The organism is Gemmatimonadota bacterium, from assembly GCA_009841265.1.
In the GTDB taxonomy this organism is placed as follows: domain Bacteria; phylum JAAXHH01; class JAAXHH01; order JAAXHH01; family JAAXHH01; genus JAAXHH01.
On the sequence record VXMB01000007.1, the window covers coordinates 57,672 to 115,342 of the forward strand.

50 protein-coding genes, 6 tRNA genes and 1 other RNA gene (2 of these 57 cut by a window edge) are annotated in these 57,671 nt (G+C 63.1%); 30 read left to right on the forward strand and 27 right to left on the reverse strand.

All coding sequences use genetic code 11. The features are described 5' to 3' along the window. From dnaX to F4X08_01985, 14 genes are all read right to left on the reverse strand, one after another. On the reverse strand, nt 1-1,140 hold the 5' portion of the coding sequence (dnaX, locus tag F4X08_01920; GenBank protein MYD24557.1) for a DNA polymerase III subunit gamma/tau. The gene continues 999 nt to the left of window position 1, outside the view; the window shows 1,140 of its 2,139 coding nt (coding positions 1-1,140); its start codon is at nt 1,138-1,140; the stop codon falls past the left edge of the window. A gap of 55 nt (nt 1,141-1,195) precedes the next feature. Continuing rightward, nucleotides 1,196-1,463: signal recognition particle sRNA large type (gene ffs / locus F4X08_01925), an RNA gene on the reverse strand. Nucleotides 1,464-1,547: 84 nt separating this feature from the next. Then, nucleotides 1,548-1,620: transfer RNA gene (locus tag F4X08_01930), tRNA-Ala, on the reverse strand. Nucleotides 1,621-1,755: 135 nt separating this feature from the next. Next, a tRNA-Ser gene (locus tag F4X08_01935) sits at nt 1,756-1,841 on the reverse strand. Between the two features lie 71 nt (nt 1,842-1,912). Next, nucleotides 1,913-1,997 (reverse strand) — tRNA-Ser (locus F4X08_01940). Then, on the reverse strand, nt 1,976-2,491 hold the full coding sequence (tadA, locus tag F4X08_01945; GenBank protein MYD24558.1) for a tRNA adenosine(34) deaminase TadA: 516 nt from the start codon (nt 2,489-2,491) through the stop codon (nt 1,976-1,978). Before tadA ends, F4X08_01940 begins: the two co-directional genes overlap by 22 nt. Before the next feature lie 21 nt (nt 2,492-2,512). Beyond that, a tRNA-Arg gene (locus tag F4X08_01950) sits at nt 2,513-2,586 on the reverse strand. A 104-nt stretch (nt 2,587-2,690) separates the two neighbouring features. After that, nucleotides 2,691-3,218, reverse strand: coding sequence for a gamma carbonic anhydrase family protein (locus tag F4X08_01955; protein MYD24559.1), 528 nt, complete (start codon nt 3,216-3,218; stop codon nt 2,691-2,693). Between the two features lie 66 nt (nt 3,219-3,284). Then, a complete protein-coding gene (larA, locus tag F4X08_01960) occupies nt 3,285-4,577 on the reverse strand; it encodes a nickel-dependent lactate racemase (protein ID MYD24560.1) in 1,293 nt (430 codons plus the stop codon). 9 nt (nt 4,578-4,586) lie between these two features. Beyond that, on the reverse strand, nt 4,587-5,669 hold the full coding sequence (locus tag F4X08_01965) for a hypothetical protein (GenBank protein MYD24561.1): 1,083 nt from the start codon (nt 5,667-5,669) through the stop codon (nt 4,587-4,589). Nucleotides 5,670-5,676: 7 nt separating this feature from the next. Further along, nucleotides 5,677-6,645 (reverse strand): NTP transferase domain-containing protein, encoded by a 969-nt coding sequence (locus F4X08_01970; GenBank protein ID MYD24562.1) that lies wholly within the window; start codon nt 6,643-6,645, stop codon nt 5,677-5,679. Further along, complete coding sequence (gene eda, locus F4X08_01975) at nt 6,570-7,229, reverse strand: bifunctional 4-hydroxy-2-oxoglutarate aldolase/2-dehydro-3-deoxy-phosphogluconate aldolase (GenBank protein ID MYD24563.1); 660 nt, start codon at nt 7,227-7,229, stop codon at nt 6,570-6,572. Before eda ends, F4X08_01970 begins: the two co-directional genes overlap by 76 nt. A 19-nt stretch (nt 7,230-7,248) precedes the next feature. Beyond that, the gene (locus F4X08_01980; GenBank protein MYD24564.1) at nt 7,249-7,650 is read right to left on the reverse strand and encodes a cupin domain-containing protein; all 402 of its coding nucleotides are present in this window, start codon (nt 7,648-7,650) and stop codon (nt 7,249-7,251) included. 26 nt (nt 7,651-7,676) lie between these two features. Further along, nucleotides 7,677-8,792: a mandelate racemase/muconate lactonizing enzyme family protein gene (locus F4X08_01985; protein MYD24565.1), complete on the reverse strand. Its 1,116-nt coding sequence runs from the start codon at nt 8,790-8,792 to the stop codon at nt 7,677-7,679. Between the two features lie 417 nt (nt 8,793-9,209). Between F4X08_01985 and F4X08_01990 the strand changes: the two genes are divergently transcribed. The 5 genes from F4X08_01990 to F4X08_02010 all read left to right on the forward strand — a co-directional run bounded on the left by F4X08_01990 (nt 9,210) and on the right by F4X08_02010 (nt 15,208). After that, on the forward strand, nt 9,210-10,142 hold the full coding sequence (locus F4X08_01990; protein MYD24566.1) for an ABC transporter permease: 933 nt from the start codon (nt 9,210-9,212) through the stop codon (nt 10,140-10,142). A gap of 50 nt (nt 10,143-10,192) precedes the next feature. Then, nucleotides 10,193-11,050, forward strand: a complete 858-nt coding sequence (locus tag F4X08_01995) for a DUF368 domain-containing protein (protein MYD24567.1) — start codon at nt 10,193-10,195, stop codon at nt 11,048-11,050. A gap of 52 nt (nt 11,051-11,102) precedes the next feature. Beyond that, entirely contained in the window at nt 11,103-11,978 is an 876-nt protein-coding gene (locus F4X08_02000) for an ABC transporter permease (protein MYD24568.1), read from the forward strand. Between the two features lie 27 nt (nt 11,979-12,005). Next, complete coding sequence (locus F4X08_02005; GenBank protein ID MYD24569.1) at nt 12,006-13,745, forward strand: peptide ABC transporter substrate-binding protein; 1,740 nt, start codon at nt 12,006-12,008, stop codon at nt 13,743-13,745. A 68-nt stretch (nt 13,746-13,813) separates the two neighbouring features. Further along, the gene (locus F4X08_02010; protein MYD24570.1) at nt 13,814-15,208 is read left to right on the forward strand and encodes an MBL fold metallo-hydrolase; all 1,395 of its coding nucleotides are present in this window, start codon (nt 13,814-13,816) and stop codon (nt 15,206-15,208) included. A gap of 57 nt (nt 15,209-15,265) precedes the next feature. Here F4X08_02010 and rnz read toward each other — a convergent pair whose 3' ends face one another. From rnz to F4X08_02040, 6 genes are all read right to left on the reverse strand, one after another. Beyond that, nucleotides 15,266-16,183: a ribonuclease Z gene (gene rnz, locus F4X08_02015; GenBank protein ID MYD24571.1), complete on the reverse strand. Its 918-nt coding sequence runs from the start codon at nt 16,181-16,183 to the stop codon at nt 15,266-15,268. A 35-nt stretch (nt 16,184-16,218) separates the two neighbouring features. Next, nucleotides 16,219-17,007, reverse strand: coding sequence for a dihydropteroate synthase (folP, locus tag F4X08_02020; protein ID MYD24572.1), 789 nt, complete (start codon nt 17,005-17,007; stop codon nt 16,219-16,221). A gap of 68 nt (nt 17,008-17,075) precedes the next feature. Continuing rightward, nucleotides 17,076-19,121: an ATP-dependent zinc metalloprotease FtsH gene (hflB, locus tag F4X08_02025; GenBank protein MYD24573.1), complete on the reverse strand. Its 2,046-nt coding sequence runs from the start codon at nt 19,119-19,121 to the stop codon at nt 17,076-17,078. A gap of 92 nt (nt 19,122-19,213) precedes the next feature. Further along, complete coding sequence (gene hpt, locus F4X08_02030) at nt 19,214-19,729, reverse strand: hypoxanthine phosphoribosyltransferase (GenBank protein ID MYD24574.1); 516 nt, start codon at nt 19,727-19,729, stop codon at nt 19,214-19,216. Beyond that, nucleotides 19,729-21,159, reverse strand: coding sequence for a tRNA lysidine(34) synthetase TilS (gene tilS, locus F4X08_02035; GenBank protein MYD24575.1), 1,431 nt, complete (start codon nt 21,157-21,159; stop codon nt 19,729-19,731). The genes hpt and tilS overlap by 1 nt, the downstream gene beginning before the upstream one ends. A gap of 40 nt (nt 21,160-21,199) precedes the next feature. Further along, nucleotides 21,200-21,273, reverse strand: a tRNA-Met gene (locus tag F4X08_02040). 158 nt (nt 21,274-21,431) lie between these two features. Between F4X08_02040 and F4X08_02045 the strand changes: the two genes are divergently transcribed. The 13 genes from F4X08_02045 to F4X08_02105 all read left to right on the forward strand — a co-directional run bounded on the left by F4X08_02045 (nt 21,432) and on the right by F4X08_02105 (nt 37,262). Next, complete coding sequence (locus tag F4X08_02045) at nt 21,432-22,856, forward strand: amino acid permease (protein ID MYD24576.1); 1,425 nt, start codon at nt 21,432-21,434, stop codon at nt 22,854-22,856. Between the two features lie 8 nt (nt 22,857-22,864). Continuing rightward, the gene (locus F4X08_02050; GenBank protein MYD24577.1) at nt 22,865-23,797 is read left to right on the forward strand and encodes a hypothetical protein; all 933 of its coding nucleotides are present in this window, start codon (nt 22,865-22,867) and stop codon (nt 23,795-23,797) included. 25 nt (nt 23,798-23,822) lie between these two features. Then, nucleotides 23,823-25,271 carry an extracellular solute-binding protein gene (locus F4X08_02055; GenBank protein ID MYD24578.1) on the forward strand — a complete coding sequence of 483 codons (1,449 nt, stop codon included), beginning with the start codon at nt 23,823-23,825 and terminating at the stop codon, nt 25,269-25,271. 34 nt (nt 25,272-25,305) lie between these two features. Continuing rightward, complete coding sequence (locus F4X08_02060) at nt 25,306-26,451, forward strand: ABC transporter ATP-binding protein (protein MYD24579.1); 1,146 nt, start codon at nt 25,306-25,308, stop codon at nt 26,449-26,451. Nucleotides 26,452-26,473: 22 nt separating this feature from the next. Next, the gene (locus F4X08_02065) at nt 26,474-28,174 is read left to right on the forward strand and encodes an iron ABC transporter permease (GenBank protein ID MYD24580.1); all 1,701 of its coding nucleotides are present in this window, start codon (nt 26,474-26,476) and stop codon (nt 28,172-28,174) included. A 176-nt stretch (nt 28,175-28,350) separates the two neighbouring features. Next, nucleotides 28,351-29,187, forward strand: coding sequence for a DUF502 domain-containing protein (locus F4X08_02070; protein MYD24581.1), 837 nt, complete (start codon nt 28,351-28,353; stop codon nt 29,185-29,187). 126 nt (nt 29,188-29,313) lie between these two features. Next, nucleotides 29,314-30,867 carry a TIGR00159 family protein gene (locus F4X08_02075; GenBank protein MYD24582.1) on the forward strand — a complete coding sequence of 518 codons (1,554 nt, stop codon included), beginning with the start codon at nt 29,314-29,316 and terminating at the stop codon, nt 30,865-30,867. A 34-nt stretch (nt 30,868-30,901) separates the two neighbouring features. Next, on the forward strand, nt 30,902-31,903 hold the full coding sequence (locus F4X08_02080; GenBank protein ID MYD24583.1) for a D-alanyl-D-alanine carboxypeptidase: 1,002 nt from the start codon (nt 30,902-30,904) through the stop codon (nt 31,901-31,903). Between the two features lie 278 nt (nt 31,904-32,181). After that, nucleotides 32,182-32,871, forward strand: coding sequence for a DUF4159 domain-containing protein (locus tag F4X08_02085; GenBank protein MYD24584.1), 690 nt, complete (start codon nt 32,182-32,184; stop codon nt 32,869-32,871). A 127-nt stretch (nt 32,872-32,998) separates the two neighbouring features. Further along, nucleotides 32,999-33,337 (forward strand): hypothetical protein, encoded by a 339-nt coding sequence (locus F4X08_02090; GenBank protein MYD24585.1) that lies wholly within the window; start codon nt 32,999-33,001, stop codon nt 33,335-33,337. Between the two features lie 154 nt (nt 33,338-33,491). Continuing rightward, complete coding sequence (locus F4X08_02095) at nt 33,492-34,556, forward strand: ABC transporter permease (protein ID MYD24586.1); 1,065 nt, start codon at nt 33,492-33,494, stop codon at nt 34,554-34,556. Between the two features lie 16 nt (nt 34,557-34,572). Next, complete coding sequence (locus F4X08_02100) at nt 34,573-35,682, forward strand: sugar ABC transporter substrate-binding protein (GenBank protein ID MYD24587.1); 1,110 nt, start codon at nt 34,573-34,575, stop codon at nt 35,680-35,682. Nucleotides 35,683-35,750: 68 nt separating this feature from the next. Continuing rightward, a complete protein-coding gene (locus F4X08_02105; GenBank protein MYD24588.1) occupies nt 35,751-37,262 on the forward strand; it encodes a sugar ABC transporter ATP-binding protein in 1,512 nt (503 codons plus the stop codon). Between the two features lie 16 nt (nt 37,263-37,278). Here the strand turns inward: F4X08_02105 and F4X08_02110 are convergent, their stop codons facing one another. From F4X08_02110 to F4X08_02120, 3 genes are read right to left on the reverse strand one after another with little or no spacing between them, the layout of a single operon-like run. After that, on the reverse strand, nt 37,279-38,103 hold the full coding sequence (locus F4X08_02110) for an SDR family oxidoreductase (protein MYD24589.1): 825 nt from the start codon (nt 38,101-38,103) through the stop codon (nt 37,279-37,281). Nucleotides 38,104-38,116: 13 nt separating this feature from the next. Further along, complete coding sequence (locus F4X08_02115; protein MYD24590.1) at nt 38,117-39,871, reverse strand: peptide ABC transporter substrate-binding protein; 1,755 nt, start codon at nt 39,869-39,871, stop codon at nt 38,117-38,119. Between the two features lie 33 nt (nt 39,872-39,904). Then, nucleotides 39,905-41,557 (reverse strand): SulP family inorganic anion transporter, encoded by a 1,653-nt coding sequence (locus F4X08_02120; GenBank protein ID MYD24591.1) that lies wholly within the window; start codon nt 41,555-41,557, stop codon nt 39,905-39,907. A 210-nt stretch (nt 41,558-41,767) separates the two neighbouring features. Here F4X08_02120 and F4X08_02125 point away from each other — a divergent pair, with 210 nt between their 5' ends. From F4X08_02125 to F4X08_02135, 3 genes are all read left to right on the forward strand, one after another. Next, nucleotides 41,768-42,463 (forward strand): SOS response-associated peptidase, encoded by a 696-nt coding sequence (locus F4X08_02125; protein ID MYD24592.1) that lies wholly within the window; start codon nt 41,768-41,770, stop codon nt 42,461-42,463. A 92-nt stretch (nt 42,464-42,555) separates the two neighbouring features. Then, the gene (locus F4X08_02130) at nt 42,556-42,996 is read left to right on the forward strand and encodes a hypothetical protein (GenBank protein MYD24593.1); all 441 of its coding nucleotides are present in this window, start codon (nt 42,556-42,558) and stop codon (nt 42,994-42,996) included. Beyond that, nucleotides 42,993-43,709, forward strand: coding sequence for a helix-hairpin-helix domain-containing protein (locus tag F4X08_02135; protein ID MYD24594.1), 717 nt, complete (start codon nt 42,993-42,995; stop codon nt 43,707-43,709). Before F4X08_02130 ends, F4X08_02135 begins: the two co-directional genes overlap by 4 nt. Nucleotides 43,710-43,740: 31 nt before the next feature. Here F4X08_02135 and F4X08_02140 read toward each other — a convergent pair. After that, nucleotides 43,741-43,815 (reverse strand) — tRNA-Pro (locus tag F4X08_02140). A 106-nt stretch (nt 43,816-43,921) separates the two neighbouring features. Between F4X08_02140 and F4X08_02145 the strand changes: the two genes are divergently transcribed. Genes F4X08_02145 through F4X08_02165 form a run of 5 tightly spaced genes read left to right on the forward strand, consistent with a single transcriptional unit; the run spans nt 43,922 to nt 49,838 of the window. Next, nucleotides 43,922-44,926, forward strand: a complete 1,005-nt coding sequence (locus F4X08_02145) for a TIM barrel protein (GenBank protein ID MYD24595.1) — start codon at nt 43,922-43,924, stop codon at nt 44,924-44,926. Next, a complete protein-coding gene (locus F4X08_02150) occupies nt 44,923-46,170 on the forward strand; it encodes a phytanoyl-CoA dioxygenase family protein (protein MYD24596.1) in 1,248 nt (415 codons plus the stop codon). Before F4X08_02145 ends, F4X08_02150 begins: the two co-directional genes overlap by 4 nt. Then, nucleotides 46,167-48,209: a YjhG/YagF family D-xylonate dehydratase gene (locus F4X08_02155; GenBank protein MYD24597.1), complete on the forward strand. Its 2,043-nt coding sequence runs from the start codon at nt 46,167-46,169 to the stop codon at nt 48,207-48,209. Before F4X08_02150 ends, F4X08_02155 begins: the two co-directional genes overlap by 4 nt. Further along, complete coding sequence (locus F4X08_02160; GenBank protein MYD24598.1) at nt 48,040-49,008, forward strand: cysteine hydrolase; 969 nt, start codon at nt 48,040-48,042, stop codon at nt 49,006-49,008. Before F4X08_02155 ends, F4X08_02160 begins: the two co-directional genes overlap by 170 nt. Then, complete coding sequence (locus F4X08_02165) at nt 48,780-49,838, forward strand: amidohydrolase family protein (protein MYD24599.1); 1,059 nt, start codon at nt 48,780-48,782, stop codon at nt 49,836-49,838. The genes F4X08_02160 and F4X08_02165 overlap by 229 nt, the downstream gene beginning before the upstream one ends. Before the next feature lie 61 nt (nt 49,839-49,899). Here F4X08_02165 and F4X08_02170 read toward each other — a convergent pair whose 3' ends face one another. Beyond that, nucleotides 49,900-51,201: a citrate synthase gene (locus tag F4X08_02170; protein ID MYD24600.1), complete on the reverse strand. Its 1,302-nt coding sequence runs from the start codon at nt 51,199-51,201 to the stop codon at nt 49,900-49,902. Nucleotides 51,202-51,380: 179 nt separating this feature from the next. On the opposite strand from F4X08_02170, the gene F4X08_02175 reads away from it, so the two are divergent. Both F4X08_02175 and F4X08_02180 read left to right on the forward strand, forming a co-directional pair. Continuing rightward, on the forward strand, nt 51,381-51,650 hold the full coding sequence (locus F4X08_02175) for a hypothetical protein (protein ID MYD24601.1): 270 nt from the start codon (nt 51,381-51,383) through the stop codon (nt 51,648-51,650). 13 nt (nt 51,651-51,663) lie between these two features. Continuing rightward, on the forward strand, nt 51,664-51,987 hold the full coding sequence (locus F4X08_02180; GenBank protein MYD24602.1) for a hypothetical protein: 324 nt from the start codon (nt 51,664-51,666) through the stop codon (nt 51,985-51,987). A 15-nt stretch (nt 51,988-52,002) separates the two neighbouring features. Here the strand turns inward: F4X08_02180 and ispG are convergent, their stop codons facing one another. Further along, nucleotides 52,003-53,175 (reverse strand): (E)-4-hydroxy-3-methylbut-2-enyl-diphosphate synthase, encoded by a 1,173-nt coding sequence (ispG, locus tag F4X08_02185; protein ID MYD24603.1) that lies wholly within the window; start codon nt 53,173-53,175, stop codon nt 52,003-52,005. 371 nt (nt 53,176-53,546) lie between these two features. Further along, nucleotides 53,547-54,329 carry a sigma-70 family RNA polymerase sigma factor gene (locus F4X08_02190; GenBank protein ID MYD24604.1) on the reverse strand — a complete coding sequence of 261 codons (783 nt, stop codon included), beginning with the start codon at nt 54,327-54,329 and terminating at the stop codon, nt 53,547-53,549. Nucleotides 54,330-54,967: 638 nt separating this feature from the next. On the opposite strand from F4X08_02190, the gene F4X08_02195 reads away from it, so the two are divergent. Together F4X08_02195 and F4X08_02200 are read left to right on the forward strand one after the other, a co-directional pair. Next, a complete protein-coding gene (locus tag F4X08_02195) occupies nt 54,968-56,149 on the forward strand; it encodes a DUF2236 domain-containing protein (protein ID MYD24605.1) in 1,182 nt (393 codons plus the stop codon). 9 nt (nt 56,150-56,158) lie between these two features. Next, nucleotides 56,159-57,671: the 5' portion of an MMPL family transporter gene (locus F4X08_02200; GenBank protein ID MYD24606.1), read on the forward strand. 773 nt of this gene lie beyond the right edge of the window; only the first 1,513 of its 2,286 coding nucleotides appear in the window; it begins with the start codon at nt 56,159-56,161; the stop codon falls past the right edge of the window.

The window sequence follows — 57,671 nt, forward strand, 5'->3', positions numbered from 1 at the left end:
CAACCGGGACATGACGTCCGTCAGTTGAACCGAGCGGGCCATGCGTATCATGCGGACGACGCCCGTCTCGAGCTGCACCCGGGGAAGCGCGCTGTTCTTAACCGCCTGTTCCATCTGCGTGGCCAGCTGGGAGAGCCGGAGCAGGTCTTCCGTCTCGAATCGTCCAGCCTGTTCCCGGAAGCGGTCCAACGCGAGGGCGGCGTCGCCGATCAGCACTTCCGCTTCGGGCGCCGCCTTGACGACGAGCAGGTTGCGCAGGTGTTCCAGGATGCCCAGGACAATCTCTTCGAGATCGTGGCCCTGACCAAAGATCCGGTCGACCAGGTCCAGCCCTTTGGGTACATCCTGCTCCGCCACGATGTCCAGTAACTCGAAATAGACGTCCTGGTCCACGATGCCCAGGACTTCCGCCGCCTCGCGGGCGGTCAGCGCGGTGCCGCCGAAGGCGACGACCTGGTCCAGCAGGCTTTCGGCGTCCCGCATGCTGCCGTCCACCCGGCGTGCGATGAGGGCGAGGGCCTCACGCTGGACGTCGTATCCGCTCTTCTCGCTGATCATGGCCAGGTGATCCACGATGGTGGGCCCCGATATGCGCCGGAAGTCGAAGCGCTGGCACCGGGAGAGCACGGTGGGGATCACCTTCCGGGGGTCCGTCGTAGCGAAGATGAAGTACACGTGGGCAGGCGGTTCTTCGAGCGTTTTCAACAGGGCGTTGAAGGCCTCCTTGGTCAGCATGTGCACTTCGTCGATGATGTAGATCTTGTGCTTGCCCTGGCTGGGTGTGTACTTGACGCTCTCGAGCAGATGCGTCCGGACCTGTTCGACCCGGTTGTTGGACGCGCCGTCGATCTCCAATACGTCGACGCTGCGTCCTTCCGAGATTTCCTGGCAGAACGTGCAGGCGTTGCAGGGCGTCACCGTGGGGCCGTCGACGCAGTTCAGGGCCTTGGCCAGGATGCGGGCCGTGGTCGTCTTGCCCACGCCGCGGGGTCCGGCGAAGAGGTAGGCATGGGCGATCTGGCTCGCCTGAATGGCGTTTTTCAGTGTGGTGGTGACGTGTTCCTGCCCGATCACGCCGTCAAATTCCTGGGGGCGCCATTTTCGGGCGGTGACTTCGTAGGCCAATGCCCAACCCTCCATGCCTGGTTTACTCGGGACAAGAGGCAGGCGGAACGAAGGGGAAACGATAAAGCGGTCGTGCACCCACCCTCGAATCTACTCGTATCGAGGCATCCGTGCCGCCGGCTCCGGCCAGGCGCTCCCACGGCACACGCTTCAGGCGCTTACCGCTGCTACCTTCCGGTCCTGACGGGATTGGGCGTTGTCACGTTGCGCGGGACCTGACTTTCAATACCGGATGCAGCGCATACCGGCGACGCAAGTGCGATCCTCGGGATGGGAATTCGATCCCGCTGTAGCGGGTTGCGGGTTACAGGGCACCGCTAACTCCCCATCTAGCACGACCGTAATCGATCCAAGCCTGTAATACGGGATGGCGGGACACCGGCTGACTTGAACACCGACTGCCAGTCGCCCGGCCTTCCGAGTGGAGCAGAGCGGAATCGAACCGCCGACCTCCAGATTGCGATTCTGGCGCTCTCCCAACTGAGCTACTGCCCCAAAACTATGGTGGAACGACAGGGCCGGGTCGGGACATAGGTTCCAGGCCTGGACATAAGGTCCGGGCGGGACCATACAATGCCAGGCAAGGGCCACCACCCCTTCGTTCCCTGTCCGGGTCTCCCCGGAGTTCAACGGAGAGGGTGGGATTCGAACCCACGGTCCACATGGTGAACACACGCTCTCCAGGCGTGCCGATTCAACCGCTCTCGCACCTCTCCCAGGTCAATGTTTGAAGCCATTACCGTGGCCGGTAGCCATCCTCCGGGATTCCGTTCAGCGGGCTGTAGAACGGAGAGGGTGGGATTCGAACCCACGGTGCCCGAAGGCACAACGGTTTTCGAGACCGTCCGATTCAACCACTCTCGCACCTCTCCGGCAACCTCGGTTCGTCAGCTGTATCGCCCGCTCCCCTTTTCGCCCAGAAGAAGTCCTTCAGCAGCCTTGAACAGGTTTCCGCCAGCACACCTCGCGTTACAGCCACCTGGTGATTCAGCCGGGTATCCCGCACGATATCGCGCAGGGATCCGCAGGCCCCGGTCTTGGGATCGTCTGCCCCGTACACCAGGCGCTCCAGACGGGCCAGGACGATCGCTCCCGCGCACATGGCGCAGGGTTCCAGCGTTACGTAAAGCGTGGCTCCGGCCAGCCGTTCATAGCCCAGCGCGCCGCTGGCCTCGCGGATCGCGAGCATCTCGGCATGGGCGGTGGGATCGCGCAAACGCTCCACGCGATTCTGGCCCCGGCCGATAATCACGCCATCGTGAACAATCACGGCCCCGACGGGCACATCACCGGCGGCTCCCGCTGACCTTGCTTCTTCAAGCGCCAGCCTGAGCCAATTCTCGTGTTCGCCGTCGTTGCTTCTCATGCTACCGCGTCCCACGAAAAATACGCCCGGAGGGAGTCGAACCCCCAACCTCCTGATCCGTAGTCAGGTGCTCTATCCAATTGAGCTACAGGCGCTCAGGACCAGCATAACAGAGCACCGCAAACTACAGAACAGGCCCGTCAAAGTCAAGTGGATTCTGACGCCTGAATCGGCGGCCGGAGCGTCCAGAATCAGGCGGTCAGGAGGAATCGTGAGCCCGCCGTTCCAGATAGATTCCGCGCCGCTCAACGTACCCCTCGGCGGTCCGATGTATGCGTTCGATCTGCTCGTTCGTGACGGAACGTACCACCCGTCCGGGAACGCCCACGACCAGGGAACCCGGAGGCACTTCCATGTTTTCGAATACCAGTGCGCCGGCGCCGATGATGCTGTGCCTGCCGATGCGCGCACCGCTGAGGATCACGGCGCCCATGGAGATCAGCACGTGGTCCTCCACCACCGCGCCGTGGACTATGGCGCGGTGCCCCACGGTGACGCCCTTGCCAAGTTCGGTGGGCATGCCGGCGTCGATGTGGAGGACGCTGCCGTCCTGCACGTTGGTCCCCTCGCCGATGGTGACCGGTTCGTCGTCCGCCCGGATCACCACCTGGAACCAGACACTCGCGTCCTTGCCGATGTCGACCGCGCCGATCAAGTCGGCGCTTTCTGCCACGAAGGCGGACGGATGGATGCGGGGAGCATGGTGGACGTACTGGTTGGAGGCCATGTAAGGCTCGTTTTCAGGTCGCGACGGCGAATCCGGCTGGGGGGCTTCCGCCTCGCCCCCATCGAACTACCCGGCCGCGTCCTGTCCTGGAAACACCCGTGGAATCACGTAGGGTCCTCTGGGAACGACCGCGATGGTGGCGTCGGCGCCGTGACGTTTCAGCGCCCGCGCGATGCCGGCCTCGACGGACGGAATGGGCTGGACCAGGCAGTCCCGGGCGTCTTCATCACTCAGTCCGTCCGTGTAAAGATAAACCTGGCCCTTCTTCAGCGCCTTGACCAGTTCCTCGATCTCCCACTGGTCGATGGTGAACACGTCCGGTTGCTGAATCCAGTGGATGAAGGCGTCGATGTCCTCCGTCCGCCGGAGCAGTCCTTCGAACTCCGCGCTTCCGATCCCGTCGGCGCATCCCGCGGCGATGACGATGGATCCACCTTCCTTCAGGATGTCCAGCACGCCGACCATGCCCTTCACGGCCTGGTAGAAGGTGGTGTCCAGGGGATAGCCCGCCGACGAGGTCACGACGATGTCCACCGGTTCTTCGACGGAGGCCACGACCATGCCGTCCACGTGGCGGACGCCGTACCGGTGCGCCCGGTCCAGCTCGCCGGCGAACACCCCGGTGACGCGGCGGTCCTCGTCCATGGCCACGTTAAGGATGAAATCGACCCCGGCCCGCCGGGCGATTTCCAGCGCGGCCTCGTGGAGGGGGTTGCCGTCGAGCACGCCCGTTGTGGCGTTGGGATGCTCCAGGATACCGGGTCCGTGAAGATGCTCGATCGTCTCCACGCCCACGAGTCCGGGCGCGACCAGCTTGCGTCCGCCCGAGTACCCGGCCATGAAGTGCGCCTCGATCAGCCCGGTCAGTACCTTGAGATCGCTCTCCACGTACCTGCGGTCCACGCGGATTGGGATCCCCGTGCTGGTGGCGCCCAGGTCGGCCTGTTCGTTGCCGTTGCGGGCGACGTGGTTGACGACCGGATACCGGTCCACCACGTCGCCGGTCAGGGTCTCGCGGAGCTGTTCCTCGTCCATGGGGGCGTGCAGGCCCGTGGCGACCAGCAGGGTGATGTCCGCCGGCCTGATACCGCTTCGCTCCAGGCATTCAAGGAGGGGCGGCAGGATTATGTCGTGGGGGACGGGCCGGGTGATGTCGGAAACGACCACGCATGCGTTGTGGCGGCTCCGGGCGATTTCCGCAAGGGGCGGACCGGCCACGGGACGTTGCAGGGCCGCCCGGGTCGCGGCCACGGGGTCATCCAGCGGCGGCGTTTCCCGCATATTGAGGACAGCGGCCAGGTTTTCGTCCGGGACGCTTACCTCGAGGCCGGATTTATGGTAGTCGAGGGTGATGTTCACGGCGGCTCCCTACGGCTCTTCCCGCTCGATTTCGAGCCCGGGTCCCGGCGAAGGTTCGAGTATGCCCGCGGCGCCGGCATCCATCATGACCCGCGCCAGTTCGCCGGGGGAGTCGTGGAGCGCCACGATGGCTCCGCTGCTGCCCGCCAGCTTGGCGCCGGACGCGCCTGCACGCCGGGCGAGTTCGATGAACCGGTCGTCCTCGGGATTGGATCCGCCGAGTGACTGCGTCAGCGCCTGGTTTTCGTTCATCAGCTCCCCCAGCGCGTCGATCCGGTTATCGAGGATCACTTTCTTGCCTTCCCGGGCCAGGGCCGCGATGGCGCTATATGCTTCGACCACTTCGGTTTCCCCGGCGAGCCAGCGTTCCCGCAAGGGGGTGTGCACGCCTCCGGAGACGCTCTGGCCTCCCGTGATGACTACGACAAGCGGCAGGACCGGGTCGGGAGCCATCGGTTCCATGGTGGCGAAAGGATCGGTCCCGTATTCCAAATGGAATTCCTTTCCTCTGAAATCCATGTAATGAAGCCCGCCGAAGGTGCACATGTAGGCGTCCTGGTACCCGCAGAAAGTCAGGTTCTGGTACTCGATTCCGCGGACGAGCTCCGCCTGGTGGTACGGATTGTGGCGGATACCGCGGTAGGCGAGCAGCCCGGCGACCATCGATACGAGTAGCGCGGTCGATCCCGACAGGCCGGCGCGGAAGGGGATACCGGTCGACCACGAGATCCTGGCGAGCAGGTCCGTGGATTCGGTCCCGGTCAACGCGACCCGGGCGATATCGAAAATGTCCTCACATGGGACCAGGCCGTGTGGCGACGCGATTACGCGCTGCTCGGTACCGGCGTCCAGGACCAGGCGGTCCGCCGGCTGGATCCTGACCCGTGCCCTCTCTTTCGTCGAGCACGAGATCACGCTGCCGCCGTACATATCGGTCGGGTTGCCCACGATGCCCACTCGGCCGGGGGCGGATGCGGTTAAGGTCCCGTTCAATTGGACTCCACTCGTCGCATACCTTGCAGACCACGCAGCCCGTGCGGACCATGCGGACCACCTGATCGACAATCGCGTCGAATCTTGGGAGGTATGCACTCGGTAATCATGATTCGTTCAACCGCCCTCGGAGAAGATCGCGGAAAGCCGGTCCGTCGACCTCGTCCTCCACGGCGTAATCGGCAAAGGCTTCCCAGTAGCTCAAAGGCGTACCGATGTCGTAGCGCCGGTCGGCGTACCCCAGGGGTACGCACCAGACATTTCCACCGGGGCCGGCCGGTCCGCGCGCGCCGACGTCGCCCCCCGGATCGCCCGAGCCACCTGGGTTGCTCGCCCTGAGCAAGCCGCGGATGGCGTCGGCGAGCCAGAGTTCGCCGTTTCTACCGCGCGGCGTCGCCTCGAGTGCCGGGAAGATGCCGGGGCCGCATATGTATCGGGCCGAAACGGCGTATCGGCTTGGTGCGCTTTCCGTGGATGGTTTCTCCACGATATCGTCGATGGGGAAGGCCGCGTCCGATTCGTACCTGGGCTTCACGATACCGTACCGCGACACCTTGTCTTCGGGCACGTGCTCCACTGCGATGGTGCACGCGGCGTTTTCCTTCCCGTGGGTAGTCATCATGCGTCGCAGGACACAGACTTTTCCTGTAGACCGGATGACGGCGTCGCCCCAGGCCACGACGAAAGGATCCGATCCTGCAAAGGCTTCACCCAGGCGAACGGCGTCGCCGTTTCCCCCCGGAACTTCTTGGCGGACAAAAGAATAATCCAGTGCGGGCGGACCATCGGACGTTCCGCCGGGCACGAAGTATTCCTCGATCGCCTTTTTACGGTTGGAGGTCACGAAGAGGATGCGTTCGATCCCCGCGGCCGCCAGTTCATCCACGACATGGTGTATGGCCGGTTTTCGCCCGAGGGGCAGCATTTCCTTTGGGACAGACCGTGTGAGCGGAAGCATCCGCGTGCCAAGGCCCGCGACGGGCACGACGGCCTTGCGGATCATCCCCCACCTTCCTGTCTCGCGTTCCTGACTGTATCGACGTATTTCCGGGCCGTGTCGGTGAGCACCTGCCATTCGCCTGCGGCCACGGCGGCCTTGTCGATCAGGTTCCCTCCCACGGCGACGGCACAGGCGCCCGCCCGGATGAAGTCGCCCGCGTTGTCCAGGTCCACTCCGCCCGTGGGTATGAGATCGATCTGGGGGAGCGGCGCCTTGAGGTCCTTGAAATACCTGGGGCCCACCGCCGTCGCGGGAAACACCTTCACGATGTCCGCGCCGCATTCCCAGGCCGTCAGGATCTCGGTAGGCGTCAATGCACCGGGAATGATGACCTTGTCGTACCGCCGGCAAAGGGTGATGACGTCCGGGCTCAGCGTCGGCGTCACGATGTATTCGGCGCCGGCCAGGATCGCCGCCCGGGCCGATTCGGGGTCCAGCACGGTGCCCGCGCCGAGGAGGATCTCGTCCCCCAGCCGGTTCGCGCATTCGCCGATGGCGTTCAGGGCCCCGGGCGTCGTCATGGTGATCTCGACGGCCCCGATGCCGCCCCGGCCGATGGCCTGGGCGACCTGGACCAGCGCGTCGGGCCGGTCCGCCCTGAGCACTGCAACCACGCCGCAGGCCTTGATGGAAGCGAGGTTTTCAGATCTCGAAGACATGGATATACTCCAACGGATGTTACTCCAGGGTGACCTTCACCTGGCGCTCCGGCCGCTCGTGCAGGTGCCCGTGTCCCGTCAGCGCCACGCCGAGACGGATGGACGGCTTGCCGCCCACGGGGAAAATGTGATGGAACGTCAGGGCCGGCACGAAGATGAAATCTCCCGCCTTCGCGTGGACGGTCTCTTCACGGCCCTCGATCACCCAGTCGATCTCGCCTTCAAGCACCAGCCACCACTCGTCGTAATCATGGCAGTGATTGTCGTTGATCGTGCCCGATTCCTGCCAGATGAACGCCGCGGTCACGTGGTCCGCCGCCACGACGGCGCAGGAGGCGGGCGGCGGACCGATCCTTTCCTTGATCTCGTCTATATTGATGCGGTTGAGCGCGGCGTGCATGATCGGGTTCGGCGGGGCCATCGAGATGCTCCTTTGGTGAACCGGGCCTACGCGACCCGGTACTTCGATACGGTTTCCTCGTTTACCGTGACGCCCAGCCCGGGTCCCTCGGGCACCGCCACGAAACCATCATCATCGATGGCGAAGCGTTCATGGGTCAGTTCGAGCCGCAACGGCGAATCGGACATGCAGAACTCGAAGACGGAAGCGTTGGGCAGGGCGGCCAGGGCGTGCAGCGACGCCGCCATGGTAATGCCGCTCTTGTAACTGTGGTTGACGACCTTGCGGCCGTGCCGGTGGGCGGTCCGGCCGGCTGCCGCCATGGTCGTAATGCCGCAACGTCCCGGGTCCGGCTGGATCCAGTCCAGCCCGCCCTCGGTGACCAGGCGTTCGAAGTCCTCGAGCCGGGACTCCGCTTCCCCGGTGGCGATGGGCACCGGACTCTCCGCGGTCAGCGCGGCATATCCTTCGATGTCGTCCGGATGCAGCGGCTCTTCGATCCAGAAGGGCCGGTACTCGGCGAACTGCCGGGACCGGGTGAGCGCGGTCTTCCAGTCCCATACCTGGCCGGCGTCGATGAGCACGTCCACCTCGTCGCCCGTGCCTCGCCGGGCCTCCCGCACCAGGGCAACGTCCTGCCTTTCGTCTTTCCCCATGGGGCCCCAGCCGAACTTCACCGCCGTGAATCCCTGGTCGGCGAATTTCCGGCCGATCGCCCGGGTCTGCTCCGGCGTGTCTCCGAACAGTACGGAGGCATAGGCCCGGAACCTGAGCCGGTGCGCGCCGCCAAGGAGTTCGTAGATGGGCTGTCCGCTCGCTTTCCCCGCGATGTCCCAGAGCGCCAGGTTGATCCCCGCCATGGCGTGCCGCCCCACGCCGACCCGGCCATAGTAGTTGGCCGACGCCATCATCCGGTCCGTGCAGGTGTCGATGTCCAGTGGATCGGCTCCGTCCAGCGCGTTGGCCAGGCCGTTGCAGATCTGGTGCGACCGCGGCGCGTCGATGACGGCCTTGACCACGGTGGGACACGAATCGACTTCGCCCCAACCCGTGATCCCTTCGTTCGTTTCGATTTTGATCAGGCAGGTATCCTGCGTCCCGTCACAGGCCTCCGTCACCTGGGGCAGTCGCAGAACCAGGGCGGAAACCTCAACGATCCGCACGCGAACGACCTCCTTGACCCTCATCCCGGGAATGTAGAATCACGTCGGTAATGTGTGGGTCGACACGGGGGGTGTCAAGGGGAGATGCCCCTGGATAGGCGGCGGGACGCAAGCCCACGGACAACCTGCCAGAACGCAGGTTTTGCGCGGTCTGAATCCGCCGGGGAGACGTCACCGGAACCGCACCGGCTAACACCCCGTAACCGGGAAATAAACCTTGACACCTCCGAGCGTCCGCTTGCACTTTGGAGGCTGGATTGACGGCATTCCCGCTCGTTGCACAGAACGGCGGATTCGCCCGGATTCGCTCCCATTTGCCTGGATTCGCCTGGCCTCAAACGGACTCGCCCGGTCACGCCTGGATCGGCCCGGACTCGCCCCGTTTTGCCGCCGCGGCGCATCAGAAAACCCGAACCTATGTTCCGATACATCGTATACCGCATCGTAGGCCTGGTCGGCGTCCTGTTCCTGGTCACGGTCATCACCTTCAGCCTGATGCACGCGGTACCGGGCGGCCCCTTCGACGAGGAGAAGATGCCCCTGTCGGCCGAGGCCAAGGCGAATATCCTGCGCAAGTACGGACTGGACCGCCCCCTCTACGAGCAGTACGGAAGATACATGTGGAACGCGCTCCAATTCGATTTCGGCATCCCCTTCCAGAGTCCCGGCGAGACGGTGACGGACCTCATCGCGCGGACCTGGCCCATCAGCATGCAACTGGGCGGCATGGGCCTCGCCCTGGCCTTCTCCTGCGGCATCCTCCTGGGCATCCTTTCCGCCATACGCCAGAACACGTGGGTGGATTACGGGACCACGGTCATCGCCACCCTGGGGATCACTGTGCCCAGTTTCGCCATTTCCATACTGTTCATCGTCCTTTTCGCGACCATATGGAGGGTCCTGCCCACGGGCGGATGGGGCGGGCCGGAGACCTGGATCATGCCGGTGATCGTTTATGCCCTGGGTCCCATGGCCATCGTCGCACGGTACACCCGATCGAGCATCCTCGAGAACCTCCGCATGGACTACGTGCGCACGGCGCGGGCAAAGGGACTGAAGGAGCGCAGCGTCCTGTTCATCCACGTGCTGAAGAACTCCCTGATCCCGCTGCTCACCATCATGGGGCCCATGCTGCCCGGGGTGATGACCGGGTCGCTCTTCGTCGAAGGCATCTTCCGCATCCCGGGTCTGGGACAGTTCTTCGTCACGAGCATCTTCGAACGGGACTACCCCATGATCATGGCCCTGACCCTGCTCGTCGCGGTGCTGATCGGGATCGTCTACCTGATAACGGATATCCTGTACGCGCTCGTGGATCCCCGGGTCAGATACGTGCGCGGGAGCAAGTAATGGACAACGGTTCTCCGCGCACGAAACGGACGTTCCGGGATTACCTGGGCATCTCGGCCCGCGGTTTCTGCATGGGGGTGGCCGATGTTGTGCCCGGCGTGTCCGGAGGGACGATGGCCTTCATACTGGGCGTATACGAAGAGTTGCTCGACGCCGTGCACGCCGTCAACGCCAGGTTTCTGCGTTCGCTGGTGACCTTCCGGTTCGGCGATGCCTTCGACGGTTTCCCCCACCGGTTCCTGATCGCCCTCGTCACCGGCATCTTCGTGGCCATATTCAGCCTGGCCCAGTTCTTCGCGTGGGCCCTCGAACACCATCCCGTCCACGTCTGGGCCTTTTTCTTCGGACTGGTGCTGGCGTCAATCATCACGGTGCGGGTGAAGGTGTCTCGCTGGACCGCGAAGGAAGCACTCGCCTTGCTGCTGGCGGCCGTGGCCGCATTCGTCCTGGTGGGCGCCGTTCCGGTCGAGACGCCCTCCGCCGCCTGGTTCGTCTTCCTGAGCGGGGCGATCGCGATCTGCGCGATGATCCTGCCCGGCATATCGGGCTCGTTCATCCTGGTCATCCTGGGGAAATACCAGTACATGCTCACCGCCGTGGTCGAGCGTAATTTCCTGCCCATCCTCATCTTCGGGTGCGGCGGGATCCTGGGACTGGTCTTCTTCGCGCGGGTGCTCAGGTGGCTGTTGCGCCGCTGCCATGACGTGACCGTGGCGGCCCTCATCGGCCTCATGGCCGGTTCATTGCGCAAGATCTGGCCGTGGAAGGAAGTCGACGAGAACGTCCTGCCCGCTTCGCTGTCGGGAGATGTCCTGCTGTCCATCGGCCTGGGTATCGCGGGCTGCGCGATCGTAGTGATCATCGAGCGGATCGCGGCCAGGCGACCCGCAGGAGACACGGTAGACTAGCAAACGGTAGACCAGCACACGGAAGGCCAGCACACGGAAGGCCAGCACACGAATGACCAGCACCTTGACCGAAATCACCTCACCTGCCGGCGGCCTCTGGCGCGACGCCCTGCGCCGCTATATGAAGAACAAGCTGTCCGTCGCCGCGGGGATCATCATCATCGTCATCACCTTCATGGCCGTCTTCGCGCCCTGGGTCTCGCCGTCCCACTATTCCGAGGCCAATTTCGACGAAGCGTGGCAGTTTCCGTCCTGGACTCACCCCATGGGCACGGACAGCATCGGCCGGGACTACTTCAGCCGGATCGTGTACGGCGCCCGGATCTCGCTCATCGTGGGGTTCGTCGCGCAGATGATCTCCCTGCTGATCGGCGTGCCGCTGGGCGCCATCGCCGGGTTCAAGGGGGGCAAGGCCGATTACATCGTCATGCGCCTGGTGGACGTCATGTCGGTCTTCCCCAGCCTGCTTTTCGCCATACTGATCATGGCCTGGCTGGGCAGCGGGTTGAGCAACGTGCTGTTCGCCATCGGCGTGACCGGCTGGGTGGGCGTATGCCGCCTGGTCCGCGCGCAGTTCCTGTCGCTGCGGGCTTCCGACTTCGTCCGTGCCGCCCGGTCCATGGGCGCCTCCAACGTGCATACCATCGTGCGCCACATGCTGCCCAACGCCCTCAGTCCCATCATCGTCGGCCTGGCCATGGGCATCCCCCAGGCCATCTTCGCCGAGGCAGGACTGAGTTTCCTTGGACTGGGCATCAACCCGCCTACGCCGAGCTGGGGACAGATGGTCAGCAGCCACCTGCCCAACGTGATCTACTACTGGCACCTCGCCCTCTTTCCGGTATTCATGATCGCCCTGGTCATGCTTGGATTCTCGCTCATCGGCGACGGCCTGCGCGACGCCCTCGACCCGAGGATGAACGAGTAGGGCTTCCCGCCCTATGGCAGGTGCAACATGCGAATCAAGACCGGCATTTCGATGTTAAGGCGTTCGAGATTACTGATCCTCGTCGCGGGTATGGCCTGGTCGGCCTACGGCCTGATAGATACCCTCTTCGCCGAAACCGAACCGCGTCACGTCAATTCCATCGGCGTGCCGCTCCCCGGGGACGCCCTTCCTCCCGAACAACAGGTCATCCGCGTTTTCTCCGAGTCACGGCCCTATAACGAGTGGTTCCGGACGGTTTACAAGGGCGCCGCGGGGAAGTACATCATCGCCGAACCCCTGACCCGCACCAACCGTAATTTCGAGTTGCGGGGCGGCGCGGCGGAACGATGGGAGGTGTCGGACGACGGGCTGGACTGGACCTTCTACCTGCGGCCGGGGCTGCAGTGGAGCGACGGCCGGCCGTTGACGGCGCACGACTACGTCTTCTCCCTGCGCCGCGGCGCCGATCCGGAAAACGCCTACGACTTCGGGTGGTACTACCAGCCGATCCGGAACTGGCAGGCCGTCGTCGCCCGCACGGTGCCGGTGGACTCCCTTGGGGTGTGGGCATCCAACGATCTGACCCTCCACATCGCGACCGAAGAGACCACGCCCCACCTGCCTCTGCTGTTGACCTACTCGTGGGTATCGCCCGAACACACGGTGCGCAAGTATGGCGACACGTGGTCCACCCGGCCGGAAACCTGCGTGTCTTCCGGTCCTTTCATCATGGTGGAATGGATAAAAGGCGAGCGGATGGTCTACGAGGCCAATCCCATGTACCGCGGGGTCGACAAGCCCTATCTGGAAAGGTTGATCTACAAGATGTTCAACCTGACCACGCCGCCTCCGAGGATACCGGCATACGAAGCCGGAGAGATCGATTTCACCGAGGTGGAGAACCAGGCGGAATTGGCTCGCCTCCTTTCCGACGACGCACTGAGCGACCAGGTCCATACCTGGCCCAATTTCTGGACCCATTACCTGTTTTTCGACGTGACGCAGCCGCCGTTCAACGACCGGAGGGTCCGGCTCGCGCTGAGCCTCGCCATCGACCGGGACGCCATATGCCGTTCCGCGCTGAAGGGGTTCGCCATTCCCGGCTACGCCATGCTGCCGCCCGGATTCCCGGCCTACTCCGACGATGCTTACGCGGAAAGCCAGGGTTATGACCCGGAACGCGCCCGACAGCTGCTTGCGGATGCGGGGTATCCGGATGGTCGCGGCATTCCCGAACTGGACATGTGGCTGCGGAACGAGATCGTCATGCACCGTGACGCGGCGGAGGGGATCCAGGCGATGCTGCAGCGGAACCTGAACATAGAGGTCGAAGTACGCAACGTGGAGAACAAGGTCTTCATGGACGGCCTGAACAACCACACCCTGGCCTTCGGAATGGTACCCTACGAATTTGATTTCGTGGATCCCAGCAATCTCCTGGGACTTTGGCGGTCGAACGGGCGGCACAACTGGAACAACGCCGCTTTCGACGAACTGATGACCGAGGCCGAGGCCGAGGTCAGGGACCCGCGCCGTCGGATTTCACTGTACAAGGAAGCCGAGAGGCTGCTGGTGGAAGACGTGGCCGGCGTGTTCCTCTGGCACCGGCAGCGCGCGCAGGTGTGGAAGCCCTACCTTAAAGGTTCGGCGCTTGAACCGAACGCGGCAGGTTACCGGACGTGGCGGGGCGACCAGGTGATGAGTTCCTCCATCACCTTTTACCTGGCGGAAGACGAACCGGGACTTGCCCTGCCTGCTCGGAGATAGTGAGGCCAGGACCGGAGCGCTGAAGGCGCGGCGAATCGCGGCAAGCCGGAGCGCGGAAGGAGTCCGACATGATACTCAACCAGTACTACCTGGGCTGTCTCGCCCATGCGTCCTATTTCCTCGGGGACGAATCATCCGGCGTCGCGGCCGTCGTGGACCCGCAGCGCGACATCGGCCAGTACATCGAAGAGGCCGAAGCCCGGAACATGACCATCGACCATGTCTTCCTGACGCACTTCCACGCGGACTTCGCCGCGGGCCACCTGGAACTGAGAGACCGCACCGGCGCCATGATCCATCTCGGCGCGCGCGCCGAGGCGGACTACCCCTTCGAGGCGATGAGGGACGGCGGCGGCATGGGGCTGGGCGCGATTCGGCTCGCGTTTCTCGAGACGCCCGGGCATTCTCCCGAGTCCGTCTGCATCCTGGTCTTCGATCCCAATGAGGCGGCCTCGCCTTACGCCGTGCTGACCGGGGACACCCTGTTCATCGGCGACGTGGGCCGACCGGACCTGCGGGCCGCGCTCGGCTGGAAGGCCGAGGACCTCGCCAACCTGCTCTACGACTCCCTCCACGGGAAGCTGATCCCGGCGACTGTCGACGAGACGCTCGTCTATCCTGCGCACGGCGCCGGTTCGTTGTGCGGCAAGAACCTGAGTACGGACACGGTGTCCACCATGGGCGATCAGAAGAAGTACAACTACGCCCTGCAGCCCATGGACCGGGAGACCTTTACCCGCCTCATCACGACGGACCAGCCCGAGGCGCCTTCGTACTTCACCTACGACGCCGCGTTCAACGCGCAGGAACACGAAACGCTGGACCATCTGCTGAAGCGCAACCTGAACCCCCTTTCATTGGAGGAGGTGTTGCGCAAGGCGGAGGACGGCGCCCAGTTGCTCGACACGCGAGACGCCGCGGACTATGAGGGTGCGCACCTGAAGGGGAGCGTCAACATCGGCCTCGGGGGCCAGTACGCCAGCTGGGCGGGCACCCTGCTGCGGCGGGACCGGCCGATCGTGCTGGTCACGGAGTCGGGCGCCGAGGAGGAATCCGCCCTGCGGCTGGGCCGCATCGGCTTCGACCACATCGCGGGATACCTGAAGGGCGGCATGCACGCGCTGGATGAACGGCCCGACCTGCTTGGCCGGACCGACCGCATCACCGCGGCGGCGCTCAGGGACCGGCTGGACACGGAACGCCCGCCCCTGGTGCTCGACATCCGATCCGGCCAGGAACGCGCCGGCAAATCCATCCTGGGCAGCCTCCACGTTCCCCTGAACCACCTGGAAGAACGGCTGGGCGAGATCCCCACCGGCACTACGGTGGTCGTCCAGTGCGCCGGCGGTTATCGTTCCGCCATGGCGGCCAGCATCCTGAAGCGGAACGGTATCGCGGACGTGATGGACCTGGTCGGGGGCCTGGCGGCCTGGGAGGCCGTCCAGCATGAGACCGCGGAGTGATCCGGGGGATGGGCCCGTGGAGCGCAGACCGGGTCGGCTACGCAGACCGGGCCGGCCTCATTTATACATGGGTACGTTGAATTCCATGAGATCCCGCGCGACGCGGGTGGCGGGGAAGACCTTGCGCGCCTCGGCGGCCAGCGGCCCGTCCTGCATGTAGCGTGAACTGATATGGGTCAGCACGAGGCTGCCGACCTTCGCGCGCCGGGCGATGCGGGCGGCCTGCACGACCGTCGAGTGGTGCTTCTGCCGGGCCTGCGCCCGCAGGTCGTCGCTGAACATGCCGTCGTGGATCAGCACGTCCGCCTCGAGGGCGAGCGACACCACCTGGTCGCACGGCCGGGTATCCGTGGCGTACACGATCTTCCGGCCCCGCCGGGCGGGGCCCAGGACCTGGTCGGGCTCGATCACCCGTCCATCCCGCAGCGTCACGGCTTCACCGGCCTGCAGCCGCCCGTAGAGCGGTCCCGGCGGTATGCCCAGCTGCCGCGCTTCCTCGACCTGAAACTGACCGGGCCGCTCCCTTTCCTGGAAGGCGAACGCCAGCGTAAAGCAGCTGTGGTCCACGGGTACGGCCTCGACGAAGACCGTGTCGTCCTCGGCGACCAGGCCGCCTTTGGTCTCCGTGACGATCACGGGGAAGGGGCACTGGTGGCCCAGAAAGCGCCGGTTGCCTTCCACGAACTCTGAGATGCCCGGAGGTCCGTGAATGTGCAGAGCCCGTTCCCGCGGTATCTGCCCCATGGTCATCAGCAGGCCGGGCAATCCCATCACGTGGTCGCCGTGCAGATGGGAGATATAGATCCGTTCGATCTTGCTCAGGGGCAACTTCGCCCGGACCATCTGCGTCTGCGTGCCTTCCCCGCAGTCGAAGAGGAACACGCGGCCGTCGCACTGGACGGCCACGGACGGCAGGTTTCGCGTCAGGGTCGGAATGGCGCCTCCGGAGCCCAGGATAACGATGTCTATGGTCATGATGGAAGATGGATGGCCTTGTTTTCGGTAGGCACCTACGCCTGCCGCGCCTTGCAGATCGCGTCGGTCATGCGGACCACGCGGCTCATTTCCCTGACGTCGTGGACCCTGACGATGCTGGCGCCGTTGGCGACGCTTAGTGCGACCGCGGCCGCCGTGCCCTCCATCCGGTCGTCTTTCTCCGCGTCGAGCACACGGCCGATGAAGGACTTCCGCGACGGGCCGATCAGAATGGGACGATTCAGTCGCTGGAATGACGCCAGGGACCGGATCAGGAGCAGGTTGTCGCTGAGCCGTTTGCCGAAACCGATGCCGGGATCGATAATGATCCGCGATCTCCGGATGCCGTGCGCCACGGCATGGGCTATGCGGGCGTCCAGCCACTCGACGATTTCGCCCACGGTATCCTGGTAGCCGGGATTTCGCTGCATGTCCCGTGGTGTTCCCGCCGTATGCATGATTACCACGGGAACTCCTTCAGCGGCGACCGTCCCGGTCATATCCGGATCGGCGGTCAAGCCGCTGACGTCGTTCACCAACCGGGCCCCGGCGCCTATGGCCCTGCGGGCGACTTCCGCCTTCCGTGTATCGATGGACACCGGTTGTTCGATCCGGTCTTTCAATCTCTCAATGACGGGAATGACCCGCCGAAGTTCCTCCTCCGGATCGACCGGTTCCGCGCCCGGCCGGGTGGATTCTCCGCCCACGTCGATGACGTCCGCGCCTTCTTCGGCCAATCGCTGACCGTGCCGTACGGCAGCCAAAGGATCCCAGTACCGGCCGCCGTCATAGAAGGAATCCGGCGTGACGTTGAGGACGCCCATGACTCGTGTACGTTGCGAACAATCCCAGAGGAACCCGTCACCCTCGATGACCCGTTCATCATCCACGATCAGACTCCGGGTGCGGCCAGGGGAGGCTCCTTGAAAGGCGTGGGGGCCGGCGCCTTTTCATCGTCCGTACGGGCCTCCTCCGCCTGCCCCGCTTCATTCTTCGCGTCCTGCACCGATGCGGCTTCAGGCTTTACGGCCGGTTCCAGCGTTTTCCCCGCCAGCAACTGTTCCATCTGGGCCCTGTCCAGCGTTTCATGTTCGAGAAGGGCCTCGGCCATCCGGTGCAGGGCGTCTTCCCGCTTCGAAATGATGGTTTCCGCATGCTGCCGGCAGGTATCCAGGATGCTTCTCATGTCCTCGTCGACCTTCACGGCCGTCTTGTTGCTGTAATCCCGCTTCCGGGTGAGTTCCCGGCCCAGGAAAACTTCACCGTCCTGGTTGCCGAGGGCCAGGGGACCGAGTTCGCCCATCCCCCAGCCGCAGACCATGTGTCGCGCCAGTTCCGTGGCGCGCTTGATGTCGTCGCCGGCCCCGTTGAACGTGTCGCCGACCCCGATGCGTTCCGCCACCTGTCCGGCCAGCAGGCACGCGATCTGGCCCCGGCACCAGGCTTCCGAATACAGGTACTGGTCTTCCTCCGGAATGGAGTAGGTGATCCCGAGGGCCTGTCCGCGGGGAATGATGGTGACGCTGTGCGGAGAGTCGATCTCGGGGATCAGGGCGGCGGTCAGGGCGTGGCCGCTTTCGTGGTAGGCGACGGTCCTGCGCTCTTCTTCCGAGATGACCAGTTGGTGTTCCGAGCCCATGACGATGCGGTCCCTGGCGCGTTCGAGGTGCGACATGGCGATCCGCTTGTGATCTTCCCGCGCGGCGAGGAGGGCCGCCTCGTTCATGATGTTCTCCAGGTCCGCGCCCGACATGCCCGGCGTGAGCCTGGCCATGGTCTTCAGGTTCACGCACTCCGCCATCGGCTTGCCCTTTGCCTTGATTTCCAGGATCTGCTCGCGTCCCCGGACGTCCGGGCGGTCCACGGTGACGTGCCGGTCGAACCGTCCGGGCCGGAGCAGCGCCGGGTCCAGCACGTCGGGGCGGTTCGTGGCGGCGATGAGGACGACCCCGCTGTTCGGTTCGAAACCGTCCATTTCCACGAGCAACTGGTTCAGCGTCTGTTCCCGTTCATCGTGCCCGCCGCCCAGGCCCGCACCCCGGTGACGGCCCACCGCGTCCAGCTCGTCGATGAAGATGATGCACGGCGCGTTCTCCTTGCCCTGTTTGAACAGGTCCCGCACCCTGGACGCGCCGACTCCCACGAACATCTCCATGAAATCCGCGCCGCTCATGGTGAAGAAAGGAACGCCCGCTTCACCGGAAACCGCGCGGGCCAGGAGGGTCTTTCCCGTGCCGGGCGGACCCAGCAGGAGCACGCCTTTCGGAATGCGCGCGCCGAACCGACTGAACTTTTCCGGATGCTTGAGAAACGCCACGACCTCCTGCAGATCGCGCTTCGCCTCTTCGACGCCGGCCACTTCGCTGAATTTCACGCCTTCGCGCTCTCCCGTAAGCCTGGCCTGGCTCTTCCCCATGGAGAAGAGCCCCTTCTGGCCGCCCTGCATCTGGCGGAAGATGAGGATCCCCAGGCCGATGATGAGGAGCAGCGGCAGCCAGGTGACCAGGTGCGCATACCAGGGGCTCGACTTCGGCCGCGCGGTGATGGTTACGTCTCTTCGCACCAGTTCATCGATCAGTTCCGTGTCTTCGAAAGGAATCTCGACCTTGAATCGGGTCTCCATGGATTCCCGGCCGCCGGGCACGGGTGTACTGACCCCGTTTCTGAATTCGCCGACGATGGTCTTTTCGAGTATCGTAACGCTCAGGATGTTCCCGTTGGCCAGGTGGTCCCGGAAAGTGGAGTATCCGATTTCCATCCCGTCGGACCGGTTCCGGCTGAAGAACTGTACCAGCACCACCGACAGCAGGGCAAGGAGTACCCACATGACGATGGTGCGCGTACGGCGCGGTGCTTGCTGCCGGCCGCCTCGGTCCTGGCGCGGTGGGACGGGGCGTCGTCCCCGCGGCCCTTCCTTGTGCTGCCTGGAGTTCGTCATTTGAACTTGCTCGTCCCGAGTGCTTGTGTGTTGCGCCAATAAATAAGCGTGAGGATATGCGAGGCCGTATTCACGCCCGCATGCCCCCACGCTCAGGCATCCTGTTCATCGACCACGGCGATGTACGGCAGGTCCCGATACCGCTCGCCCCAGTCGAGGCCGTACCCTACGACGAAATCGCCCGGTATGTCGAAACCCCGGTAATCGATCGTCACGGGCGCACGGTGCGCCCCCGGTTTGACCAGCAGGGCGCATACCTTCAGGGACAACGGTTCCTGCTTCGTCAACACTTCCGTAAGATAGCCCAGTGTCAGCCCCGTGTCAACGATGTCCTCCACGATCACGGCGTGCCGTCCGCGGATGTTCACATCGAAGATTTCGGCCTTCACGACACCGGCGGAAACCTGCCCCGTCCCATAGGTTGAAGCGCGTACGAAGTCGATGGTGTGAGGTATCGTGATTTCCCGCATAAGGTCGGCGAGGAAGACCACGCACCCTTTGAGACATCCGATGAGTACCGGGTGCTTCTCCCGGTAGTCCGTGGAAAGCCGCGCACCGAGGCTTTTTACCTTCTCCGCGATCTGTTCTTCGGTGAGCAGGATTCTCATCACTTCGGATCTTTCACCATAAGCTCGGCGACCATCACCCGCCGGGTCTTCCCGGTGACCAAGCCCTCGTTGCTCTGCCGGTAGCCCGCCACCCAAAGGATCTGCGTACCGTCCGTGACGACCGGCACGCGGTCGCGCAAGAGCCGGGGCACGTCCCACTCGTTGAACAGCTTCTTCAGGGACTTGTGTCCCGCCAGGCCGAAGGGCGTCATGCGGTCACCCCGTTCGCGAGAACGCACGGTCCACGGCCGGCGCACGGCCGCCGCATCGAAAACGGCCCGATGGGCCGTCGCGTCGGGCGCGGTTTTCGCGGCCCCCTCCTCGACGTGGATCGACAGGTTCGTGCCCGGCACCTCCACCTTCCCGGGAACTTCCAGATTCAGTCGGAAAGGCGTTAACACACCTCGACACAAAACCAGTTCGGACTTGCGGCATTCCATGCGGATCCCGCAGGGCAGTTCATGGATCCGGCCGACCGGCCCCCTGCCGATCCATGCACGGGCATCCTCCACCTGGTCGAAACGCAGTCGCTCCTCGTTGCCGCCCAGGGTCCGGACCAGGCGCCGGACCAGGACCCGCTGAAGGGCGGGCGCCGCGTTCCCCCAGGCATCGAGGTCCACCCGAAGGATCTTCCCGTCCTCGTGCCGGGCATGATCGGCGAGGAACGTCGTCGCCTCTGCGTCCAGGTACTCCGCCTCGCCGCGCGTCACGTCGGCGAGGCGCGCCAGACCCTGCACGATGTGGGGATTGTACTCCCTTTGCAGCAAGGGTACCAGGTGGTGCCGGATCCTGTTACGGAGAACGTCCTGGTCCTCATTGGTGCGGTCGGTACGGTAGGTCAAGCCGTGCTTCCGCGCATATTCGGCGATCTCGCCGGCAGTGACGTCCAGCAGAGGCCGGATGACCCATCCGTCCCTGACCGGCCGGATGGCGGACAGCCCCGAACTGCCGCTGCCACGCAAGAGCCGCATCAATACCGTCTCGGCCTGATCGTCCGCCGTATGGCCGGTTGCCACGGCATCCGCATCCTGGTCCAGAAGCACCCTTCTCAGGAATCCGTATCGCACCTCGCGCGCGCCCTGCTCGACGGAACAGCCGTTTTCCCGGCAGTAGGCGGCGACGTCCGCCCGTTCCGCGACGCAGGGCAGGCCCAGTGACGCCGCGTAGTCCTTGACGAAGGCGGCGTCTTCCCGTCCTTCCCCGCCGCGGAGACCGTGGTCGAGATGCGCCGCCCCCAGTTCCATGTCCATCTTGCCGCGGAGGCCGTGCAGGACGTGCAGGAGGACCACCGAGTCCGCGCCGCCCGAAACCGCGGCGATCACCCGGTCGCCCGCCTTGACCATCCCGTGGCGCCGGACCGTATACTCGACTTTATGTTCCAAGTCTTTCGGCATGGGAAATCCCGGCATGAGGAATAGCGGGGGAGACATAATGAAAATGGCCTTCCGAGTGCAGAAAGGCCATGGAACATAGCGGCGCAGGGATTCGAACCCCGGACACTCGGATTATGATTCCGATGCTCTGACCAACTGAGCTACGCCGCCTCGAATCGAACATCCCAATATAGACCCGGACGGGTAGAGTGTCAAGGCAATTACCGGTACGTACAGCCGGCTCTATTGTGATTGTTATTGACCTGCGAATAGGGATGCATTACACATGTTTGTGCTAGATTTCACAGGCATTTCCGTCGAGGTGAGGATTGGCTGAAATCGATTCGAATACCGCCGCTGATCCGGTAGTCGATACCGAAGACGAAGGTCTCGTTCGGGGGCTCGGTCCCCTCGAAGCCACCACCATCATCGTGGGCGGCGTCATCGGTTCCGGCATCTTCCAGGCGCCGAGCGCCATCGCCTCCAACGTAGGCTCGCCGGGCATGAGCCTGCTCGTCTGGCTGGTCTGCGGTCTCCTCGCCCTGTGCGGCGGGCTCTGCATCGCCGAACTCGGCGCCATGCTGCCCCGGACCGGCGGCCAGTACGTCTACGTCCGCGAAGCCTACCGCAGGCGCTGGGTTACCTTCATCTACGGCTGGTCCGCCTTCTGGCTCGTGTGGCCGGTTTCCATCGCCGCCGTCGCCAACGTATTCGCCAATTACCTGGCCAGCGTGGTCAACATCATCACCGCCGACACGGGCGGCCAGGGCATCGTCCTGAGCGACGGCGCCCAGGCGGTGATCGCCTCGGCGTGCGTGTTGATCCTGATGATGATCAACGTGGTCGGCGTCCGATGGAGCGGCCGGGTCACCAACCTGTTTACCTTCATCAAGGTTGCCGCGCTTGGCGGACTCATCCTGCTGGGTCTGTTCATGGCCGAGAAGGGATCGATGGCCCATTTCTCGCCGCTGTTCGGCGGTGGCGGGACGGCCGTCGGCGGATTCGCACTGGGCGCTTTCGGCGCGGCCATGGTGACCGGCCTGTTCTCGTACGAAGGATGGACCTTCTCCAGTTACGTCGCCGGGGAGATGCGCGACCCGCGCCGCAATCTCCCGCTGTCGATCATCGTCGGCACGCTCTTCGTAATCGTGATCTACCTGGCGGCGAACTTCGTGTACATGCTGGTCCTGCCCTTCGAGCAGGTCCAGACCTCGCAGTGGATCGCGGCGGACGTGATGAAGGTCCTGCTGGGCGACGGGGGTGCCCTCTTCATCTCGATCGGCGTGATGTGTTCCACCTTCGGCGGGGTTAACGTCCACATGCTGGTGGCTCCCCGCCTGTTTTTCGCCCAAAGCAGGGACGGTCTTTTCTTCAAGGGGCTCAGCCGCGCACACCCGAGATTCCGCACACCGGCGGCATCCATTCTCGCCCAGGGCATTCTGGCCGCCCTGTTCGCGCTGACGCCGAGATTCGAGGATATCATCTCCTACGGTTCCTTCACTTCTTACTTTTTTTCCATCCTCGCGATCGCCGCGGTCATCGTGCTGCGCTTCAGCCGGCCCGACGCGAATCGACCTTACAGGACCTGGGGCTATCCGGTTACGCCCCTCCTCTTCCTCGCCGTCATATCCGGTTACCTTGTGTCTCTGCTGACTAACGTGGCGTTCATCTACAATACGCTCATCGGCCTGGCCATCGTCGCCGCCGGCTTTCCCTTCTACTTCTACTGGGAAAAGAAAAACAAAGGAAACTGAGGGATTTCATGCGGGATTTGCTGATCGTGGAACAGAATAACGTCATTCGCTACGATGACGTGTCACTCTCCCATCTCCAGGAGACCCTCGACGGCTCGAGGGGCCTGTTCTGGCTGGACATCGAGCAGATCACGGACGAAGACGCGGCGTTCCTGAGCGATTTCAAGGAGTTCGGCGTCCACCCCCTGTCGGTGAAAGCCTGCCGGGAGGTCTCCACCCGTCCCTATTCGGCGGTGTTTCCGGGACACCTGTTCATCGTCTTGCACGTGCAGGAGGGTCCGGACGCGCCGCTGGCCAAGTTGGGGTTCTTCCTGGCGCCCGACTACCTGGTTACCGTTCATGCCACCCCGCTGGCCTTTTTGCAGGAAGTCAAGGACCGGATCCAGCGGGATGCCCAGCTGATGCGGTCCACGGACCAGGCGGTCGGCCTGATCATGCAGACCATTGCTGACTGCCAGGACCCGCTGGTTGCCGAGCTTGTCGTGGAAACGATTCCACCGGATCAGGACCTGGAAGCCCAATGGATCTACGACAGGCAGCGCCGCCTGAACGACATGATCCATCTCGTAAAACCACAATGCGACATCGTCCACTCGCTATACGCCGGCGAGAAACTCTCCCTGCAGCCGGATGCGGTCGTCCAACTGCAGGACGCGTATCACCGGTTCAGGAATATGGCCGACGCGCTCACGCGCACCTGGGAAATGCTGAACGACGCGGCGATGGCCGCCCAGACGAAAGCCCTCAGGAGAATCGACGCCTCCTCGCGGCGCCTGACCTTCCTGGTCGCCCTGTTGCTTCCCGTGCTCGTCATAGCCGTCCTGCTCGGGATCGACGATCCCCCGATGAGCAACGTGGCCACGCCGGCGGTCGTGGGCATCGGCCTGGCGGTTTCATTGCTGGTCGCCATCGTGTTGGTCCTCACAGCGAGAAAGCGATAACGGACTTAAACTCCTCGAGGTACCGTTGAACCGTCGGCCAGTCATTCGTTCCCTCCTACGGGGTCTCCTATTACGGGGACTCCTCTTTACGGGCGTCGTATTTCACGCCGGCGACCCGGCCTTCATCTCCGCGCAGGACCGCCTGGTCATCGTCTCTCCGCACTGGGAAGGCATCCGCTACGAATTCACCCGGGGTTTCGACGCCTTTTACCGCGAAGAAACCGGCCGCGGGGTCGAGGTCGAGTGGATGGACGTGGGTGGGACTTCAGAGATCATCCGGTTCATAAAGTCCGAGTTCACCGGCAAGCCGGAAGGCATCGGGATCGACATGATGTACGGCGGGGGCAGCGATCCGTTCGTGGAACTGGCGCGCCTCGACCTCCTGGCGCCTTACCGCCTTCCCGATGACCAGTTGGACGGGCTGCTGGCCGAGGCGGGCGGATATCCGATATACGACGCGGAATACCGGTGGTACGGCGCGACAATGGCCGGGTTCGGCATCATGTACAACAAGCGGGTGGCGCAACTCGTGGAACTGCCCGTGCCGGAGACCTGGGAAGACCTGGCCGATCCCCGGCTCTACTCGTGGGTCGGCTCGGCCGATCCCCGGAAGAGCGGCAGCGCGCACGTGCCTTTCGAGATCATGCTGCAGGTCTACGGCTGGGAACGGGGCTGGCAGATCATTACCGCCCTGGGCGCCAACGCCCGGGGGTTCGCGAACTCGGGAAGCCAGGTGCCCAAAGACGTGACGTCCGGCGAAGTGGCCTACGGGATGGCCATCGATTTCTACGCCTGGGCACAGATCAACGCCGTGGGCCCCGAGATGATCGGATATACCATGCCGGACAATCTCACGATCCTGAACCCGGACGGCATTTCCATTCTGAAAGGCGCGCCCAATATGGCCGTGGCGCAGGCCTTCCTTCGCTATGTCCTGTCCGAAGCCGGACAGCGCCTGTGGATGCAGAAACCCGGTACGCCGGGCGGGCCGGAGCAGTTCCAGCTGAACCGGTTCACGGTGCTGCCCCGCCTCTACCAGCGCATCGATCCGGCGCACACTTCGGTCACTTTCAATCCCTTTGCGTGGAAATCGTCCTTCGTGTACGATGCCGTGAAAGGCGCTGCGCGGCGTCATATCGTCGACGACATGATCGGCGTCTTCGTCATCGACGCCCACGCGGCCCTGCAGCGAACATGGCGGCGCGCCATCGAAACGGGCGACGTGGAGCGTCTCCTGCCGTCGCTGGGCGCCGTACCGATCACGGAGGAGGAATCGCTGGCCCTGGACGACCGCTGGCGGGACCAGGCCTTCCGGAACCGGACCCTGCTCTCGTGGAGCCGGCTGGCGGCCGAGAAGTACGGATCGGGCGCGTCCGGCTGGGCCGGCGCCAGGTACCTGCTCTTCTCCGGCAGCGGCCTGGTACTGGCGGGGATGGTGCTTTACCTTTGGAGGTTGAAGCGGAGAAGCGGTTGAGGTACGGACGGATGCGTGATATTTCATACCCTGAATGGTTTTGCATATCTGGGGAGAACGAAGCATGGTCAGTCTGACCCTGCGGGGAATAACTCGAAAATTCGGTGACGTGACGGCGGTCGACGACGTGTCGGTGGAGATCGCCGGAGGTGAACTGTTCTTTCTCCTGGGCCCATCCGGCTGCGGAAAGACGACGCTCCTTCGATTGATCGCCGGGTTCTACGCGCCCGACGCGGGAAGCATCCTGTTCGACGACAAGGACGTGACGAGGACGCCGCCCCACCGGCGGAACACGGGCATGGTGTTCCAGAACTACGCGCTCTGGCCGCACATGTCCGTCTGGGAGAACGTGGCCTATGGACTCGTCCTGCGCAAGATCCCGTCATCGGAGCAGAACGACCGCGTCTCGGAAGCCCTGAAGATGGTGCGGATGGATCCCTACGGGCAGCGGTCGCCGAACCAGTTGTCCGGCGGCCAGCAGCAGCGCGTGGCCCTCGCCCGCGCCCTCGTGATCCGGCCCGACGTGGTGCTGCTCGACGAGCCTTTGTCCAACCTGGACGCCCGGCTTCGCCTGGAAATGCGCGATGAGATCCGGCGGATCCACGATGAGACCGGCACGACGATGATCTACGTGACCCACGACCAGAAGGAAGCCCTTTCCATGGCGGACCGCGTGGCCGTGATGGATATGGGGGCCGTGGCCCAGACCGGGGAGCCGCGTTCGATCTACGATCGGCCCGCGAACGCGTTCGTGGCGGATTTCATCGGAGAGACGAATTTCGTGGCCGGCCGGTTGACGCGTTCGGAGCTTCCCCTGGCCGTCGAGACCGCGGTCGGCGTCCTCCATTCGACGGTCGAACCCGTCGAGGACCTGTCGCCGGGCGACGAAGTGGTCTGCTCCGTCCGGCCCGAGGCCATCCGTGTTTCGGATCCGGACACCGCCGCCGGCGAAGACGCCGCCACCGGCGAGGACGAGAACGAGGAGGAGAACGTGATGGACGGCGTCGTGCGGCAGACCGTCTACCTAGGCGACCACGAGCAGTATTCGGTCCGTCTGGACGACGGCACGCCGATGAAGCTGGTGGACCACCGTCCCGGCCGGCGGCTCGCCGGCCCCGGTGCGCCGGTCCGGTTGAAATGCGACGCGTCACAGGTCGTGGTGCTCGGGAAACCGGGATAGCGGTACCGCGGAGCCTGCCCTCATGCCCAGTAGCCGATTCGATCTCTCGGACCTGACCCCCGGCGTCGTCGCCATCCTGGGCATTCTCGTCCTTTTCTTCGGCCTCTTCCTGTTCTACCCGATCCTGCACGTCCTGTTGAACGCCTTCTACACGGACGAACAGTTTTCCGTGGAGTTCTTCGGGCTGATGCTGCAGAGCCCCGTGCAGCAGCGGGCGCTGATCAACAGTTTCGAGCTGGGCATCGTCACGACCGCCCTCACGACGATCATCGCCCTGCCCATGGCCGTCGCCCTCGTGCGGTACGATTTCATCGGGAAGGGCCTGCTGGGCGGACTCGCCCTCGTGCCCATGATCATGCCCCCTTTCGTGGGCGCCATCGGGATGAAGCAGATGTTCGCCCGGTTCGGTTCGATCAACCTGTTCCTCCTGGAAACGGGCCTGATCGACGCGCCCATCGACTGGTTCGGAGGCGGCGGATTCTGGGGCGTCGTGATCCTCGAGGCGCTGCACCTGTACCCCATCATGTACCTGAACATCGCCGCCGCGCTGGCCAACGTGGACCCCAGCCTGGAGGAGTCGGCCCGCAACGTAGGCGCGGGCGGCTTCCGACTGTTCCGCACCGTTACGTTCCCGCTCATGCTGCCCGGATACTTCGCCGGCGCGATCATCGTCTTCATCTGGGCCTTTACGGACCTGGGCACGCCCCTGATCTTCGAATTCCGCGAGGTGGTGGCGGTCCAGATCTTCAACATGTCCACCGACGTTCACGCGAATCCCCTGGGCTACGCCCTGGTCGTCTTCGTTGTCCTGGTCACCCTCGCCCTGTTCTACCTCTCCAAGAAGTTCTTCGGCGGCCGCCATTACGAGATGGTCGCCCGCGGCCACGTGGCGTCGGCCTCGAAGCGCGCGACCTCGTTCGAGACCGTACTGATCTGGGGCATGCTCCTCTCCATCACGGGCATCGCGCTGATCCCCCACCTCAGCGTGGTCCTCACCTCCGTGACTGAACGCTGGTTCATGACCGTGCTCCCCACCGACTACACCGTCGCCTATTACGGGCAGATCTTCGCCCACGACCTGACCCTGCTTTCCATCCGGAACAGCCTGTGGCTGAGCGTGATGAGCACCATCATCGATATCGTCCTCGGCGTCGCCATCGCTTACCTGCTGACCCGCCGGCGCTTCCCGTTCCGGGACGCGCTGGACGCCGTGGCCATGTTGCCCCTGGCGCTGCCGGGCCTGGTACTCGCCTTCGGCTACATCTCCGGTTTTTCGGGGACCTTCCTGGACGTCCGCGTCTCCCCGGTGCCCCTGCTCATCATCGCCTATGCCGTTCGTCGCCTTCCCTACATGGTCCGGGCCGCCTACGCCGGGTTCCAGCAGATGAGCGTCACCCTGGAAGAGGCTTCCATGAACATGGGCGCCGGCCCCTTGAGAACGCTCTGGAAAATCACCATGCCCCTCGTCCTCGCCAACGTGGCGGCGGGCGCCATACTCTCCTTCTCTTTCGCCATGCTCGAAGTGAGCGACAGCCTGATCCTGGCCATCAAGGAACAGTACTACCCCATAACCAAGGCCATCTACAGCCTGATGGGGCGCATTACCGACGGACCCTACATGGCGAGCGCCATGGGCATGCTGGGCATGATCCTCCTGGCATGCAGTTTGCTGTTTACTGGTAAAGTACTCGGCAGAAGAATGGGCCAGCTGTTCAAGGTATAGAACCAACCACACGGAATCTGCGTCTAACGGAATAGCAGGATTTGTGCGAGAGAGGCCGGAACTTCGGTCGCGGGTCGGATGGTACGGCATGCGGCCGCGTGAATGGTACGGTCTCGCGTGATGAAACGGTTCCAGAGTTGAAACGGTTCCCGGTTTCGGAAGACAAGGCGCAAACCATGTCCACCTTCAATATGGATAACCTCCGGAAGCGTCCATCCAGATTTTCCAGATTCCGCCAGCGAATCAAGCGTACGATGGTGTCCGGACTGATCGCACTCATTCCGCTCACCATCACCGTCGCCGTGCTGAGCTGGCTGCTGACCTGGCTGGACTCCTTCGCCGCGCCGGTCATACGCGGGTTGCTGGGACTGGACACCCGCATCCCGGGACTGGGCATCCTGCTCATGCTGATCGTGATTTTCCTGGCTGGCTTCGTGGCTTCGAACGTGGTGGGCAGGAAGCTGATCACTTGGTTCGAAGACCTCATGATGCGGCTTCCCGTCGCGCGAAGGGTGTACCACCCGGTAAGGAAAATCCTGGACACCTTCACGATGACGGGGGAGACCAGGACCTGGAAGACCGTCGTGGTCGAGTACCCTCGCCGCGGCGCGTGGATGATCGCCTTCATCGCTGGTGACATGCCGAGTGAAGAACCAGGTGAGGATCTGGTGAGCGTTTTCGTGCCCAATACGCCCAATCCCGCCGCGGGTCGTGTGGTCATCGTGCCGCGCCGGGACGTGGTACCCGTGGACCTGTCGGTCGAGGAAGCGCTGGAATTCGTCGTTTCGGGCGGAACGGCCTTCAGCAACGTACTGACCCTGCCCGCGCTGCCGTCGCGCAATCAAACGGCGTCCCGGCAGGCGGAGTCCCGTTCGGCGGAGTCCCTGTCGGACCTTCCGGATTCCGCATCACGGGATGGACATCCGGTCTCCCCATCCCGAGGCAACCGTTTGGCACCCGCATCCATGCGTGGCCGGCGCGTTCCCCTGACCCGGTCCGACGACCCGGTGTAGAAACGGCCGGATCCTGTGTCTCCGGGGTTTTCGCAAAAGTCTTGTGTTTTCTTATCTTTATAGTGATTATATATCTTCTACCAACCGTATGGTTTAATATAGCCAGCGCCCAAGGAATCCTCGACGATGTTTGATCTGGTCAACCTCCTGGATATTTTCATCATAGCGGCCCTGATCTACAGCCTCTACATGTGGCTGAAGGGGACCCGGGCGTACCATATCCTGATCGGCCTCGGCATTCTGGGCATCCTCTACAGCATCGCGAACTGGAGCGGGCTGCTCCTGACCAGCCAGATCCTGCAATACCTGCTCGGCGTGACGCTCCTGTTGATCATCGTGGTCTTCCAGCCCGAAATCCGGCAACTGCTGGAACGGGTCAGTCCCCTGGTCATATTCAGGCTCCAGTCCAGTCCCATCTCCCGGCGCATTCTGAAGGAGATCACCGAAGCCTGTTTCGAACTGTCGGAGAAGCGCATCGGCGGCCTGCTGGTCTTCCCCCGGGCGACCGGGATATCCGGCGTCGTGCAGCACGGTGTAAAGCTCGACAGTCTCGTGAGCCAGGAACTGGTCGTCAGCATCTTTCATCCGTCATCGCCGATTCACGACGGCGCGATAATCGTGGAGAAGGACCGCGTCGTCGAAGCCGCCACCTATCTGCCCCTTTCAACCCGTGAGCACCTGCCGCCACGGTACGGCACGCGCCACCGGGCGGCCCTTGGCGTATCGGAACTCGGCGATACGTTCTGCGTCGTGGTATCCGAAGAGAGCGGCGAGGTATCCGTGGCGTCCGGCGGAGATATTTCGGCCATGGCGGACCGGGAGAAGCTCTGGCAGACGCTCGAAAAGTCACTGCTGCCCATCGAGATCCCCCGAAGCAGGCCGTCGATGCGGGAAGCGATGAAGAAGATCGTCGCCCTCCGGCAGGGATACCGGTTCAATCGCAACAACCTTACCGCCAAACTGGCGTCCATCGGCGTGGCGTGTCTGCTCTGGTTCTTTCTGATCGGGCAGCAGCTGTCCGAGATCGCCATAACCGCCGCGCTCGAATTCCAGAACATCCCGGCCAATATCGAGTTGATAGACGTTTCGACCAGCGAGGTAAACGTCCGCGTGCGGGGACCCCAGGGGAGTATTTCGACGCAGACGGCGGACCAGGTCCGCGTTATGGTAGACCTGGACGATATGGAACCCGGGACGCTCACCATGCCGCTCACGGACGCGAACGTGGAGTTGCCCTACGGCGTGGTAGCCACTTCGATCGATCCGAGAAGCCTGACCATAAAATCCGACCGTATCGTAAACCGACGGATCATGATCGACTATGACCTGACCGGCCAGCTGCCCGAAGGGCTGGAGCTGGCGCGAGACGTCAGGGTGGATCCACCCTCGGTGCCGATCACGGGCCGTGAAATGGAGCTCGACCAGATCGAACGGATCATAACGTCGCCTGCGATCGACCTGTCCCAGCTCACCGCAAGCCAGATTTTCGACTGCACCTTGAAAGTCCTTCCTCAAAACCTGACGTTTGCCTCGTTCAGCATCGAAGGGCGCGAGGTCAGTGTCCATATCGACCTGAGACCCGTCGGCGATGGCCAATCGGTATCAGAAGAAACCGCCGGACTGGACCGGGTAGCGGCTTCCCCGCAGACCAGCCTGAATAACCGGCTGAATTCACCTTGACTTAGCCTTACATCCCGTCCTATTTTCCCATGCTATGAGCAGCCTTAACCCGATCTGGCCGAGGGCGGTATGGGCGAGTTGCGCCTTGCTGCTTTCGATCGCTTCCGTATCCGCGGACACAAGACCGTCCGATGGATCTTCTCCGGTAGACGGTCCGATCAATGCGCCGGTCCCTGTTGCGGCCGGGCCGGCCGGGCCACCCGCCGAAGTGGACGGAACGCCTGCGGCGCCCATCAGGTCGAGCAGGTGGAGCACGGGCGTCCGTGTACGTGCGCGGGCCGCCCTTGTGGTCGACATGCAGTCGGGCGAAGTGATCTACCAGAAGAACGCGACGTCGCCGTTCCCGGTAGCGAGCATCACGAAGCTGATGACGGCCGTGACCTACATGGGTTTGAATCCGGACCTTGAAAAGAAGATCAGCATCACCCGGCAGGACGTCTACCGGTCGAACTGGACGAAACTGAGATACAGGGAACGGGTCTCGGTCCGGGATCTGCTATACGCCACCCTGGTCGCTTCGGACAACGCGGCGGCCCGGGCGCTGGCCCGGGCGACGGGCCTGACGATCGAGGCGTTCGTGGAGCAGATGAACGAAACGGCGGCTTCACTCGGACTGGCGAACTCGCGATTTACCGAACCCACCGGATTGGATTCAGGCAATACGTCCACCGCGGTGGACTGCGTAGCCCTTCTGTGGAATGCGCTGCAGGACGACCTGCTGGCGGAAATCCTCCTGGCGAAGGAGTACCGTTTCGGCACGAACAGGCGCACGCACACCATCAGGACCACCAACCGGCTGGTCCGCGAACCGGTATCCGAAAGCCGGTGGGCGTGCGTAGGCAGCAAGACCGGATACATCCGTAGAGCCGGGTATTGTCTCGTGCTCAGGGCCGTCGGCAACGAAGGCGACGACCTTTATGCCGTCATTCTCGGTGGTCCGACGAGCAGGACCCGGTTCACGGACATGCGGCGCCTGCTGGACTGGAGCGTGAAAACCGCCCCTGCCGCGGGACCGCAGGCCGGGGTCGGCGGCTGACGCAGGCCGGTGTCGGCGGCTGACCGAATACGGGGTGAAAACGATCGGAGAACGTCCGGGTGGACGTATCTTCAGCACAGGTTGAGGAGAGCGTATGTTGGCGACGATTGGTTTCAGCGTGATCGGTACGGTAATCCTGGGTCTTGTCGCGATCGGCCTGGTCTACCTGATGGCCCTCGCGGGAGGCGGGCAGCGCGTACGCGCCTCCGCACGGCGCCCGGGCGGCAGAACCCGGCCCTCCCGTCCCGGCGACCGTGGATGACCCGGAGCTTCCCGCGATGATCCCCCTTCGCAGAAGCGTGCGCGCCCTCCTGCTGTGCGGCATCGTCCTCGGGTGGGCGGGTTACGAAGGGCGAGCGGCCGAGCGCGAAAACGGCAGGCTGACCATCGCGCGGATGAAGTACGACGGCGGAGGCGACTGGTACAACGACCCCGAGGCCATTCCCAACCTGGCCCGGGAGCTGCAGTTGCGTGCGGGCATAGAGACGAACCCGGATCAGCGCGTCGTCGCCCTGACCGATGATCTCCTGTACTCTTCCCCCTTCCTTTTCATGACCGGCCACGGCGAAGTCAGGTGGAGCGAACCGGAAATCCGGAACCTCCGGACCTACCTGACGCGGGGCGGTTTCCTCTACGCCGATGACGATTACGGGATGGACGAGGCATTCCGCAGGGAGATGAAACGGGTCTTTCCGGACAAGGATTTCGTCGAGCTGCCCTTCGACCATCCGATCTACCACATCATCTATGACTTCCCGGCCGGTCCGCCCAAACATCATGAGCACGACGGCAAGCCGGCCCAGGGGTTCGGGCTCTTCCACGACGGACGGCTGGTGGTGTATTACACGTACGAAAGCAATGTCAGCGACGGCTGGGCCGACGAAAAGACCCACAACGATCCGCCGGCGAAACGCGAAGCCGCGTTCAGAATGGGCATCAACATCGTCGCATACGCGCTCTATCGTTGACGCGGGTGCCGGCTTGCGGTATACTGAAACCCGGAAGGCGAAACGGACGTCTAACCACTAAAGACCATACGGCCGCTGAAGCCGCGGTTCAGTAACGCACGAAGGAACCAGGAAAAGGAGTCCCATCATGAACCTCTGGCAAACGATCAAGTCGGAATTGGACGGTCCGATCGAAACCGTGCGAAAGAGCCTGTCCGGCGCGCTGGACATGGCCGAAGATCTCACGCGGAAGGGCCGGATCAAGCTGGAGATCCAGTCGGCCCGTGCCGATATCCGCAACCAGATGACCGAACTGGGCGGCAGGGTGCACCAGTTGGTGGTCGATGATGGCATCACCGACGTGTCGGGAGATACGGAAGTGAACGGCATCCTGGATCGCATCAAGGCATCGCAGCAGAACATCGAGGACCGGGAAGAAGAACTGCAGCGCGAGGATGCGGAACCCGCGGAGAAGAAGGCCTCCTGACGCGGCGCCGCCACGCAGGATGAAAGGTTGAGCACCGACCCCGGCATGCCGTCGACGCATGCCGGGGTTTTCTGTTTCCCCTCCGATACGTTTTCCTTGATTTAGGCCTGCGGTCCCTTACAATTTCAGGACACCCCGTCCACCGAGAAAAACCATGCAAACGCCCGGAACGACGATGCTGCCGATGCTACGAATCCTGCTCGGTTCCCAGCAAACGGGACTGATACTCGTCATCCTGCTGCTCGGCGCGGTACTCTCCGTTTTCGCGGGGTATCACGTGGACCGTACCACGGGCGAGCTTGTCAACAATTTCCTGAATTCCCGTACGCTGATGCAGACGGCCACGGACGCCAGTTTCTTCGTGATCATGGCCGTCGGGGCGACCATGGTGATCATCTCCGGCGGGATCGATCTCTCGGTCGGCTCGATTTACGCCCTGTCCGGCGTGATGACCGCCATGGTCCTGCGGGCCGTGGCCCCGGAAGCTCCCTTCGCGGTGGTCGCGCTGGCCGTCGTGACCTGCGTCAGCCTGGGGGTGCTGTGCGGCCTCCTGAACGGGTTGATGGTGGTCGGACTCCGCGTGCACCCCTTTATCGTCACGCTCGGTACGATGTGGGTGTTCCGCGGTGTGGCTTTCGTGGCCAGCGAGGCGGAGAGCATACTCGTGCCGCAACCTCTGACCGACGCGATCAAGTTGTCTTTCGGATCCGACGCCCTCTACCCCATGCCTATGATCATCATGCTCCTCATCACGGCCGCCGGCGCCGTTTACCTGTCCAGAACCGTCATGGGCCGCCATATTTTCGCCGTGGGCGGCAACGTGGAGGCCGGCCGATACGCCGGTTTGCGGATCGACCGGATCCTGGTCGGTGTATACGTGATTTCTGGACTCACCGCGGGCATCGCCGCGCTGGTGGGCAGCAGCTACTACGGCTCGGCCTCCTGCGCCGATGCCACGGGTTACGAACTCTACGTGATCGCTTCAGCGGTCGTCGGCGGCGCGAGCCTTCGCGGTGGCCGGGGAAGCGCGGTCAACGCCATGCTCGGCGCCATGTTGATCGTCCTTATCCGCCAGTCCATCCGCACCCTGCACCTGGACCAGAACTACGAATGGGTCGTGATCGGTTGCGCGATCATCGTCGCCGTCGTCCTCGACCAGGTGAACCGCCGGCTCACGGCACGCAGACTGGCCGGAGCGGACCGGTCCGTGACCATATAGACGCGTTCAGAAAGGAATGAAATCGATGATACCCCTGAAGAAGACGCTACGAACGATGCTCGTGCCGGCCTTGCCGGTCGTGTCGGCCGCGCTGACCAGGCTGACCAGGCTGACCGTGCTGGCCATGCTGACCGCGGGCCTGTCCATTGTTGCGGCAGGTTGCGGCGGCGCCGCACCGCCGGACGACAACCGGCTCGTGATATCCATGATCGCCAAGAGCACGACCAATCCCGTGTTCCTGTCGTCCCGTACCGGCGCGGAGGCAGCGGCCAGGGAGTTGTCGGAAGCCCACGGCGTCGACATCGTGATCGACTGGCGCACGCCGCCGACGGAGGACGGCCAGGTACAGGCGCAGCGTATCGCGCAGGCCGTGAACGAAGGCGCCGACGTGGTACTGATCTCCTGTTCGGACGCCGCCAAGGTCACGGGCGCCATCAACGACGCGGTGGACCGGGGCGTACCGGTCATGACCTTCGACAGCGACGCGCCGGACTCGAAACGGTTCGCTTTCTTCGGTGTGGACGACATCAAGACCGGCGGCCTGATCATGGGGGAACTGGCCAAAGCGATGGACGGCCGGGGCCGCGTGGCCATCCTCGCGGGCAACCAGAACGCGCCGAACCTGCGCAAGCGTGTGGAAGGCGTGCTGCAGAAGGCCGCCGAGTATCCGGAGATTTCGATCGTGGGGACCTTCTATCACATTGAGACCCCCCAGGACGCCGCCGCCGAAGTCGTGCGCGTCAACAATGCCTATCCGGACATCGAGGGATGGGCCATGGTCGGCGGATGGGCGCTCTTCACCCAGACTCTGCTCACCGACCTGGATCCCGAGCGCATGAAGATCATCTCGGTAGACGCGCTGCCGCCCCAGCTGACCTACATCGAACAGGGCATCGTACCCGTGTTGTGGGGGCAGCCGACCTACCTGTGGGGATACGAATCCGTCCGCCTGATCGTCGAGAAGATCCACCTGAAGCAGGATGTGCCCGTGATCAACCCCCTCGAACTGGTCCACGTGTCCCAGGAGAACCTCGGCGAATGGGCGGCGATGCTCCAGGGGTGGGGATTCACCGACGTGCCCGAACGGTACCTGCAGATGGATGAACAACCCGCCTCGGGCGACTGATCCGCCTCGGGCGACTGATCCGGATGAGACGTCCGTCATATGCGGTCGTCCGACCCTCCGGTTTCCTCATGGACCGCAAGCAACCGAACCCCTACATCGAATTCGACCGGATCACGAAGCGGTTTCCTGGCGTGACGGCCCTCGACGAAGTAACCTTCGGAATCGAAGCGGGTACCTGCCATGCCGTGGTCGGCGAGAACGGCGCCGGCAAGAGTACGCTGGGCCGCATCCTGACCGGCATATACGGCCTCGACGGCGGACAAATCCGCATCGACGGCCGGCCCGTGCAGCTTCTTGAACCGGGAGACGCCCTGGAACTGGGCATCGGCATGGTCCACCAGGAGCTTGTTTTCTGCGAGAACCTCTCCGTCGCCGAGAACCTCTGCCTGGGGAACCTGCCGGCCCGGAGCGGGTTCGTCTCCGACCGGAAGATGGCGCAACGCGCACGTCAGCTGCTGTCGGCGATCGAGGTCGACATGGACGTGGAGACACCCATCGGAAAGCTGCCGGTGGCCCAGCAGCAACTCGTTCAGATCGCGGCGGCCCTGGGCAGCGGCGCCCGCGTGATCGTCTTCGACGAGCCGACCAGCAGCCTTTCCCACGTGGAAGCGGAACGGCTACGTGAGAACATCCGTCATCTCAAGTCGAAGGGGGTTACGTCGATCTACATCTCCCACGACCTGGACGAGATCTTCCGCCTGTGTGACGTCGTGACGGTGCTTCGAGACGGCCGGCACGTGGCCACCCGGCCGGTCGCCGAACTCGACCGGCCGGCATTGATCAACCTCATGATCGGCCGCACCTTCGAGGCCTATTTCCCCTCCCACGTGGACACCGAGCCCGGCGGAGAGATGCTGACCGTGGAAGACCTGTCGAGTCCCGGCAGGTTCGAGGACGTGTCCTTCTCGGTACGGTCCGGGGAGGTACTGGCCCTGGCCGGCCTGGTGGGCGCCGGCCGTACCGAAGTGCTGCAGGCCGTGTTCGGGTTGGACCCCATGGCCACGGGCAGGATCAGCGTATCCGGCCGGCCGTCGAGGATCCGGCATCCGATCGACGCCATGCGGTCAGGCATCGGCCTCGTGCCCGAAGACCGCAAGCGATTCGGCCTCGTCCTGTCGCTCCGCGTGGATCAGAACATCGGTCTGCCCACCCTGGCCAACCGTTCCGATTTCGGATGGATCCGCGGAAGCCGGGAGGAAGACCTGGCCCGGGAATATGTGCGGCGGCTGTCGGTGCGGCCCGACAATGTCCGGTACGACACGGCGGGCCTGTCGGGCGGCAATCAGCAGAAGGTGGTGCTGGCCAAGTGGCTGGCCGCGAACTGCCCGATCCTGCTCATCGACGAACCCACCCGGGGGGTGGACGTGGGCGCCAAGTCGGAGATGCACGCCCTTATCGATCAGCTGGCCCATGAAGGCACGGCCATCGTGCTCGTGTCGAGCGAACTGCCCGAGGTGCTTAACCTGTCGACGCGGATCCTCGTGCTGCGTTCCGGGCGCATGGCCGGGGAACTCTCCCGCGATGAGGCGGACCAGGGCGCGGTGATGCGGATGATGGCGGGGGTGAAGGGGGGGGAATGATCGTTCAATGGAGGGCTTATGCGTCCCGCTCCCGCCTCCCCGGCGCGGCCGCCACGCCTTCCATGCCGCCGCTAACCCGCAGGACTTCGCCGGTGATCCATCCCGCAGCCGGGCTGCAAAGGAAGGCCACGCCGTTCGCGATGTCCTCCGGTTCGCCCCACCTCCCGAGCGGTATGGCGCTTCGAATCCGTTCGATCATCTCTTCTTCGGAAAGCCCCAGCGTCTTGCTGCGCTGAGCCATGTTGGACCGGTTGAACGCGGTGTAGACCGGGCCCGGACAGACGGCGTTCACCCGGACTCCGTAGGCCGCCAGTTCCAGGGCCATGGTCCGTGTCAGGCTGATGACGCCTTCCTTGGCCGCGTTATAGGCCGCTACCAGGGCCGCCGGGTTCTGTCCGTTGATGGATGAGATGTTCACGATGGCGCCCGACTCCTGACCCTCCATGATCCGGGCCGCCGCACGGCAGCAGTAGAAGGTCCCGGTCAGCGTGACCCGGATGACCCGGTCCCATTCCCCGTCGTCCAGTTCGACGACTGGAGCGACCTTCTGGCCGACCCCGGCGTTGTTGACCAGAATGTCGAGCCGGCCGTGCGCTTCGGCGACCTCCTCAAACAGACGCTTGACCGAGGCACTGTCCGAAACGTCCACAAAAGCAGGGAGCAACTGCAGGCCCGGTTTGCGGAGTCTGCCGGCTTCCTCCTCGACCTTCTCGCGTTGCAGGTCCGCCATCACGACGGTTGCGCCGTTGCGCGCCAGCCGCTCCGCGATGCCCAGTCCGAGCCCCTGCGCCGCACCGGTCACGACCGCGATATGGCCGTCTATTCGATGGGGAACGTCCATGACGTTGATCCTTTCATCTCTCCAGTCTCTCCGTGCCGATGTACATCTCGGTGTACACGGTATTATTCTCCCAGAAAGGATAGAATCCCGCGCGATCCTGTTTCAGTCCCTTTAGCCACGGCTTGCGGAGCTGGAACCGGTGGTCGTGCCACAGAAACGCCCCGCCTGCGTCGGAGGTCAGAATCCATTCCGCTTCTTCGTAAAGCCGCATCCGGCTGTCCTGGTCGGCTTCCGTCCGGGCCCGGTCGATCAGGTCATTATAACGCACATTGTTCCAGTCGTGCCGGGTAAAACCGCGGGGCTGGGAGCGCCAGGGCACGCCCAGCAGGCTCTGTGGGTCCGAGAAGTCGGCACCGTAGCTGACCATGCCGATGGGTATCTCCCATTCGTACATCAACCGGTTGAAGGCGTTCGCCTGCATGTTGCGGATCTCGAGCCGGATGCCGAGAAAGTCGAGCAGCTGTTCCTGGATCATCTGTACGGCCTGACCGCTCTGTGACGAGGGCGGCGCGTCGCGTAGCCATACCTCGAGGACGGGGAATCCCCTCCCGCCGGGATATCCGGCTTCGGCCAGCAGGCGTCGGGCGGCTTCCGGATCGAATTCCTGCAGGTGCCGCAGCCTGTCACCCGCATATCCGGGGAAATTGGGGGGACGCATGCCGTAGGCCGGCCGGACGGCGCCCTTGAACAGGACGTCGGCAATGGTCCGCTTGTCGATGGCCCGGGCTATGGCCTGGCGCACGCGGACGTCGTTCAGGGGAGGTTCCCGGGTCCGGAAGAACAGGTACACCGTAGATACCCCGTTGAACTTCCAGAGTTCTTCCTTCAGCCCGGGATCGTTGCGGATGCGGTCGAGATCGGCCGGGCTTCCCACGCCGACCAGGTCCACTTCGTCGTTCTCGTACGGAAGCAGGCCCACGCCGCCGGACGCGCTGCCGGTCCCCGCCGTCCCCGAGAAGAGGCGGACGATCTTCCTCAGATGACCGGGGTTATTGCCGCTGTAATGTGAATTTAGCCGAAACGTCATGTATTTGCCCTGCACCCATTCATCCAGCCGGAAGGCCGAGTTGCTCACGCACCGTCCGGCTTCCGTCCACCTCGCGCCATACTTTTCCACCTGCCACCGCGGCACCGGCGAGGACGCCGTGTAGGAGGTTACGTAGGGCAGGTAAGCACAGGGTTCTTCGGTTTCAATTTCGAAGGTGAGATCATCGATCGCTCGGACTCCAAGGAGGTCCGGGTCGTCGATCTTTCGCTGGTTGTATGCCTTCGCGCCCTTGATGTCGTAGTAGAAGAAGGCGTACACGTTGCCGCTGTCCGGGTGGAGCAGGCGCTTGTAGGTGTATTCGAAGTCGTGGGCGGTGACGGGCGTGCCGTCGCTCCAGCGCGCCCCGGGATGGAGGTGGAACGTCCAGGTTCTTCCGTCGGAAGAGCGTTCCCACCGGTCTGCCGCACCTGGGATGAGCGCTTCGTTCTCATCGACCATGCAGAGCCGTTCGAAGAGGAACGCGCTGCCCAGGGACTCGTACAGGGCGACGCTGACGTCCAGGCTGGAGGGTTCGTTGGAGAAGTAGCGGAATACCTGGCGTTCTGGGGGCGCCGCGTCCGCCGGGAGGGGCCTGGCCGCGGCTTCTTCCGACGGGACGGTCTCGACAAACGGATGGCCGGGAGGGTCGGCGGTGCGGTAGCCGCAGGACGTGGCCGAAAGCAGGGCGACGAGTAATCCATATATGCAAAACGGGTGGTATGGCCTGCAAGATACTAGCATGTGCCCTCGCCTTGCCCTTGGTGTTCCTCGGGCTCACATCCCCAGCAACTTCCTGGCGACCTCGCGTGCTTCATCCAGCGTTTCCACGATATGCGCCACGGGAACGCGCTGGATGATGCCGAGGGCGGAAAGGGTATCCTCGACGTAACCCGAAAGGGACATGACGATGAACGCGGTATTTTCGCTCGTGGCTACGTCCATGAGCTGTTCGACGACCATGGCCGCGCTGTCGTCGATGTACGTAGCCCCGGAGAAATCGAAGATGACGACGTCATGGTCTTTGATGTCCTCGCTGATCACCCCCACCAGCTTCTTGGACGAGGCCACGGTGAAACTGCCCCTGAGCGCGACCAGGCCTACGCGGGCCGTGAATTCGTCCATGCCGTCGGTATCTTCTTCCTGAGTGAAAAACTGACGGTCAAGCAGCGGAACGGACACCACGCTGTCCAGCTCGAGGCTTTCCAACTTCCTGGCGTGGGCCATGCCGGCGACGATCAATCCGATGGCCACGGCGGTGACCAGGTCGACGAATACGGTCAGTCCCAGGGTGATCAGCAGAATGATGAGATGTTCCCCTCGGAGACGGTGGATACGCTTCAGCATCCGCCAGTCGACGATGTCCCAGCCGACCTTCATCAATATGCCCGCCAGTACGGCGTGGGGGATCGGCTCGACGATCCAGCCAAGGCCCATGAGAAGCACCAGGAGTATGGCCGCACGGACCGCGCCGGACAAACGAGTGGTACCACCGGCCCGGATATTGGTTACCGTGCCCATAGTGGCGCCCGCGCCGGGGAGACCGCCGATCAACCCGGCCACCATGTTGCCGATGCCCTGGCCCACCAGTTCCTGGTCCGCCCGGTGGCGCGTCCCCGTCAGTGAATCGGCGATGAGGGAGGTGAGCAGGCTGTCCACCGAACCCAACAGGGCGAGGATGAGCGCGGGTTCGATGGCGCGCAGCAGGAAGTCGGCGGTGGGCGGCACGAGGATGATTTCCGGCAGGCCAGAGGGTATGACCCCGATTACAGGCACTCCGGTCAACCAGAGCACGCTCAACAGCGTGCCGACGACGAGCGCTACCAGGGTCCCGGGCACGATTCGCGACAAAGCCCTGGGCCAGAGTACGCCGACGGCCAGGGTGACGAAGGCGATCGCGAAAGCGCTGTAGTTGATGTCTGCTACGGCATCCGACAGCACCTGGATGGTACCGACGACGCCGCCCGGGGCGGCGGGCGCGCCGATGAAGGGCAGAGCCTGGATCAGCATGACGATCAGGCCGATACCGGACATGAATCCCGAGATCACCACGTGGGGGGTGTAGGCGACGTAACGGCCGATCCGCAGCACGCCCAGCAGAATCTGCAGGAAGCCGCCCATCATGACGACGACCAGGGCTTCGCTCATCGAACTGGCGTGTTCTGTGATGATGACCGCCATGGCCACGGTCATGGGCGCCGTGGGACCGGATATCTGGGAACGGGTCCCGCCAAACAGCGCGGCGAACAGACCGACGCCGATCGCGCCGTACAGCCCGGCCGCCGCACCCATGCCCGACGCGACGCCGAAGGCGAGTGCGACCGGCAGGCCCACTACCGCCGCGGTTATCCCACCGAACAGATCGCCGCGAAAAGTGTCCAGGCTGTAGTTCAACTTAGCGCTCCCGTACCTGACTGATTGGGCTTGCATCACGGGGAAAGCAACGTATCTTCGCTGTCTAGAAGATAATTGAGCAGGTTCCTTGTAAAAGAAGAAACCTATTTTTGAATTTAAGGGAATAGAATCGTCGACGGCGGAGTCTAAAACATCGACCCGGCCAGGTCAATATTTCCATCCTTGTATTATCAGTCTGCGCTGTAATAACGACGCGCGAATGATCAGAAAGGGACGACTGCGTCCATGTGCGGCCGCCTCTCACAGAACCTGACCTGGCAGCAGATCTACACGCTGTACACGTTGCCTGTTTCCGCGCCCCGGCTTGATCCGCAACCCAGGTTTAACGGTGCGCCAACCCAGGATTTCGCACTCTGCCGCCTGGACGAAAGTGGGATGAGATCCATGTGCGTGCTTCGCTGGGGACTGGTCCCATTCTGGGCCAAAGACGTAAAGATCGGTGCGCGGATGATCAACGCCAGAGCGGAGACCGTCCAGGAGAAACCGGCCTTCCGAACGGCCTTCCGTACGAGGCGGTGCCTCATCCCGGCGAACGGATGGTTCGAATGGAAACGGACCGGGCCGACCGGGGGCGGCAAGAAACCTTATTTCCTGGCGCTTGAAAACGGTTCGGCCCTTTCCTTCGCCGCACTGTGGGAACAGTGGGGCCGGGACGGCCAGCATCTCGAAACGTTCACCATCATCACGACCGAAGCTTCGCCCGCGCTTTCGGATATACACGATCGGCAGCCCGCGGTGGTCGATCCGGACGATTATACCGACTGGCTCGACCCCGGGACGCCCGTGGAAACACTTCAGGAGATCATTGGAACGCCCCACGAAGGACCCTATGAAATCCGTCCGGTGAGCGACCGGGTAAACCGGGTGGCCAACGACACGCCGGACATCCTGAAGCCGCTGGTGAGACAAACGCTGTTCTGACGGCTTGACTCGATCTTTTGGCGCAATCAAATGTACCCGAGGCGCGCACCGTGGTTCAACCACCCCGTGGGATTCCGAAAGACGATGCCGGAATGCTCCGGCGACTCGTCCTGGCCGTGCTGACGTTCGGCATCGTCGGCGTCGGTTTCGAACTTGTACTGCTGGATCACATGGAAGACCCCTGGCAATGGGCGCCGATCGCACTGCTGGCGGCCGCGCTGCCGGTTTCAATCTGGCTCATCCTTTCGCCCGGTTTCGCCATCGTACGGACGTACCAGGCCATGATGGTACTGTTCGTCATTTCCGGATTCGTCGGGCAGTGGCTGCACTACCAGGGCAACGTGGAGTTCGAACTGGAAATGTATCCGTCGCGGCAAGGGCTCGAATTGGTGTGGGAAGCGCTGGGCGGCGCTTATCCGTCCCTCGCGCCGGGCACCATGACATTGTTCGGTTTGCTTGGCCTGGTGACCTGCCTACGGCATCCGGCCCTTCATACCAATCCTGAATCCACCAAAACCCTGGAGAAATCATGACGAACTTAATGAACCCCCGGTCTGTCTTACTACATTCGCTGATCACCGGCCTGTTCGCGGTCGTGATGGGAGGATGCGGCGGTTCGGAACCGGACGGCACGGGCACTCCGGGCGATCCCGCCCAGGCCGAATCGGCCGTCGAATCGGCGTCGGCGGTCATCAATCCCAATCTCGCCGGAAGCGACGATCTCGGGATGCTACCGGGTATGACCTCAGAGCTCGCGGACGCGGTGCTGGATGCGCGTCCCTTCATGGACATGATCGAACTGGACGGGCTAGTCGCCGGGCAGCTGGGCGGCGATGAGGCCGCCGCGCTCTACGCGCAGTTGTTCATACCCCTGAACCTGAACACGGCCTCGGACGATGAGATCCTGCTGGTACCCGGCGTGGGAGACCGGATGCTCCACGAATTCAAGGAGTACCGCCCCTATCTTTCCATCGCCCAGTGGCGGCGGGAAATGGGCAAGTACGTGGATGACACGGAGGTCGCCCGCATGGAACAGTACGTGTTCGTCCCCATCGACCTGAACACGGCCACGGACGAGGAGATACTCGCCGTGCCCGGCGTGGGCGAGCGCATGGCCCATGAATTCAGGGAATACCGTCCGTATACCAGCATGGAGCAGTTTCGCCGTGAAATCGGTAAGTACGTGGACGATGGTGAGGTGGACCGGCTGGCAAGATACGTGGAGATCCGAAGCCAGGATCCGTAGAAGAAAGCGTGCCGATTGAGGGAATCGTTAATCGGGGTGGGGGGATTTGAACCCCCGACCCCCTGCTCCCAAAGCAGGTGCGCTGACCGGACTGCGCTACACCCCGAAAACACCGGATAATGATACGGTCCGCCGATGGTCCTGTCAAGGCAAACCCCGGTCGCATCGGTCCTTGAGCGGGTCCGGAAGCGGCCGACTGTGGTAATTCAACGATGAAACTGGCCGTCAACGGAAGGATGGACGCCGAACACCTCGCCTTCGCCCGTCAACTGGGGGTAACGGACGTGGTGAACGGGGTGCCGGACTGCGACTTGTCTAAGGGGTATTACGACTTCCATGACCTGTCGCTCCAGAAGGCACGCATTGAAGATGCCGGCCTGGCCTGGTCGGTGCTCGAGGGCGTACCCCCCGAGTGGTGCGACAAGATCAAGCTGGGACTGCCGGGTCGCGACGAGCAGATCGACAACTGGTGCAGGACGCTGGAGAACATGGGCGCGGTGGGCATCCCCGTCCTGGGTTACTTCTTCAGCCTGCGCAACGTGGGCGGCAACTACGGGCTGCGCACGTCCAAATCGACGCGGAGCCGGGGCGGCGCGATCGTCACCCGTTTCGACTACGAACAGATCCGGGGCGCGAGGCAGGACTACTGGCGTCCCCCCGTTCCCCGGGACCTGGAACGGTCCGACGAGGACATGTGGCGCAACGTCGCCTATTTCCTGGAGGCGGTCATACCGTCGGCCGAGCAGGCCGGGGTGCACATGAGCCTGCACCCGGACGACCCGCCCATATCGCCCATCGCGGGAATCGCCCGGGTCTTCCGCAGCCACGAGGCTCTCGCACGGCTCGTCGACATCGTTCCCAGCGACTGCAACGGCCTGGGCTTCTGCCAGGGTACCATTTCGGAAATGCCCGGCAACGTGCTCGACGCCATCCGGTATTTCGGCAGCCGGGACAAGATCAACTACGTTCATTTCCGGTTCGTATCCGGACCCGTTCCCGCGTTCTCGGAAACCTTCATCGACCAGGGACACGTGGATCCCATGGAATCCCTGCTGGCCTACGACGAAGCCGGCGTGGACTGTCCCATGATCGACGACCACGTGCCGCGGCTGGCCACAGATCCGGAGGGACGCCATAACACGTCCAGGGCCTATGCGCTGGGCTACATGAAGGCGCTGTTGGACAACGTCGGGCGATGCCGGGAAGGTGTCGCGTGATCCGCGTCGACCGGGACCGGTTCCTTGAAGAGGGTTTCCTGGTCTTGCGCGGCATGATCTCCATGCGGGATCTCGACGTCCTTCGCCGCAGCTACGAAATCCTCGTGGACCGGCAGCGGAGGATCTGGACGGACGAGGCGGCCCGGGGCAAGGCGCCGGCCGACGTGTGGCGGTCCTCGGCCCAGCCGAGGTTGAACATCACGCGGCCACCGGACCTGGGCGACCGGGAAACGGCGGCGGCTTTCGAGTTCTGGCTCCACGAGAACACCCAGGGCGTGAGCAGTGTGCTCCTCGCCGAAGCCGACGCGCCGCCCACGGAAATGATGCTCATGTGCAACCCGGTGAGAGACCACGGTCCCGCCCGGTGGCACCGTGATTTCTATCCGCCGTTGAACTGTCCGCTCATGGCCTATGCGGACGATATTCTGGAAAGCGGTCCCCGGTACGTCCAGTGGAACGTACCGCTCTATGATGACAGCGTGCTGTGGGTCGTCCCGGGCAGCCACGTCCGGCGCAACACGACCGAGGAAAACGCGTCCATGTCCAGGGATCCGAGATCACCGGTTCCGGGCGGCGTGCAGACCCTACTGCAGGCGGGGGATGGGGTCGTCTACATTCTGCCCATACTCCACTGGGGAAGCAACTACACCACGAAACTGCGCCGCACCATTCACGGGGGGTTCGCGCGCCTTACGCACTGGCATACGACGGCCTGGATCGAGCACCTCGCACCCCACGCCCGCGATACCTGCCTGCGCTGGCGCGATCGCGCCGGCGGTTACATGAACCACGGAGAGGCGGCGTTGCGCGCGGTCCTGGCCGCGGATGCCGGCGCCTATCGAAGCGCGCTGGGTCTCCTGCATCCCGGAAGGGGCGAGAAGGGCGTCGTCAAGTCGACCATCTGTCTCAGCAAAACGGCCCGGCATATCTACAACCAGCATTGCGTGGACCCGGACGACCTTACTGCGCCGGAATCCCTGGGCATAGAGTCGGTCCATCCCATGACCCTGCAATGGGGCAGGCCGCTCGGGGACCGCTTCACCCCGGAGGAAGCGGAAGTCCTGTGGGCGCGGTTCAAGCCTGTCGACGACCTCATGCAATCCGACGAGAACCAGTTGCTGCCGGGTTTCCAGGGCGGCGAGACCCGATATTACTTCGAAGAAGTCCCGCCGGCGCTCACCCCGGACAACTGGTACGCTTCATGGACCACCGGACGAATAGGAAACGGGGCATCCCCATCATGAAAACACCTTCCCTGCTCTCCTTCGAGGCCGTCGTCGGCCAGTCCGACCCCGGCATATACGATATACAGTCCAGTGCACCGGGTCCGGAAGGCAGCCTGCCGCTGACCGGAGACATGTTGCGGGAAAGTCCGAGCGGCGAACTCTTCGGCCTGTCCCAGAACGTGGGCATGGGTTGGAGTCCAGGGGCGCTGAATCGCCGGGAATACCTGATCCTCAGCACCCAGGGAGGGATCCGCGCCTCCGACGGAACACCCGTGGCCCTGGGGTACCACACGGGCCACTGGGAGGTCGGATTGCTCATGCAGGCGGCCGCCGAGGAGCTCACGGCCCTGGGCGGCATTCCCTTCGGCGGCTACTGCACCGATCCCTGCGATGGACGCACCCAGGGCACGCCGGGCATGATGGACAGCCTGCCTTACCGCAACGACGCGGCCATAATCTTCCGGCGGCTGATCCGGTCGTTGCCGACGCGCCGCGGCGTGATCGGCGTGGCGACCTGCGACAAGGGGCTGCCCGCCATGATGATCGCACTGGCGGCGACACACGACCTGCCCTGCGTGCTGGTGCCGGGCGGCGTCACGCTGCCGCCCGAGGAGGGTGAAGACGCCGGCAAGATCCAGTCCATCGGCGCCCGGTACGCCCACGGTGAGATCACGCTGGAATATGCGGCGGACATGGGCTGCCGGACCTGCGCGTCGCCGGGCGGCGGCTGCCAGTTCCTCGGAACGGCGGCCACCTCGCAGGTCGTGGGCGAAGCCTTCGGCCTTTCCCTGCCCCACAGCGCGCTAGCGCCGTCGGGGCAACCCATCTGGACCGACATGGCGAAACGGTCGGCCCGGGCGCTGATGCGGCTGGACGCCGAGGGGCTGACCGTTCGGAAGATCCTGACCGAAGCGGCGCTCGAGAACGCCATGACGGTCCATGCCGCCTTCGGAGGCTCGACCAACCTGCTGCTGCACATCCCCGCGGTCGCCCATGCCGCCGGACTGCGCCGTCCCGGGATCGAGGACTGGGCAAGAATCAACCGGCAGACGCCCCGGCTGGTGGATGTGCTGCCGAACGGTCCGACGGGCTATCCCACGGTGACCGCCTTCCTGGCCGGCGGCGTGCCGGAAGTCATGCTGCACCTGCGCGAAGCGGGCCTGTTGAACGAATCGGTGCTTACCGCGTCCGGTTCTACGCTCGGTGACGTACTGGACTGGTGGCGGACGTCCGACAGGCGGCGGTTGGTCCGCGAGCGCCTCAAGAAGGTGGACGGGATCGACCCGAACGACGTGATCATGTCCCCCGACCGCGCGCGAAACCGGGGGCTGACCAGCACGGTTACCTTTCCCGTGGGCAACCTCGCTCCGGAAGGATCGGTCATCAAGAGTACGGCGATCGACCCGGACGTCGTCGATCCGGACGGGGTATACCGTAAAACGGGACCCGCACGCGTATTCACGCGGGAACGGGACGCCATCGCTGCCATCAAGAGCCGGGGCGATGACCGGATCAAGCCCGGCGACGTGATGGTGCTCATCTGTCGGGGTCCCATGGGCGCCGGGATGGAGGAGACCTACCAGATCACCGCCGCGCTGAGGCACCTGTCCTTCGGAAAGCACGTCGCCGTGGTGACCGACGCCCGGTTCTCCGGCATCTCGACGGGCGCCTGCATCGGTCACGTCGGTCCCGAGGCCCTGGCAGGCGGTCCCATCGGAAATGTCATCGACGGCGACCTGGTGGAAATCGTCATCGACCGTAACAACCTGACCGGATCCATCAACCTGGTCGGCAGCGGGGACCGCACGATCGGCGCGGAAGAGGGCACCCGGCTGCTCGCCGGGCGTTCGCCGAGGAATGACCTGGCCGTCGACCCGAATCTGCCCGATGACACCCGGCTCTGGGCCGCACTGCAGCAGGCCGGCGGCGGAGCGTGGGGCGGATGTGTCTACGACGTGGACGAGATCGTCCAGCGTTTGCAGCACCGTGTCCCGGCCGGACCGGAGCCCGCGAAGCCGTCAAAACCTAAGACGAAGGCAGGTAAAAATGGCAGATAACCCCGCCGTACTCGACCTGAAAGTGCGGTATTTCCAGGACAGTACCCCCGCCGATGTGCCCTGCAGGGAGGAGCACTTCATCCGCCGGGAGTTCCGGATGAACCTGCCCGTCGAACAGACGGCGCTCGTCCTGGTGGACCTGTGGAACGCCCATTTCATCGACAGTTGGATCGAACGGGCCGCCCGGGTCACGCGGGAGGCGATCGTGCCGGCCATCGAGATGAGCCGGAAGGCCGGCCTGCCGGTGATCCACGCCCCGTCGCCGGAGGTGGCGCGGCAGTTTCCCCAGTCGGCCCGGAATCCGAAGGCGCCGGCACCTCCGCGCGGCGGCGCGGACTGGCCGCCCCCGGCGTTCAGGAGCAGGGAAGGCGCGTACCGGGCTTACCGCGGTCCCCGGAGCCAACCCCCGGGCATCGGTCTTCACTGGGATCCCATCAGCGACGGCCTGACGGTGTCGCCGGCCGTGGAGGTCCGTGACGAAGACGTGGTGATCACCACCGGCGCCGAACTGCACGAGGTGCTGGCCGAACGGAACGTGCTCCACCTGGTCTACGCCGGTTTCGCTACCAACTGGTGCGTCCTGGGCAGAGACTACGGCATACGGTCCATGGCCCGGTACGGATACAATATCGTGTTCCTGCGCGACTGCACCGCGGGCGTCGAATTCCCGGACACGCTGGACGAGCTTTTCGTAACGGAAATCGCGGTCCGCGAGATCGAGCAGCAGTTCGGATTCTCGGCGTCCAACCAGGACTACTTCGAGAGTTGTCGGAAGATTGCAGAAGGGAACGCGGATTGATCATCGACACCCACACCCACTTTTACGATCCCTCCAGGCCGCAGGGCGTGCCCTGGCCCGATCCCGGCGACGCATTCCTGTACCGGCGTATCATGCCGGAGGACTTCAAGGGCGAGGCGCGGTCCGAAGGCGTCACGGGCACGGTCGTGGTGGAAGCCAGTGCCTGGGTGGAGGACAACCGGTGGATACTGGACCTGGCCGAGGAAGACCCCTTCCTGCTGGGCCTGGTGGGTCACCTGGAACCACCGGACGAAGATTTCGAATCCGACCTGGACCGTTTTGCCGCCCATGACCTCTTCTACGGCATCCGGTTGGGGAAGGTGCCCGTCGACGATCCGGCGTATCTCAAGGCGCTGGAGCAACTCGCCGCCCTCGACCTCACGCTGGACCTGCTCGTGGGCAAGGAGTGGCTGGCCGGGGTGACCGCCTGTGCGGCCCGTTTCCCCGGTCTCAGGATCGTGCTGAACCACCTCGCCCACGTGCCGGTAACCGGCGGCCGCCCGGACGAGGAGTGGACAGCCGGCATCATCACCGCCGCGGCACATCCCAACGTATTCTGCAAGATATCGGGCATGGTGGAACTGGCGCGGGACGATCCTCCGCCGGAGGACCCGGCCTACTATAAACCGGTCCTCGATGTGCTCTGGAACGCTTTCGGGGAGAGCCGGCTGCTGTATGCCAGCAACTGGCCGGTTTCCTGGAGATTCGCTTCCTACCGCCAGGTGCAGGCACTGGCCATGGCCTGCTTCGAACCGAGAGGGTCGGAAGCCCTGGATAAAATCATGGGTAAGAACAGCAGGGAAGCCTACAGGTGGGTGCCGCGAAACTGACGGGCGTGAGGGTGCCGCGAAGCTGACGGCCGGCCGAGATTCCTACCGGTCTGCCGCCTGGCTAACGGTCTTCGATCGGAACGTACTGACAGACGTCGTCGCCGGTATAGATCTGGCGGGGACGGGCGATTTTCTGTTCCGGGTCGTCCAGCATCTCCGCCCACTGGGCCAGCCAGCCCACGGTGCGGGGAATAGCGAAGAGCACCGGGAACATTTCGAGCGGGAAGCCCATGGCCTGGTAGATGAGACCCGAATAGAAGTCGACGTTCGGATAGAGTTGCCGGTTGACGAAATAATCGTCTTCAAGGGCGATCCGCTCGAGTTCCACGGCGACGTCCAGCAGCGTGTTCTTCTCGGTCACGCCCAGTACCCGGTGGGTCATCTCCTTGAGGATCTTGGCCCGGGGATCGTAGTTCTTATACACCCGGTGGCCGAACCCCATGAGCCGTATATCACCCTGCTTGACCTTCTTGATGTAAGCGGGCACGCGGCTGATGTGGCCGATTTCCTGCAGCATGTGCAGCACCTGCTCGTTCGCGCCGCCGTGCAGCGGACCGTACAGGCCGGCGGCGGCGGCGGCCACGGACACGTAGGGATCGGGCAGTGAACTGCCTACGCTCCGCATCGCGTTGGCGCTGCAGTTCTGCTCGTGGTCCACGTGCAGGATGAATACCACGTCCAGGGCCTTTTCCAGCACGGGATCGGGGGTGTACTTCTCCGTCATCTTGTACATCATGGACAGGAAGTTACCGCAGTACCCCAGGCCATTGTCCGGATAGGTGTAGGGAAAGCCCTGGCTGTGCCGGTACGCGAATGCGGCGATGGTCGGAATCTTGGCGATGAGCCGGTGGATCTGTTCGTTGCGGATCTCCACGTCACGTATCCGCTTCGCCTCGGGGTAGAATGTGGAAAGCGCGGCGACCGTGCTGATCAGGATCCCCATGGGATGGGCGTCGTAACGGAACCCGTCCATGAACTTCTTGATATTCTCATGGACGATCGCGTGATGGGTGATGTCGTAGGACCATTCGTCCAGCTCGGTCAGGGTCGGCAGCATGCCGTGGACGATCAGGAAAGCGACTTCGAGAAAGGAACTGTTGACCGCCAGGTCCTCGATGGGGTAGCCCCGGTAACGCAGGATACCCTTTTCCCCGTCGATGTGAGTTATGCTGCTCCGGCAGGAGGCGGTGTTGGTGAATGCCGGGTCGTAACCCAGCAGCCCGAAGTCGTCTTCGGACACCTTGATCTGTCGAAAGACCGTGGTGGGGATCGCGGCGCCGTACCTGGGATAGGTCCCGTACTGGATCGGGACCTCGTATTTCTTGCCGGTCCGGTTGTCGATGACCGTCAACGTATCGGGCATGCAGTACGACCTCCTGTAAACAGGATGGAGAATGCGCAGGCACCGGGATTTTCGCGCCGTGAAAGCAACAAATTAACGAATCGCGGCCCTTCGGTCAACCGATATTCGATTCCCAACCGGCCGTGTAAATACATCCCTTGGCCGCCGCTCAAAAGGAGACGCGACCGCGTAGCAAGTCCATGGCCATAGTAAAGATTCCCGCGGGGTATTATCAGCAGTTCGACGCCGACCCATCCCTGGACCATCCGGGGCAGGGGTACGGGGGATGGCGGCATGCGGAAATAAGGATCGACACCGACCACACGGCATTCGTCGTCATGCACGCGTGGGATACCGGAAGCCCGGAGGACTACGCGGGATGGCACCGGGCCGTCGAGTATTTTCCCAGGGCGGAGAAGATATGCCGGGAAGTGTTTCCCCCGCTGCTCCGGGCGATACGATCGGCCTGAGCCGGAGGAAGGCGTGGCGGAGAACGGCCGGCAATTGGCCGCCCTATGCCGCGCCAACGGCATCAACCACTTGATCTACATGGGCTTTGCAATCAACTGGTGCCTGCTGATGTCGCCCGGGGGGATGCTGGACATGCGGCGTTACGGAGTCATCTGTTCCGCCATTCGCCAGGCCGTGACTGCCGTGGAAAACCGGGAAACGGCGGCTACGGAAGCGGCCAAGGAACTCGCGCTGTGGCGGGTCGCCCTGGCGTTCGGCTTCGTATTCGAACTGCAGGATGTCATGGAAATGCTGAATCGGGACCGGCCGCCGGCTAAGGGACCGTCCGCCGGCTAAAGGACCGGCCGCCGGCTAAGGATCAACCCAGCGGCCGTCCGATTTGATCAGGCCGACCAGTTCGTCGACACCCTGTTCCTGCGGAACGCTCATCTTGACGCATTCCCGCCCGCGGTAGAGCGAGATGATCCCGTTGGCCCGTCCGACATATCCGTAATCGGCGTCGGCCATCTCTCCGGGACCGTTGACGATGCATCCCATGACGGCGATATCGAGGCCCGCGAGGTGGTCGGTAGCCGCCTTGACTTCCGCCAGCACGTGTTCCAGGTTGAACTTGGTCCGCCCGCAGGAAGGACATGCGATGAACTCGACCTTGGTTCGGCGCAGGCCCAGCGATTGGAGGATATCGTAACAGACCGGGATTTCGTTGGCCGGATCCTCGGCGAGTGATACGCGGATGGTGTCACCGAGCCCTTCGGCCAGCAGCGTGCCGATTCCCGATGTGGACTTGATCCTGGCGTACTCGCCGTCGCCGGCCTCGGTGACACCGAGATGCAGGGGATAGTCCATGCCTTCTTCGTCCATACGGCTCGCCATGAGCCGGTTGGCCTGGATCATGACGGGCACGCGGGACGCCTTGAGCGAAACGATCAGGTTTCGGTAGTCCCGGGCCTCACAAACCCGGATGAATTCCAGCGCGGACTCCACCATGCCGAGGGGCGTGTCTCCGTAGGTCACCGTCATGCGGTCCGACAGGGACCCGTGATTCACGCCGATGCGCATGGCGATGTCCCGTTCCCGGCAGACCTCGATAACCGGCGCCAGGTCTTCCTCCACTTTCCGTCTTGCCGCTTCGAATTCTTCCTGCGTGTACTCGATGGTATCGGCCAGCCGCTGGAACACGAACAGGCCGGGGTTGATTCGCACTTTGTCGACGGACCGGGCGACTTCCTCGGCTATCCGGGTGCCCTGATGATGGACATCGGCGACCAGGGGCACGTCCACGCCCCTCAGGTCGAGGGTATGCTTGATTTCGCGCAGGCTGTGGGCATCCGCCAGCGTAGGCGTGGTCACCCGCACGATTTCACAACCGAGTTCGTGCAATCGGACGATCGCATCCACACACGCCGCCACGTCCCGCGTGTTCTCCGTGATCATCGATTGCACGGCAATCGGATGCGCGCCGCCGACCGTGATGTTTCCTACGCGTACTTCACGCGTCTGTCGCCGCGGATAAGTCATCTCCATGCGGTGAACTCCTTCGCGTTGAACTCCTTCCGGCTCTTCGTAACGTAAGTGACGACAGGCGATTGTCAATACCTTAATGCCGGGTTTCCGGCCCACGGGAATCGTCGAAGACCGCCGGCCATGCCTCGAATGCGCATGTCCGGTCTGTGGAGCGGAACACGTCGAAGTCCGCACGGTTCCGGATCGACACACTATAAGCGGGGAGGATGATTGATGAGAAGCTCCGGACCCGGCGGAACTCCGGTCCCGGTGGAGCTCCGGTTCCGGCGGAATCCCGGTCCCGGCGATTGCTCCAACAACGATCCATCCCCGCTTTGGAAACAAGGTGTAGCGGGCCTACGGGCCGCGCCCCGGCTTTCGCCGATGCATGACTACTCCTTCCTTCTGCGTCTACGACGCCTGGTGCCTTCACACACGCACTTGGTAAAGTGTTCGTAATCACGATACCTGCTCTGCATTTTTCGTCTGAGGCGATACATGCAGTCGTAGATCATCTGTCCCATGCGTTGTACGGACACCCCCATCAGTTCGGCAATGTCCTCCCTGGTCAGTTCGCCTTTAAGTTCCCTGACGTACATTTTCAGGACGGTCCGGCATCGCGGACCCGTGTAGTATTTAAGGGCGGTATGCAACAGGTAAATCTGTTCTTCTTCTTCCAGCTTCTTGAATAACCGGCCAGGACCGTTGTTCGGATTGGAGTCTACGATCTGCAGCCCCGACTCGGTGTTCGACGCAAACCAGTCAATATCGACAAACTTGATTCCTCTCCCCCTTGCGACCCCCATCCGCGAAGGCATGGCGTCAAGACACTTGATCTTGGCGATGCGGATAACGTAGGTGCTCAATGCACTGCGGAATTCGAACTTTGGAAGACTCTGCAAGACCGCGATGAATATGTCATTGAGGATGTCTTCCTTTTCACCCGCCGGTATCCAGTACGCTTTTTTGTAAACCCAGAAGTGAACGGGCATGTCCGACATGAAAAACGATTTGTAGAGTAGACTCTGCGCATCCGATCGACCTTCGAGGCATGCGTGTATCAGATGGAAGTCCCCTGGCCTGTGTGGTTGCTTGTTCATGGTCTCAAAGAAACTACCTTTCCATTGATTGAAAGCGCTTGAGATCGAAGGGCCGATCAAGCGCGACGGGTGCATCCGGCACCGATTGAATACCCGGTTCGAAGTATCCGGTTACGGGTATACCACTACCCTGTTCCCACGGCCGTAGGATCTTTCGTGATTCCGACGGTGCAGGGACAAGGATGCCGGCAACTGACGCTGATTACAGTGGCACAGAAACAGTTCGCTGCTCCATCCACGGGCGACGCGGACATCACAACTGTCTTGCTGTACTGATCGAGGCGGTAGATGGTACACGCCTGTATGCATCGAAGTGCAGACCGGATACCCAGGTGCTGCTTTTCCTTCGTATCGCAAACCGGTGACAGCCCCGTGGCGCCTTGTCGCGGCCGACCGGTTTCATGTACTGGTACGATGCATTCTAAGGCCGGTTTAGTGCATGGTGAGTGAAATGCCGTACCGGCCGTTCCATATATCAGTATATAAAGATAACAATGTAAAGAACAGCTATATAAAATTAAATTAATTAAAATGTGAGCGTGTTCATTTAGCTTACAAAACGGTACTACATGGGGTTTATATGATTAGTCGAGGACAGTGAATGTAAACACGAATAGAAAATGGAAACTTGACAATTCAGTGGTTTATACGTTAACGTGCAATAATTCAATAGTGCAGTAGTGTGTCCGTTCGCCTGGAGCCAGGATTCGGTTTTGCTTCAAGTCCCAACGTCTTACGCCAGAGGTTATGAAAAGGCGCGGTCCCTGAACCCGGAATTCGCCGACAACTACATCCGGCACACCATGGTCGGCGACGAGGATCTGGATCCCGTGATGGATGAGCTTTCCGGTATGCCGCCCGGCGAGATGCACCAGTACATCCATGCGGGGCTGCACCAGGAGGAGGAATGGTTAAGTAAAGCGCCTGAAATCCTGCAGCGCTATTTCCGGGAGGTCGATTCGAAGATCCCCGAATGGGTCGAATTCGAAGCCTTCCGCCCCGCCGTGGTCGGATTCCACAAGAACATGCCGGAAATCCTGGTGGCTTTCGTGACCGCGGCCCTGCTGGAAGGATTCACGACGCTCATCAGCAAGTCCTTCTACCTGACCGGGCGGGTTCATTCAGACAACGCAACCCGCCGGTTCAAGCAGAATAACCGTCATCTGCTGGAGATCTTCCTGCCCGGCGGCCTCCGCAGGGAAGGGGACGGCTACCGGCTTTCCGCCCGGATCCGTTTCGTGCATGCCATGGTACGCCGCCTGATGAAAGAGTCCGACATATGGGACACCGGGGCCTGGGGCATGCCGCTGAGCGCAGCCCATATAGGCCTGGCGGTCAGTATTTTCTCGGCGCAGATCCTGAAGCATTCCATCTCGCTGGGCGCCATCTACTCCCAGGAAGAAAGGGAGAGTTTCGTAAAGGTCTTTCGGTACACCGGCTACATCATGGGCGTTCCGGAAAGCATCCTTATGAAGGACGAGAACGAAGCCCGGACGATCATCGATATCGGTTTCATGTGCGAACCGCCTCCAGACGAGCACTCCATCGCGAACGCGAACGCACTGATCCATGCCGGGCCGGCGCTGCTGAATATCACGGATCCCGATGAAGTGGCGGCCGCCCTCAAGACATTGTATAATATCTCCCGTGCCCTGCTGGGCCATGAACTGGCCGATGCGCTGCGTTACCCGAAAAGCAGTACCTTTGGCGTCCTGGCCGCCCATCGCTTGAAAAACCGCATCAGCCGTGTGAAGAACCTGTTGTTGAAAACGAGAGGCCGGCAGACGAAACTGGACAATTTCTCGCAGATGCTTCAGCTTTCGGCTTACGACGATATCGGCATGAGCTACCGGCTTCCCGATAATGTAAAAGCGTCTGAATCCAGCAAATGGTAGCGCGATCAATTGCACCTGGATAACTACATCGACGCAATCCTGCGCCATCGCTGGCTTGTTATTTCGCTTACCTTGCTGTTCATGCTCGCCATGGCGGCCGGCGGCAGGAATATCACCGTCTCCAACGAGCATCGTGTCATGTTCGGCGAGAACAATCCCCAACTCGCCGCTTTCGATGCGCTGGAAGACATCTACTCCGTTTCGAACACCGCCCTGATCGCCATCGCACCCCGGGACGGTTCCGTCTTCACCCGCGAAGTGCTCGGCGTCGTCGAAGACCTCACCGAAACCGCCTGGTTCGCTCCGTACTCGACGCGGGTGAATTCCCTTACGAACTACTTTCACAGCGAAGCGATGGAAGACGACCTCATCGTAGGGCCGCTCGTCGAAGACGCCTCGTCGCTGGGCGAGGCCGACCTGGATCGCGTCCGGACGATCGCGCTGGGTTCCCGGGAAGTGGTCGGACGGCTCGTTTCTCCTGACGGCCGCGTGGCCGGCCTGGCGGTCAATTTCGTGCTGGGCGACAACCCGGATCTCGCTGTGATCGAGCTGACCGACTACCTGGACGGCATGCTGGACGATGCGAGGGCGGCGAACGGGGACGTGGACTTCTACCTGACGGGCGACGTGGTCATGAACCGGGCCTTCGCCGATGCCACCCGAGACGACCTGGAAACTCTGCTGCCCATCGTCTTCGTCCTCATCGTGATCACCTCGACCCTGCTCATGAAGTCCTTTCTGGGAACCGGCATCATCATCATCATGATCGGTTTCGTGATCTCGACGACCATGGGGCTTGCCGGCTGGTTCCACACGGTATTCAGCCCGGTGAATTCAGGAGTGCCCATTATCGTCATGGCGATTTCCGTCGCCCAGGCGGTCCACATCATCACCCACACGCTCTCGGGTATAAGACGGGGGGAGGACCGGAACGCGGCGGTCGCGCAATCCATAAAGACGAACGCCTACCCGGTATTCCTGGCCTCGATCACCACCGCGATCGGGTTCCTCAGCCTGAACTTCTCGGATTCGCCGCCGTTTCACATTCTCGGCAACTTCGTGGCTTTCGGGGTGATCATCACTTTCTTCTACGCTATGACACTCCTGCCCGCGCTGCTTTCGGTCCTTCCATTGCGGGCTCGTGCCGGCAGTTTCCGGCAACCCGTCTTCTTCGATCGGATGGGTGATTTCGTCGTTTCCCGCAGGACACCGCTGCTCTGGTTCGTCGGGATATTAACGGTCGTCCTGATCACCGGCGTGCCCAGGAACGTATTGACCGACAGCTGGCCGGATTACTTCGATGAACGCTACGAGTTCCGGCGGGATACGGATTACGTCATGGACAACCTGACCGGATTGCTGTCCATGGAGTATACGCTGGCCGCGGAGGAAGAGGGCGGGATCACCGATCCGGAATACCTGCGGCAGGTGGAGGCTTTCGCGGAATGGAACCGTAGTCAGCCAGAAGTGGGGCACGTGCAGGCTTTCACGGATATCATGAAGCGGCTGAACAAGAATATGA

What these genes read in the sequence shown, in the direction of transcription:
- F4X08_02145 (MYD24595.1), top strand. Translation starts at nt 43,922, where the DNA reads ATGAAACTGGCCGTCAACGGAAGGATGGACGCCGAACACCTCGCCTTC.
- F4X08_02065 (MYD24580.1), top strand. Translation starts at nt 26,474, where the DNA reads ATGCCCAGTAGCCGATTCGATCTCTCGGACCTGACCCCCGGCGTCGTC.
- F4X08_02100 (MYD24587.1), top strand. Translation starts at nt 34,573, where the DNA reads ATGAAATCGATGATACCCCTGAAGAAGACGCTACGAACGATGCTCGTG.
- F4X08_02060 (MYD24579.1), top strand. Translation starts at nt 25,306, where the DNA reads ATGGTTTTGCATATCTGGGGAGAACGAAGCATGGTCAGTCTGACCCTG.
- F4X08_02075 (MYD24582.1), top strand. Translation starts at nt 29,314, where the DNA reads ATGTTTGATCTGGTCAACCTCCTGGATATTTTCATCATAGCGGCCCTG.
- F4X08_02090 (MYD24585.1), top strand. Translation starts at nt 32,999, where the DNA reads ATGAACCTCTGGCAAACGATCAAGTCGGAATTGGACGGTCCGATCGAA.
- F4X08_01990 (MYD24566.1), top strand. Translation starts at nt 9,210, where the DNA reads ATGTTCCGATACATCGTATACCGCATCGTAGGCCTGGTCGGCGTCCTG.
- F4X08_01955 (MYD24559.1), bottom strand. Translation starts at nt 3,218, where the DNA reads ATGGCCTCCAACCAGTACGTCCACCATGCTCCCCGCATCCATCCGTCC.
- F4X08_02135 (MYD24594.1), top strand. Translation starts at nt 42,993, where the DNA reads ATGACGAACTTAATGAACCCCCGGTCTGTCTTACTACATTCGCTGATC.
- F4X08_02050 (MYD24577.1), top strand. Translation starts at nt 22,865, where the DNA reads ATGCGGGATTTGCTGATCGTGGAACAGAATAACGTCATTCGCTACGAT.
- F4X08_02085 (MYD24584.1), top strand. Translation starts at nt 32,182, where the DNA reads ATGATCCCCCTTCGCAGAAGCGTGCGCGCCCTCCTGCTGTGCGGCATC.
- F4X08_02170 (MYD24600.1), bottom strand. Translation starts at nt 51,201, where the DNA reads ATGCCCGATACGTTGACGGTCATCGACAACCGGACCGGCAAGAAATAC.
- F4X08_02175 (MYD24601.1), top strand. Translation starts at nt 51,381, where the DNA reads ATGGCCATAGTAAAGATTCCCGCGGGGTATTATCAGCAGTTCGACGCC.
- F4X08_02105 (MYD24588.1), top strand. Translation starts at nt 35,751, where the DNA reads ATGGACCGCAAGCAACCGAACCCCTACATCGAATTCGACCGGATCACG.
- tadA (MYD24558.1), bottom strand. Translation starts at nt 2,491, where the DNA reads ATGAGAAGCAACGACGGCGAACACGAGAATTGGCTCAGGCTGGCGCTT.
- tilS (MYD24575.1), bottom strand. Translation starts at nt 21,159, where the DNA reads ATGTCTCCCCCGCTATTCCTCATGCCGGGATTTCCCATGCCGAAAGAC.
- F4X08_01980 (MYD24564.1), bottom strand. Translation starts at nt 7,650, where the DNA reads ATGGCCCCGCCGAACCCGATCATGCACGCCGCGCTCAACCGCATCAAT.
- eda (MYD24563.1), bottom strand. Translation starts at nt 7,229, where the DNA reads ATGTCTTCGAGATCTGAAAACCTCGCTTCCATCAAGGCCTGCGGCGTG.
- hpt (MYD24574.1), bottom strand. Translation starts at nt 19,729, where the DNA reads ATGAGAATCCTGCTCACCGAAGAACAGATCGCGGAGAAGGTAAAAAGC.
- F4X08_02190 (MYD24604.1), bottom strand. Translation starts at nt 54,329, where the DNA reads ATGCACCCGTCGCGCTTGATCGGCCCTTCGATCTCAAGCGCTTTCAAT.
- rnz (MYD24571.1), bottom strand. Translation starts at nt 16,183, where the DNA reads ATGACCATAGACATCGTTATCCTGGGCTCCGGAGGCGCCATTCCGACC.
- F4X08_02160 (MYD24598.1), top strand. Translation starts at nt 48,040, where the DNA reads ATGACACCCGGCTCTGGGCCGCACTGCAGCAGGCCGGCGGCGGAGCGT.
- F4X08_02115 (MYD24590.1), bottom strand. Translation starts at nt 39,871, where the DNA reads ATGCTAGTATCTTGCAGGCCATACCACCCGTTTTGCATATATGGATTA.
- F4X08_02120 (MYD24591.1), bottom strand. Translation starts at nt 41,557, where the DNA reads ATGCAAGCCCAATCAGTCAGGTACGGGAGCGCTAAGTTGAACTACAGC.
- F4X08_02130 (MYD24593.1), top strand. Translation starts at nt 42,556, where the DNA reads ATGCTCCGGCGACTCGTCCTGGCCGTGCTGACGTTCGGCATCGTCGGC.
- ispG (MYD24603.1), bottom strand. Translation starts at nt 53,175, where the DNA reads ATGGAGATGACTTATCCGCGGCGACAGACGCGTGAAGTACGCGTAGGA.
- F4X08_02080 (MYD24583.1), top strand. Translation starts at nt 30,902, where the DNA reads ATGAGCAGCCTTAACCCGATCTGGCCGAGGGCGGTATGGGCGAGTTGC.
- hflB (MYD24573.1), bottom strand. Translation starts at nt 19,121, where the DNA reads ATGACGAACTCCAGGCAGCACAAGGAAGGGCCGCGGGGACGACGCCCC.
- F4X08_02110 (MYD24589.1), bottom strand. Translation starts at nt 38,103, where the DNA reads ATGGACGTTCCCCATCGAATAGACGGCCATATCGCGGTCGTGACCGGT.
- F4X08_02095 (MYD24586.1), top strand. Translation starts at nt 33,492, where the DNA reads ATGCAAACGCCCGGAACGACGATGCTGCCGATGCTACGAATCCTGCTC.
- F4X08_02125 (MYD24592.1), top strand. Translation starts at nt 41,768, where the DNA reads ATGTGCGGCCGCCTCTCACAGAACCTGACCTGGCAGCAGATCTACACG.
- F4X08_02070 (MYD24581.1), top strand. Translation starts at nt 28,351, where the DNA reads ATGTCCACCTTCAATATGGATAACCTCCGGAAGCGTCCATCCAGATTT.
- F4X08_01970 (MYD24562.1), bottom strand. Translation starts at nt 6,645, where the DNA reads ATGGCAGGTGCTCACCGACACGGCCCGGAAATACGTCGATACAGTCAG.
- F4X08_02155 (MYD24597.1), top strand. Translation starts at nt 46,167, where the DNA reads ATGAAAACACCTTCCCTGCTCTCCTTCGAGGCCGTCGTCGGCCAGTCC.
- F4X08_02000 (MYD24568.1), top strand. Translation starts at nt 11,103, where the DNA reads ATGACCAGCACCTTGACCGAAATCACCTCACCTGCCGGCGGCCTCTGG.
- F4X08_02010 (MYD24570.1), top strand. Translation starts at nt 13,814, where the DNA reads ATGATACTCAACCAGTACTACCTGGGCTGTCTCGCCCATGCGTCCTAT.
- folP (MYD24572.1), bottom strand. Translation starts at nt 17,007, where the DNA reads ATGGGCGTCCTCAACGTCACGCCGGATTCCTTCTATGACGGCGGCCGG.
- F4X08_02005 (MYD24569.1), top strand. Translation starts at nt 12,006, where the DNA reads ATGCGAATCAAGACCGGCATTTCGATGTTAAGGCGTTCGAGATTACTG.